Genomic DNA, 57071 nt, shown 5'->3' on the forward strand with positions numbered 1-57071 from the left:
CACTCGACGCCAACAGTGCCGATCCCCGGCTGAAGGCAGCCGCCGAGCGCGCAGACGATGCACAGGTCACCCAGTACCTGGCCGGAGTGCCCTATCTGATGGAGCGCTACCACGCGGCGAGGGGAGCCACTCTGGCTCTCATCCACGCCGCCATGGACGCCCGCCGCCTGGGCGCCGGCCTTCATATCCCTCGTGGCTGGCTCGCCGACGCCGCCCCCGGTTACCTCACCGACACCGAGTACCACACTCTCGGCGCCGACTGGCTGGTCCAGGCCCTCGACTACGCCGCCGCCCGCTGCAACGGCATCCCCGGCATCCTCACCCTCATCAACCCCAGCGGCGCCCGCAACCAGCGCACCCGCCGGCCCGGCCATTCCCCGCAGGGGCCGCACTACATGCTCACCGACTACCTCGACCAACACGGCCGCCACGAGCGCGCCGGAATCATTCCGCCGGTCGATTTCTGGCAGGCGGCCGCTCACCATGCGCACCCCACCGACCTGGCCGAACTCGGCCAGGCTGCCTGGAACAGCGGTCTGTACCGCGACTCCGCCCAACTCCACAAAAAGGCCACCACCCACGGCAACACGAACACGGCAAGAATCCTCGTCCAACACCTTCACAGCCTCCACCCCACCGACCACCGCCCCGCCCAATGGGCTGTCCCGCACGCCTCCCTCGACAACCCGAGCGACATCGCGCGGCTGCTGGGGGTGCTGCGGGAGGCCCGGGCGGACGAACAGGTCACCGCACTGCTGGCCCGCGACCCCGCCGCGCACGCCTCCCTCGACAACCCGCACGACGTCGCCGGGCTGCTGGACATGCTGCGGGAGACCGGGGCGGACGAACAGGTCACCGCACTGGCAAAGCGAGCTGTCGTGCATATCGACCTCGACAACCCGGGCGACATCGCGCGGCTGCTGAAGGCGCTGGGGAAGGCCGGGGCGAACAAACAGGCCGCCGTACTGCTGGCCCGCAACCCCGCCGCGCACGCCTCTCTCGACAACCCGCACGACTCCGCGCGGCTGCTGGGGGTGCTGCGGGGGGGCGGGGCGGACGAACAGGTCACCGCACTGCTGGCCCGCGACCCCGCCGCGCACGCCTCCCTCGGTAACCCGTACGACGTCGCAGATCTGCTGGTTGAGCTGAGGAAGGCCGGGGCGAACAAACAGGTCACCGCACTGGCAAAGCGAGCTGTCGTGCATATCGACCTCGACGACCCGGGCGACATCGCGCGGCTGCTGGGGGTGCTGCGGAAGGCCGGGGCGGACGAACAGGTCACCGCACTGGCAAAGCGAGCTGTCGTGCATATCGACCTCGACGACCCGGGCGACGTCGCGCGGTTGCTGGGGGTGCTGCGGAAGGCCGGGGCGAACAAACAGGCCGCCGTACTGCTGGCCCGCAACCCCGCCGCGCACGCCTCCCTCGACAACCCGTACGCTGTCGCGGATCTGCTGGGGGTGCTGCGGAAGGCCGGGGCGAACAAACAGATCACCGCACTGATAGAGCGAGCTGCCGCGCACGCCTCCCTCGACAACCCGTACGCTGTCGCGGATCTACTGAAGGCGCTGCGGAAGGCCGGGGCGAACAAACAGGCCGCCACACTGGCAGAGCGGGCTGTCGTGCATATCGACCTCGACAACCCGTACACCGTCGCGGATCTGCTGGGGGTGCTGCGGGGGGGCGGGGCGGACGAACAGGTCACCGCACTGCTGGCCCGCAACCCCGCCGCGCACGCCTCCCTCGACAACCCGTACGACGTCGCGCGGTTGCTGGAGATGCTGCGGGAGACAGGGGCGGACGAACAGGTCACCGCACTGGCAGAGCGGGCTGTCGTGCATATCGACCGCCACAACCCGGGCGACGTCGCGCGGCTGCTGGGGGTGCTGCGGAAGGCCGGGGCGGACGAACAGGTCACCGCACTGCTGGCCCGCGACCCCGCCGCGCACGCCTCCCTCGACAACCCGGACACCGTCGCGGATCTGCTGGGGGTGCTGCGGAAGGCCGGGGCGGACGAACAGGTCACCGCACTGGCAGAGCGGGCTGTCGTGCATATCGACCTCGACGACCCGGACACCGTCGCGGATCTGCTGGGGGTGCTGCGGAAGGCCGGCGCGGACGAACAGGTCACCGCACTGGCAGAGCGAGCTGCCGCGCACGCCTCCCTCGACGACCCGTACGACGTCGTGCGGCTGCTGGGGGTGCTGCGGAAGGCCGGGGCGAACAGACAGATCACCGCACTGATAGAGCGAGCTGCCGCGCACGCCTCCCTCGACAACCCGTACGCTGTCGCGGATCTACTGAAGGCGCTGCGGAAGGCCGGGGCGAACAAACAGGCCGCCACACTGGCAGAGCGAGCTGCCGCGCATATCGACCTCGACACCCCGTACATCGTCGCGGATCTGCTGGGGGTGCTGCGGAAGGCCGGCGCGGACGAACAGGCCGCCGCACTGGCAGAGCGAGCTGCCGCACACACCTCCCTCGACGACCCGTACATCGTCGCGGATCTGCTGGGGGTGCTGCGGAAGGCCGGCGCGAACAAACAGGCCGCCGCACTGATAGAGCGAGCTGCCGCACACACCTCCCTCGACGACCCGTACATCGTCGCGGATCTGCTGGGGGTGCTGCGGAAGGCCGGCGCGAACAAACAGGCCGCCGCACTGGCAGAGCGAGCTGCCGCACACACCTCCCTCGACGACCCGTACATCGTCGCGGATCTGCTGGGGGTGCTGCGGAAGGCCGGCGCGGACGAACAGGTCACCGCACTGCTGGCCCGCGACCCCGCCGCGCACGCCTCCCTCGACAACCCGGACACCGTCGCAGATCTGCTGGTTGAGCTGCGGAAGGCCGGGGCGGACGAACAGGTCACCGCACTGATAGAGCGGGCTGTCGTGCATATCGACCTCGACAACCCGTACATCGTCGCGGATCTGCTGGGGGTGCTGCGGAAGGCCGGGGCGGACGAACAGGTCACCGCACTGGCAGAACGAGCTGCCGCACACACCTCCCTCGACAACCCGGACGCTGTCGCGCGGCTGCTGAAGGCGCTGCGGAAGGCCGGCGCGGACGAACAGGCCGCCGCACTGATAGAACGAGCTGCCGCACACACCTCCCTCGACAACCCGGACGCTGTCGCGCGGCTGCTGAAGGCGCTGCGGAAGGCCGGGGCGAACAAACAGGCCGCCGCACTGGCAGAGCGGCTTCTTGCCGCAGGACACTTCGATCTATTCATTGAGTTCGGGGGGAACCAGGAACACTTCCGATTCGGACGTGAACCTGATGGGAGTGCCGCCCCGTCGTGGGCGTGGAACGATCTGGACTGAACCAGCACATCGGGTGAGCAGTACGCGGTCGGCCTGATCCAGGACGTCGGGGGTCAGACCTTGGTGAAGGCGACGACGATCCACAGCCGTCGCCCATCGACAGGGGATTCGGCGTATGCAGCACGGAACTTCATGATGCCCATGACTGGCCGTCAACACGTATCTCACGACCGGCAGATATCCCACAGGCACACGGACTGATGAGCCCTGTGTCTCACACGACAAGGGCCAGATCAGGACCGCAGATGACCACGGTCTTCAAGGCCGTCACCCAGTACACGGGCCGGACCGCGTTCGACATCGTCGACGTAACTACGCAGCTGCGGCCCGCTGCTGTCACCGGGGCCGGAGTTCGTCGGCGTCGGGGTCGACGGAGATGACGACCAGGCGCGGTCGGAGGCGTGCAGTTCGGCTTCGCTGGTGATAGCGTCCAGCTGCTTGGTGGCGGAGTCGGAGAAACACGATCCGGGCTCGGCGGCGCGGACCGCCACCACCTCGACGACCTCGCCGTCGTAGGAGAAGCGGCTCCCCACTCCGACGCGCACCGCAGCCCGGCTCACGACGCCGTCCTCAGCACGCTGCGGGCTCTCAGGGGAACGCTCAGGTCGGTCAGCCACTGCTGCTTCCAGAGCAGGTGCAGGACCCCGGCCCGCACCAGCGGAGCCGGACGACCGGGCAGGCAGGCGAACGCCTCTCCCAGCGTGTCCCTGACCCGGTCGCGTACTTCGTCGAGGATGACCGGGTCAAACAGCTGCTCAGGCGGCGACTCCTCCTCCACCACCTGGTCGTATATCTCCTCGGTCAGGTCCGGCTCGAACAGCCAGTCGCGGCGGTAGCCCGCGAGGAACCTGACGTTGGCCAGCTCGGCGTCCGGCGGTTCGCTCCACACCTCGTAGCGCCAGCCGCGAGACTCGACCGCCTCGCGGGTCCAGGCGAAGGCGAACGCGTGCTCCGGCTTGGCCGCCCGGTGCCGCGGCTTGACGACCACGACCAACGGACCTGCCGCGGTGGCCAGCAGGTAGTCCGGGATGTGCCGGCGCAGCACGCCGCCCACCTCGGTCCGCAGCAAGAAGGGCTGGGCCACGATCGCTGTCACGTTCCGGTCGAAGTCGGCGTAGAGCAGCCGTGCCAGCTCCAGCCGCGACTCGTAGATCACGTGATCCGACTGCGTACTCGACCAGTACGAACCCGAATAGTGCCTCTGCCCCATGTACCAGCGGAACGTCCGCCACGGCTCAGCCGCGTACAGCATCTCCAACGGCACCGACTCCCAGGCAAGGCCCTCGGACGCCTCATCCTCGGCAAGCCGAACACACACCTCTACATCCACCGTCCACCCCAGTGCCCGTGTAACTGACCTTGACCGCAGGACAGTTGCACGGGCACTGGGGTGCGAACTTTCACGCGCATTTTCGATCACTCGAAAGGGTGATCGTTCCGGGCCGGGAAATATCAGCACCGCGTCATAAGTGCTATTCAGAGGTCATCGCTCGCGAGAACATGACGCAGATTCTGAGTACCTACAGCGAGATGTAGGTTCGCGCCATCGTTGTCATTCAGGACCGCGGTGATCTGCTGCTCGTGCTGCTGTCTCATCGGGTGTCCCGCGGGTTCCGTCTCAGTTCGGTGGCATTTCTTCATGCCGCATCGCCCTGCTGGTCCTCGTCGGCCTTCCAGGTCTGGTCGAACCAGGCGATGAAGTCCATCACGGTGCCGACGCGGGCGATGCGCTCGTGAATGGCTCGCTGGTCGTGTCCAGGGAGGAAGTCGCCGCGTTCGATCGGCTTGCCGCAACCACAGTTGCACTTCCGGTTGTCCAGTGGGGACTTGAAGAAGGTGATGGGGTTCTGCTGGTTCCCCTTGGGGGCCGGCTGGCCGACGTAGTGGTCGTGGACCAGGTGTCCGGGACCGAGAATGCGTCCTTCGAAGGCCCGCCGACCGTCGGGAGTGTCGATGACTCGGTCGATCTCCATGGCCTGCCTGATGATGCCGCCTCCGCTGATGACGGCGAACCGCTCTCGTTCGACGCGCTCGCCGGGCATCACCCAAGTCCCCCGGGCGACGTCGCGGAGCTGCTGGCCAGAGAGCCCTTCGGTCCATCCGATCTGTGATCGCCCGAAGGCGTCTTCACGCGGGTCAATCGACCGGCGTCTGCCGAGCGTGATCTGGATCACCGCACCTCCCTAAGACCATACCTTAACGGGGTCGACGGGTCTAGAATAGCCGAGATAGGCCAGACCATCAATCTCCCTTGAAACGGGGCCATGCGGTCTATGATAAATGGCCATGCTCCGCGGTTGCTCCCTTCCGTAATAGGGCACCGACGTAAGCCCGAAAGCCGCTGCGCGAGCAGGGCCTGGCTGCGGCATGTTTCGGCACGGCCGCCTGAAGCGGGCGGGCCGGGGTCGGCATCATGAGGGTCATGGACGAGACGCGTGAGCTCACCGAGGACGAGGTGAACGACCTGCTCGATGGCAATGAGCGGAACGCCGGATGGGATGACGACGAGTACGAGTGGGTGCGGTGAACGTGCCAGGCGCCCGGGCGGGGGCCGTCGCTCTCCCCGCCCGGGCGCCTGGCACGTACGGCCCATGTCAGGGCCTGGGCAGCGGCAGGCCGGTCATCTGCGGATGCCGCAGGTGCTGCCCGCCGTCGTACACGTGCAGGGTGAACGTCTCTGGGCGCCCGGGGCGCCGGCCGCCTCGTAGGCATCCAGGACATCCCCGAGGCGCCTCCACATCCGCACCGGCCCGCCCTCGTGTACCTCCCATGCGCCGTCGGCCGGGGTGAGGGTGGCGGCGGAGCCGGTGACCACGTCGACCAGGTGCACCACCTCGCCCACGGTCGTCATCTGGGCATCCAGGACCGCGCTTTGTTGGAGGAGGAGCCACTCGGGTGGCGGTCTTGGCGAACGCCTCTGCCGTTTGACAGATTTCTGCGTGCCGGGTGTGCCGCGGTCGCGGTCGCGGCATGATCGTGAGGCGCCGGTTCGCCCGATGGGAGGCGGAATCGACGAAACGGGGGAGGCGGGCAGTGCGAGACCAGCTCTTGGGAGGCCGATACCGGTTGGTGCGGCAGCTCGGTGAGGGTGGCATGGGGCAAGTCTGGGAGGCAGAGGACGAGTCGCTGGGCCGACGCGTCGCAGTCAAGGTGATCTCGCTACTCGCCGGCGGCGGAAGCCATGGCACCGAGGCACGCGCCAGGTTCCTGCGCGAGGCACGTATCACCGCCCGCCTGCAGCACCCCAGCATCGTGACCGTCCACGACCTCGGCGAGACCGGCACCGGGAACAACACGGCCCCGTTCCTGGTGATGGAGCTGGTCCGCGGCGAGGGACTGGACGCATTGCCACGCCGAGGCGCCGTCACTTTGCCGGACGCGGCTTACTGGGGCGCGCAGATATGCGACGCGCTGGCCGACGCGCACCACGCCGGAATCATGCACCGGGACATCAAGCCGTCCAACATCCTCATCACCCCTTCCGGTGCCGTGAAGGTCCTCGACTTCGGCATCGCGCGGGCAGCTGACCCCTACGCAACCACGGACCGCTTGACCCAGACCGGCTTCATCGTGGGCACACCCCCATACATGGCCCCCGAACAAGCACGTGGCTTCCCGGAACCGCGCAGTGACCTGTACGCGCTCGGCTGCCTCCTCTTTGAGTTGATCACAGGCCAACTGCCGTTCCAGGCACCTGACACCGTGGGCTACCTGTCGGCGCACCTCACCCAGGCCCCGCCCAGCCCCAGCTCGGTCTCCACGGGCATCCCACCTGCCTGGGACGACCTCGTGCTCACCTTGCTGCACAAAGACCCCGACAAGCGGTACCCGAACGCGGCCAGCCTCGCTCGGGCGCTACGACGACTCGACCACACCCGTATCCCCGCACCGATGGAGTCCCGCGCTGCGCTCCTCGTCCGGCTCGCTACCGCCATGCGGGCCGCGCACGACGTCGCCGCGACCCGTATCCCTGACGCTCTGAGTCACCCACAGCACCCTCAGCACCGCAAGGCACCGGACCGACAGACCACGGCCGTGCAACCGCCCCCCGCGCGCACGCTCCCTCTGAACGGAACACAACAACCGGTGACGGTCTCGTTCACGAGAGGGCAGGTCGTGACCCAGCTTGCGGGGCGCCGTACCTGGCAGGGTATGGGCATGGGGCTGCTTTTCGGCGTCCTCGCCGGATTCACCACCGGCAGCGGGCCGATCATCGAGATCGGCTCGTTCGTTCTCAAGCTCGATGACCCGACAGGCAACCGCCTTCTGGCTGGGGTGATTGCGTTCAGCATCGCGGCAGTCATCGGATTGCTGACAGGAGTGCTGCAGGGACTCCACGCGAAATCCGACATGGTGACCGTCGATAACGATGGGTTCTCGGTGGTCTGCCGCTGCCACCCGAAGAGGGAGCAGACATTCGTCATCCGTTGGACTGCGGTCGAGCAAATCGCCCTGGGCGGACCGTTCGCGGAGCGTGGAGTGGCCTTTAGCAGTGATGTCCGGGTCTGGTTCCGTGCGGGCAGCGAACCTACGCAGGCTTGGTTGACCAAGCATGACATCAAGAAGCAGGAGGACGGCAGCTTCTCGGTGTACCCCGGTAGCCACTACCCGTATGTGAATGCGTCGCGGCTGCATGAGCCGCTTCATACCTTCGCAGACACCCTGTATCTCGACCCGAGCCATGCCCCTGACCCCGCATAGGTGGCGCTGCCACTCAAGTGGAGCGGCGCGTCGACGCCGCCGACCCGCTCGCCGCGTACAAGGAGCGAGGCCGCCCGCCGATGGACATCTACCGCCGTCACCGGCCCGTGCACGGCGGTGCCGGCCACCTCTGCCCCGACGAGCCGCGCATGCTGGAGGGAGTGGAACGACTTCACGTACCAAGTGGTCGTGCCTCCCCGGCTTACCGCTGGGTGAGCGCGGTCTCCCCACCGGCCCTTCGCCGGCAACCGGGCAGGTCGTGCCGCCGACCCAGGTAGCTGATCATTCCGAGTGAGAAGCCGGTCTCCGCTGCGAGTTCGCGGCAGGTGCGTCCAGCGGCGCGTTGGTCGCGGAGCCAGTCGAGATCGATCTGGCGCCAGCGGGTGGCTTTGCCGTCGCGCTTCATGCCGTATTCGCGGACGAGGACCTTGATGGCTTCCTCATTCACGCCGGCGTGCTCCGCGGGCTCGTCGGGAATCTACGGGTTGCTTCCGGGACTTGGGCTCGTTGATGTGGTATGGGACGTTTTGATGAGTTGATCGGTCCGTTGCGGGCGAAGTTCGAAGCGGTGGTTCCGCATCTGAACGAGCGACAGTGCCGGTTGCTGTACGGCGCGGAGGCTCGGCAGCTCGGACACGGCGGGATCGCCGCGGTCGCCGCGGCGGCCGGGGTCTCGAAGGGCTGTGTCAGCCGGGGACTGGCCGACCTGGAGGAGGACGCCGAGCCGGACGGCCGGGTACGCCGCCCCGGCGGGGGCCGCCCGGCCGCGGCGAAGAAGGACCCGGGGCTGCGCGCCGCGCTGCTGGCCCTGGTCGAGGACAGCACGCAGGGCGATCCGATAGGACCGCTGACGTGGACCACGAAATCGCTGCGCAACCTGGCCGGCGAGCTGGCCGCCCGGGGACACGCGGCGGGACGGGACACGATCGCCGCGCTGCTGAAGGAGGCCGGGTTCAGCCTGCGCGGCAACGCCAGAGTCCTGGCGGGCAGTACCCACCCTGACCGCGACGCCCAGTTCCGCCACCTCAACACCGTGGTGAGCCGGTTCCTGGACGCCGGGGACCCGGTGATCAGCGTGGACACGAAGAAGAAGGAGGTGCGACACGATGCTGCACGAGATGAGTGAATGCGCTGGTCAGAGGCCCGACGACTGACGTCGGTAGCGTAATTCCTGGCCAGTGCTCAAGGCCAGTCCCCACCCCGACGTGCGTTGCCGGTAACGGCTCGGTGCGGAGCTCGGGGGAGAAGCCCAAGGGTCCGCGTTCCATCCGCAGACCACAGGCAAGGGGAAGACCGGACGGGTGAAGGCGACTGAACCCCTGATGATGCTTCGTGATCTTTGGCTCCGCAGGTGGGATGTTCCAGCGGGGTGCAGGACTGGCCGTTGAGAAGCGGCAGGCGCCGGTTGGGGATTCTTTGCCAGCCGGGAGAGCATCGCCGTCCCGGAGTAAAGGGGGCACCCACCCCGGTCGTATCTCGCTCGCGTGGAACGTGGTAACCCCGATGGGGTCCGGAGGGATCTTCTCCGGTAAGCCGACCGTAAGGAAGGCCCAACTCCCCAGCGGGCAAAGGATGATCCAAAAAGCCAAGGCCGGCAGCCGAAAGGCGACAGGAAACCGGGACTGGTGGCCAGCGCCTCCGCTGGCCGTCCCGCACAACTGGCCGGATACGGGCACTGCCCGGACCCGAAAGGGTGCTGACGTGGATCAGGTGGGCCTGTGAGGACCCGATGAGTATCAACGCCCGAACCGAAGGACAAGTTGGACACCATGGCGACACCGATAGCCACGGCGGACTCCGCCGTGGATCACCGGGCTGCGGTGAACGGACCGGAGGACGACCCCACCGACTGGCAGTCGATCGACTGGCAGGCGACGGAGGGGGAAGTACGGCGGCTGAGGCAGAGGATCTTCACGGCATCGCAGGCAGGGGACCTCAAACGGGTTCGCAATCTGCAGAAGTTGATGCTCCGTTCCCGCTCCAACACGCTCATGAGCATGCGGCGGGTCACGGAGGTCAATGCTGGCCGCAAGACGGCGGGCATCGACGGGATGGTCGTACTGCTGCCCCGGGGGAAGGCCGAGTTGGCCGACTGGTTGCAGCACAAGGCCGCTCCGTGGAAGCCCCGCCCCGTCAAGCGGGTGTTCATTCCGAAGGCGAACGGGCGTCAGAGGCCGCTCGGGATTCCCGTGATCTTGGACCGGTGTCTTCAGGCCCTGGTTCTCAGTGCACTCGAGCCCGAGTGGGAGGCACGGTTCGAGCCGCGATCCTATGGATTTCGGCCCGGCCGTGGCTGTCACGATGCGATCCAGGCCATCTTCCAGGCCGCGAAGGGCAAGGACCCCAAGCGGCAGTGGGTGCTGGACGCCGACCTGACGGCGGCATTCGACCGAATCAATCATGATCGGCTTCTGGCCCTGCTCGGACAGTTCCCCGCCCGGGGTCTGATCGAGCAGTGGCTGGGGGCCGGGGTGGTCGATCAAGGGAGATTCGCTTCGACGGTGGAGGGGACCCCGCAAGGCGGGATCGTTTCTCCCCTCTTGATGAACGTGGCCCTTCACGGGTTGGAGGGGGCGGCTGGAGTCCGCTATCGGCAGACCGGTGCTCATGCCGGGGAGACCGAGGCGGGCTCGCCGATTTTGATCAGGTACGCCGACGATCTTGTGGCTCTCTGTCACAGCCGTGACGAGGCCGAACAGGTCAAGGCTCGGCTCGCCGCGTGGCTGGCGCCCGGGGGCCTGGTCTTCAACGAGGACAAGACACGCATAGCGCACCTCGATGACGGCTACGACTTCCTGGGGTTCAACGTCCGCCGCTATCGCGGCACGCTGCTGATCAAGCCGAGCAGGGCTGCCCTGCAACGGATTCGGGACCGGCTCTCCGCCGAGGTGGTGAACCTGCGAGGGGTCAACGCCGCAGCGGTGATTGCCAAACTCAACCCGATCATCCGGGGCTGGGCCGCCTACTACCGGGGTGTGGTGTCCAGCGAGGCGTTCGCCTCCTTGGACTTCCACATGTGGAAGCTCACCTACAAGTGGGCTAAGCACAGCCACCCGAAGAAGTCGAAGCACTGGGTGGCGTCCCGATATTTCGGACGGTTCAACCGGTCCAGACAGGACCGGTGGGTGTTCGGGGACCGGGAGACCGGGGCCTATCTCACCAAGTTCGCCTGGACCAAGATTGTCCGGCACCAGATGGTTCCGGGCCGGGCGTCGGTGGACGACCCGGCCCTGAGCGAGTACTGGGCTGCACGACGGAGCAAGCGGAAACCCCCGCTGAGTGCGACCGGGCTGCGACTGCTGCAGAAGCAGCACGGCCGCTGTCCGCTCTGCGACGGGTTCCTCCTGCACGCCGACCGCGAGCCGCAGAGCCCATCGGAATGGGAGCAGTGGCTCAAGGTGACCCGACAGGCGGTCCGCAAGAACGCGATCACCGCCGACCCGGGCCGCAGCACACCGGACAGCGCCGCCTACCTCCGTCTGATCCACACCCACTGCCACCGCTGGCGCGGTGCCAGCACCGGCAGTCGGACAGCACTGCAACCTGTCAGCAGCCCTCCGGGGCCTGCTTGAGCCGTGTGCTCGGATAACGGGCACGCACGGTTCTGAGGGGGGGTGCGGTGCAGCAATGCGCCGCACCTACCCGACCCCCCTGGCCACAGGGGAAAGGACTCAACAGGGCTCAGGGCAACTCAAGGGATGTCGCACAGTCCTGCTCGCACCACCCGTTGTGGGGCAGGCAGTGCATGCACCTTCGGTGCCCCACCACAACTGCCTATGGTCGATGTACTGGCCAACGTCGAGTATCAGCACGCCACCGCAGTCGTCGCACCGCGCCGTGACCTTTACTCCTTGAGTGATCACCGGGCTCCTCACCGTCGGATGCCAGCAAGCGGATACTCCCGCAAGGCGCTGTCACGTTGACTGGCCGGGTGGGATGATCTTCTGGTTGGTCGTGCGGGGGAGGGATTCGTTCGTGTCGTCCGCGTCGCCGTCGTACAAGGGCCACCGGTACCCGGTGGAGGTGATCGCGCACGCGGTATGGCTGTACTTCCGCTTCCCGCTGTCCTTCCGCGAGGTCGAGGAGCTGGTGCTCGAGGGCGGGGTCATCGTCTCCTGCGAGACCGTCCGCCGCTGGTCCGCCAAGTTCGGCCAGGCCTACGCGGACGGACTGCGCCGCCGTCGGCCACGGCCCGGGGACAAGTGGCACCTGGATGAGGTCTTTGTGAAGATCAACGGCGGGCGGAAGTACCTGTGGCGGGCCGTCGACCAGGACGGCAACGTGCTCGACATCCTCCTGCAGAGCCGCCGGGACAAGGCCGCGGCCAGGCGCTTCTTCCGCTGCCTGATGAAGAAGACCCGTACGGTGCCGCGGGTGGTCGTCACCGACGAGCTCCGTTCCTACGGCGCGGCGCACCGCGAGGTCATGCCCTCGGTGGAACGCCGTTCCCACAAGGGCCTGAACAACCGGGCCGAGAACAGTCATCAGCCCATCCGGCAGCGCGAACGTGCCATGAAGGGATTCCGTTCCGTCGGCGGGGCCCAGCGGTTCCTGTCCGCGTTCAGCGGCATCTCACCCCGCTTCCGCCTTCACCGCCACCTGATGACCGCCTTCGACCACCGAGCCGAGATGACCGTCCGCTTCGCAATCTGGGACCAGATCACCGGCGCTACCGGCCGGCCCACCACGGGCCTGACCACAGGCCCGGACCGCGGGCCCCACCAGGCCACGACGCACCGTCAGGCACCTGCAACCCAACAACGTGACAGCACCCGCGCGAGGCCCACACCCGGTGGCAGATCCCGGCACACAAGACGCTCCGGACCCTGCGCCAGGCCGTCGCCCTGGACGGCAAGCTGAGCGAGGAGGACCGCAAGGCGTTCTTCGTGCTTCTCGCTCCGCCGGCCGAGGCCGACTGACCCGCACCGTGCACCTGCGGGGCCCGGAGCCAATGACAGTGGCTCCGGGCCCCTTCGCGACTGTAGCCGCACCCGCACGACCGCCTCATGCACGACCAGAAGGACGCCTCGCCCACCAGGATCCCCGCGGCCATCGTGGACGACGCAGTCGCCCCCGCCAAGCCTTACCCTCGTTGCCCAGCCGGCCGGGCCCGGGCACTCGGCCCTCATCGAACGCACTTCGTACGTGACCGGCATGTGTGCGTACCGTGGCATCCCGGGCTCAACTGCTCAGGCCCACGGTGGTGGCCCACCTCGGAGGAATGGGGTGGGCCACCGGTTCGTGGCCGGGTCAGCCGCAGTCGTTGCGGTTGATCTTCAGGGATCGGGTCTGGTCGTTGAGGTTGTAGCCGCGCAGGTCGTGGATGGAGCCGCCGCTGCGGGTCACGCACACCCAGCGGCCGGAGTAGTTCCGCTTCTCGTAGACCCGGGCTGTTCGGTCGGAATTATTCCGGATGGAGCTGCCCCGGTCCCGGATCGCGGAGGGCAGGTCTTTGACGCCGCCGTCGACGGCTCGGCGGACCCAGGGCTGGCCGCCGAAGTTGATCTCGGGGTAGATGCAGACGTAGCCGGACGGGCAGTCGATCGCCGCCCGCACCCCGCCGGCCGGAGAGGAGGCGGAGGCGGTGGTGGCGGGAACGGCGAGCGGCATGAGGGCCAGGGCGGCGAAGGCCGCGACACGCTTCACGGTTTTGATCACGGCACCAGACTCCCCGGCCGCCCTGGCCGGAAGCGGGCGATCTTCTGCGCGTTCACTCCGCCAGCGGAGCGCGGAAGAAGCGTGCCGGGCGCGAACACGGCAGGCCGGCCCAGCTCATTACCCCGGCACGGCCGACAAGAACGCCACCGCCGCACCGCCCCGTAGAAGCCCCGGCGCCGATGGTTGGTACGGCCATGTCCCGCATGGACCGGCTGATGGTGCGAAGGATGTTCCGCACCAGCCAACGACCAGCAGGGCCTTGAGGGTGCCCCTATGTCTTCTGCCAAGCTGACATGGCATCCGGCTTTGCCTTTGCCCAGTCTGACAAGGCTGGGCAAGGGCGCTCAGGTGCGCTGGCCTGACCAGGTCAGCACCCGCCCCCGGGAGCACGCGCGGAGCCCCGCTGTCTTCTACGTCGCGGGGCCGGTGGATCAGCGGTAGTCGTCCGCAGGGCTGTTCTTCCCGCCGTACCTGGTGTCCTCGAAGTACGCCCAGGCGTCCGGCTGGCTGCCGTCGATGTCCCGTACGTTGTAGGTCCTGGCGAGCTCCGCGCTGGAGGCGGACTTCCCGTTCCAGCGGGCGGCCCGGTCCGGGTCGGCGGCGAGCCCGGCTACCGCGCGGGCGAGGTAGTGCGGTGATTCGGCGATCGCGAAGCCCGGTTCCTGGGCGATGGCGTCGCGCCAGTTGTCCTCGCTCACGCCGAAGTGGGCGAGCATCTGTTCCGAGCGCAGGAAGCCCGGTGTGACGGCGACCGCCGTGCCCCCGTACTCCGCCAGTTCCTCTCCCAGCCCGAAGGCGATCCGGATCGGGGCGTTCTTCGCGAGGTCGTAGTAGAGGTTCTCGCGGTACCTGCGGTTGGAGACCGCGGTGCCGTCGGTGACCTCCACGTGCAGGGGCGCGTTGGAGCGGACCAGGAGAGGGAGGGCGAGTGCCGCGGTGATCACGTGCGAGCGCACCCCGAGCTCCAGGATGCGCAGCCCGTCGGCGAGCGGTGTCTCCCAGCTCTTCTTGCCGAAGACGGAGCCGACGAGCAGGTGCTCGCCGCCCCAGAGGTCGTTGACCAGGATGTCGAGCCGTCCCTGTTCGTGGTCGATCCGTTCGACGAGGGCGCGTACCCGGGCCTCGTCCAGGTGATCGGTGGGGACGGCGATGCCGGTGCCGCCGGCCGCTGTGACCAGTTCCGCGGTCTCCTCGATGGTTTCCGTGGTCCGGCCGACCTCGCTGGTGTGCTCGCGGGTGGTGCGGCCGGTGACGTAGACGGTGGCGCCGGCGCGGCCGAGTTCGACGGCGAGGGCGCGTCCGGCACCGCGGGTGGCCCCGGAGACGAGCGCGATCCGGCCGGTGAGCGGGCCGGCCTGGCCGGTGTACTGGGTGGTCCTGTTCTTGTTCATGGCACCACCGTGCACGTTAAAGGCGACAGTTCATGTCGCCTTTTCTCCCTGGACTGTTCCCGCTCTGCGGGGGCGTAGAAGAGCCTGGTAACAGAGAATCCGGGGGCGACACGGGAAATCCGTGTCGCCCCCCAATTCTCTGTTTGCTCAGGAGGAGTTCGGTCAGGCCGGGACTGCGGCGGTCTCCGGATCGGCCTTGGCTGCCGCAGGCCGAGTTCGGGTTGGTCGCCCTCGCACGCGACGAGGAAGGCCTTGTCGAGATCGGGCCGGCGGGCGAGCTTGCCGGACGCCTTGTCGGTGAAGATCTGTTCGCACCCTGCGGCTTTCAGGGCGTCTTGTTGCGCTTCGGGGTGTTGATCGCGCCTGGACGAGGCCGGGGCGGTCTTTACTGTGACTGGTCACAGATTGACGCTCCCCGTGGCGGTTCCCAAGCTGATATGAGGGGCGCTGGTAGGGAGCGTGGTCGTGGGTGCTGAGCACAGCGGACTTGCCCGGTTGCTGGCGGCTGCGGAGATGGCGGCGCCGGTGGAGGCCGTCGATGTGGTCGCGGAGGACCTGCGGCGGCGTTTTAAAGCTACGAAGGTCTCTTTCCTCATCGTGGACCTGACGGGGAAGGCGGTGGCGCGGCTGCCCGTCGCCGGCACCCTGGGGCGGGAAGCGGAGCGGTTCCCCCTGTCCGGCAGCGTCTACGAGCAGGTGATCCGTACCCAGCGGCTGTATCAGGAGGCGACCGGTCAGGAACAGCGGGTGATCGCGCCGGTCACCAACCGCGGGGATGCCATCGGGCTGCTGGAATTGCTCCTGCCGGCCGACCCCGGCGAGGACTTCCTCAATGCGATCAGGGAAGCCGCCCACATCCTGGCCTACATCGTGATCGCCAACGGGCGGTTCACCGATCTCTACGCCTGGGGCAAACGCCCCAGGCCTTCCACCCTGGCCGCAGAAATCCAGTACCAGCTGCTGCCCATGTCACTGTCGTGCGAGGCAGCACAGTTCACACTGTGCGGGAGCCTGGAACCCTCCGAAGACCTCAGCGGCGACACCTTCGACTACGCCCTGGACCGCGACACCCTGCACCTGTCGGTGACCGACTCCATGGGCCACAACACCGACGCCGCCCTGGCCGCCACGGTCCTGGTGAGCGCCCTGCGCAGCGCCCGCCGCGCAGGAGCCGACCTGGCCGAGCAAGCCCACCGGGCCGACCAGGCCCTGGCCGACCACGCCCACGGCCACGCCACCGGGCAGCTACTGCGCATCAACCTCCACACCGGCCAGGCCCAGCTCGTCAACGCCGGCCACCCCTGGCCGCTGCGCATGCGCGAGGGGGCTCCGGAGGTGATCACCTGCGAGGTAGACCATCCCTTCGGCCTGTCCCTGCCCGCCCCCCACCCCTACCGCGTTCAGGACATTGATCTGCGCCCCGGCGACCGTCTGCTCATGTTGACCGACGGCATGCTCGAACGTCATGGGGAGAATGTCGACCTGCTCGCCCTGGTGGAGCGCACCCGGGACCTGCATCCGCGGGAGACCGCACTGACGCTGACGTCCGCGGTCTTGGACGCCGCTGGCGGCCGGCTCGAAGACGATGCCACCGTGATGTGCCTGGACTGGCACGGCCCCCAGGAGACCCAGCGGCAAGATGCCAGCTCCGGCGCGGACACTCAGCAAGCCTCAGCAGGCCGCACGAAGTCATATTGATCAGAAACTCAAAGGGTTCTCGTCCAGGACGTAGCGGACGTGCGGGCCGCCGAAGTAGCCGCGGACGATGTGTGGTTGACGCTGGCGTCTATGGAAGAACCTGCGGGTTTCGGCGGCGAGTTCGGTCTGGTTCCTGGCCCGGTGGGTGTGGGGCAGGCTGCGTTTGAGGTCGGCGTTGACCAGCTCGTCGGGGTTCAGCTCGGGTGAGTACGAAGGCAGGAAGTGCAGCTCGATCTGGTCCTTGTGGTCGGCGAGCCAGGTCCGGACGGTCTTCGAGCGATGGGCCGAATGCCGGTCGACGATCAGGTGGATCTTCCGGTCGAAGTGCCCGGCGAGCCGGGCGAGGAAGCGGCACATGACCTTCGCGTCGAACGACTCGGTGAAGACCATGAAGTGCATCCGGCCGCGGGTGCTGATCGCGGACATTGCGTTCACGGAGAACCGGTTCCCGGTGCGGCGGACGACCGGCGTCCGCCCCTGCTCACCCCAGGTGCGGCCGGTGACCTGGTCCGAGCGGATCCCGACCTGGTCGCCGAAGAGAACCTCGGCGTTCTCCGCCTTCGCCCTGGCCCGGATCGCCGGCCAGGTCTCCTCGTGCCAGAGGCGGACCGCTTCCGGATCCTGCTCGACCGCCCGCTTGTCCGGACGCTGGAAGGTCAGCCCCCAACGCTTGAGGTACTTGCCCACCCCGGGCTCGGTGAAGCGGACCCGGTACAGCTTGAAGATCAGCTCGCCTATTTGCCCCCGTGTCCACAGTTGACCCGAAAGCCCCAGGTCGGAGGGGATGCGATCGAGGACAGCCTGCCGCACGGCGGCCTGCTCGGCCTCCGACAGGACCTGATGCTCACCCACGCGACGACCCCGCGCGCGGGAGAGCAGTGCGCCCCGCCCGCCGGCCCGCCACTTCGCCCACCAGTTGTCCACGGCCCTGACCGACACCTTGAACAGGGCGGCGACCTCTACCCGGTCCCGGCCCTCCACCAGCGCGGACACTGCCAGCAACCGCACGGGCTCCTGCGCGTCCGGCGACCAGGCCCGCGCATCCCCCACCAGATCACTCACACACCGTCAACGAGCCTGAACCCAAAGCGTTTCGGATCAATAAAAGTGACGCGTGAAGCGACTCGCCGTACGGGTGGCCCTGCGGTCCTCGCGCAAGCGCTCCGGTCCTCGGGGACCTCAGCCAGAGCCAGCCGTAACCGCGGGTCGAGTCAAGCTCCTGTCGAAGGCAGCGAGGCGTGGCCAATGCCCGTTGTGGTGGATGTGGCCTCCGCAGGAGGTTTCGCACACACCTGCCCGGTGGGGGCTGACAGTCTGTGGCTGATGTTCCATCAGCAGCCCGTGGTCGCTCGCGAATCGGGTCACCCACACGTAGGGCACGCTTGGTTGGCGCCAGGTCATCGACCGTCGCTTCGATGGCATCACGAACACGTGGACTGAGCCGGGCCGCTGTACCGCTCGACACACCGTCGACAGCGATGCCCGCCGGTAGTGCCCAAACGATGTCGCCTGCGAGGATCCCTCGGTGCGCGACGGCTGAAGGCCCGGCCTGCGGAACATCGTCGACAGATGGCTGATCATCATCTCGTGCGGCCGTCGCCGATCCGTCACAGTGGCGCGATGGACTCAGGACTCGCCGCTGTTCTCGGCGCCACGGTTGGAGCCCTCGGCACCGGGGCGACGGGTCTCGCAGCGGCTCTGCCGGGTCGCAGCACGGCTCGCCATCAGGTCAGGGCCGAGAACATGCGAGCCCTGCGGGAGTCGCGCAGGGCCACCTATCTCGCCTTCGCCGAGGCGCATGAGCGCTACCTGGACCTGCTGTCCACCACGCTGATCCCGCTCTCTCGCATCGAGCGTTCTCCGAGCCAGCGCGAGGAGTGGATCGAGAAGGCGCACAAGCGCTGGAATCAGGCGCTGAAATACCGGCAGAACGAGACCCAGAAGATTCGTGCCGTCCTCTACCTGGACGCCACCCGCCCGGTAGCCGAGGCCGCGCTTGAGGTGACAATGAGGTTTGCCCTTTTTTGCGACCCGCCGCACCATCGAGGCCCTCAAGGGCCAGGGTTTAGACACCGGCCCCATCACGCCGCCACGGCCGGGCTACATCGACCGCCTGACGGAAGACGGGCTGGACCCGGAGACGCCCGCATGACGCACATGCCCGCACGCTACGCCTTGGTCGACACCGAGCTGGGCGGCCAGCGGATCATCCGCGGCGAGCCATTGATCCTGGGACTGGCTGCGGCGAACACCGATCCGCGGATCCACACCAACGACCCGGAGCGGGAGATCGGCAACCGGTCCCACCTCGGGTTCAACGCGGGCCCGCATCAGTGCCCGGCCCGTACTCCCGCCCGCCTGATCGCCCGCGTCGCTGTCGAACAGGCCCTGCATGGCCTGCCACGGATCACACTCGGTGTCCCCGCCGACGCAGTGACGTCCAGCCCCTCTCCCTGGATGCGTCACCTGGAATCCCTGCCCGTGACGTTCGCCCCGGCCGGCAACACCGCCCCCGACTCTTCCGTCCGATAGCCCAGTCCGCCCGCTCTCGCACCGTGTACCGGAGGTAGATCATGACGGCACCACAACGCACCACTCAGCACGTTCCCGTCCTGCGCCTGGACCCGACCGGCGCCGACCACCAGGGCGAAGCCGCACGGCTGCGAGAGCTCGGCCCGGTCGTGAAGGTGATCCTTCCCGGCGACGTGGAAGCATGGGCCGTCACCACACACCAGCTGCTGACGGAGCTGGTGAACGACCCCCGGGTCAGCAAGGACTGGCACCGGTGGACGGACATCCGCACCAACCGGATTCCCGAGGACTGGCCGCTGACCGGAATGGTCAAGATCACCAACATGGTGACGGCCGACGGCGACGACCACCGCCGCCTGCGCCGCGTCGTCACCCAGGTTCTCACCCCCGAACGTTTCCGGGCCATGCGCCCGCGCATCACCGAACTCGCCCGCCGCCTCGTCCAGGCGCTGCCCGAGCGCACCGGCCCGGACGGCTCGGTCGACCTGCGTGAACACCTGGCCTACCCGCTGCCGATGACCGTCATCTGCGACGCCATCGGAGTCCCCGGACCGCTCCGGCCCCAGATTCGGCGCCTGGTCCGGTCCATCTTCGACTCCACTGCACAGCCCGAGGAAGTCCTCGCGACACAACGCCTCATCTACGAACTCCTCGACAAGGTCGTCGCGCACAAACGCCGCACACCGGGCGACGATCTCACCAGCAACCTGATCGCCGTCCAGAGGGACAACCCCGACCTCCTCAGCGACACAGAGCTGACTGGCACCCTCTGGCTGATGATCTCCGCCGGCCACGAAACCACCCTCAGCCTCATCACCAACGCACAGCGCGCCCTGCTCACCCACCCCGACCAACTCGACCTGGCGCTGAGCACCGGCCCGTCCGTCTGGCCGGTCGTCGTGGAGGAAACCCTGCGCTGGGACGCCCCCATCGGCAACTTCCTCGCCCGCTACCCCCGCGAGGACCTGCACATAGGCGGCGTCACCATACCCGCCGGCGACGCCGTCCTCGCCCCCTACAGCGCGGCTGGCCGCGACACCGCCCAGCACGGCCAGGACGCCCACCGGTTCGACATCACCCGCGACCAGGCCCGGCACCTGGCCTTCGGCGGCGGCCCCCACGTCTGCCTCGGCGCACCCCTGGCACGCATGGAAGCCGCGATCGCTCTCGAAGCACTGTTCAGCGAGTACCCCGGTCTCTCCCTCGCCACCAACCCCGAATCGCTCGTGCCCGTGCCGTCCCTGATCTCCAACTCCGTCCAGGCCCTCCCCGTCTACCTGAACCACCACCGCCCCAACACCACGGCCACCGACACATGCCCTCAAGGAGCCCGGCAGTGAATGTCCCCGCACCCGCCATCGACGTGGACAGCCCGGCCGAAGGCACGGGACTGTAAAACGTTCGGTGTAACTCCCGATCATGGAAGATGCATCGATGACCAGCAATAACGTGACCGAGGCCGAGTCCGTCGAGCCGTCTGAGACGGTGCCGGCGAAGTCTGTGGACGACCGGCTGATCGATGAATTGGTGGGACGGGCTCAGGCCGAGGGCCTTCAGCTGACCGGCGAGGGCGGGCTGCTCCAGCAGCTGACCAAGCGGCTCCTGGAGTCCGCTCTCGAGGGCGAGATCACCGACCACCTCGGCTATGACAAGCATGATCCGGCCGGGAAGAACGGCGGTAACTCACGCAACGGCACCCGGGCCAAGACCGTGCTGACCGATGTCGGCCCGGTCGAGATAGTCGTGCCCCGAGACCGGGAAGGCAGCTTCGAGCCGAAGATTGTCAAGAAGCGGCAGAAGCGTCTGTCCGGCGTGGACGAGATGGTCATCTCGCTCGCGGCCAAGGGCCTGACGACCGGTGAGGTTCAGGCCCACCTGGCCGAGGTCTATGGCGCCGACGTATCGCGCCAGACGATCTCCACGATCACCGACAAGGTCCTCGAGAGCATGGCAGAGTGGCAGAACCGGCCCCTCGACGCCGTCTATCCCATGATCTTCATCGACGCCATCCACGTGAAGATCCGCGACGGCGCGGTCGCCAACCGGCCCATTTACGTGGCCCTGGCGGTCACGACCGAAGGCCGGCGGGACATCCTCGGCCTGTGGGCCGGCGACGGCGGCGAGGGCGCCAAACACTGGATGCACATCCTCACCGAGATCAAGAACCGCGGCGTGAACGACGTCCTCATGCTCGTCTGCGACGGGCTCAAGGGCCTGCCCGACGCCGTTGAGAACGTCTGGCCCCGCACGGTCGTGCAGACCTGCGTGGTCCACCTGCTGCGGAACTCCTTCCGCTATGCCGCCCGCCAGGACTGGGACAAGATCGCCAAACTCCTCAAGCCCGTCTACACCGCGGCGACTGAGGAGGCCGCCCTCGAGCGGTTCGCCGAGTTCGCCGACGCCTGGGGCCGGAAGTATCCGGCGATCGTGCGGCTCTGGGAGAACGCGTGGGAAGAGTTCACCCCGTTCCTCCGCTTCGACACCGAGATCCGCCGCATCGTGTGCACGACGAACGCGATCGAGTCCGTGAACGCCAGGATCCGCCGGGCGGTCAAGGCCCGCGGCCACTTCCCCAACGAGCAGGCCGCGTTGAAGTGCGTCTACATGGCGATCATGTCCCTGGACCCCACCGGCAAGGGCCAGGCCCGCTGGACCATGCGCTGGAAGACCGCACTCAACGCCTTCGACATCACCTTCGACGGCCGCCTCTCCGCAGCCCGTCAGTAACTCCAACAACCTGAGTTACACCGTTCCTTTGACAGACCCCCGGTATTGGGTGTAGCCCTTGTTGCCGCCCTTGAAGGCGATGATTTCTAGGGCCGGGAGGACGTCGTATCCGAGTGGCACCAGGCCGTGGTGCTGCCAGTCGATGACCCCGGCCGACAGGACGTTGGGCAGGCCGTAGTCGAGGTGGCCCTGCACCAGCGGAACCGTGCCAAGGCGGTCCAGCGCGTGATCGAGTACTGCGTGCGTCCGGGGGTTGTCCAGGTCGGGGTTCTCCTCGAAGACGTTCTGGGTGAACCCGGCGCTGTCCAGCCACTGCCGCAGTGTGCCGGGCGTGGGCTGGACGAGGTGGGCGGCCTGTGCGCGCAGCAGCCGGGCGGCGACCTGCGCGGCGGTGTCGGCGATGTCGTCGGGCAGGTCGCGGCCGCCGTCCAGTGACGCCACCGCCCGGTCGTGCAGGGTCTGGTCGCCCAGTGACTCCTCCACGACGTAGTAGTGGCCGTCGTCGGTGAAGCCCTCCTCCAGGACGTGCGGGACCGGATAGTCCAGGTCCGCGATCCGGCGCTGGAATTCTGCCTCCGCCTGGAGCTCGGCTCCGCCGGTGCGCCGGTAGCGCGTTTTGTCGGCGGAGACGTACACCGCGCCGTCGGCGGCGGTCCGCTTCTTGACGAACCGCCAGTTGTTCTCGTTCATCAGCTCGCTCCTTCCGGCTCCTGTGCGAAGCCGTGGGTGGCCGGGTGCTCGGGGATGGCCCGGGACAGGGTCCGGACGTCCATGACCCAGCGCATATCACCGGCCGCGACGCGGCGCCGCAGTTCGGCGGGGACGTCACTCCCGGGTGTGTCCGGCCGGGCCAGGTGGGCGCGGCGCCAGAATTTCAGCAGGCCCGGGAGCTGTGCCGGGGTGATGCCCGCCCGGATGTGCAGTGAGCACAGTGGCAGGAACCAGGCGAGGAACAGCTCTCGTAGTGCGGGGCTGACGCGGTGCACCTCGCACAGCCGCTGCAGCGCCGCGGTGTCGTCGTACGGGATGCGTCCGTGCAGCGCGTACCTCAGCCGCGTTTCGTTGTGTCGCCGGAATATGGCCCCGTAGGCGGCGACGTTTGCCGCGGCGTTCTCGGTGACCGTCATCACCGGTTGCCCGGCGCCGTGCCGGGCAGCAGCGGCCAGCACGGCGATGTGCACGCCGGCCCGCGGGTCCAGGACCAGGCCGTCGAGCCCGAGCGGCGCGAGGCTGATGCCGTGGTCGCGGGTGCGGGACAGGATCACCTGCTCCGGGACGTTCTGGGCGATGGTCAGCAGATGTCCCGGTGGCCGGGCCCGGTGTGCGTGGAAGTCATCACGTGCGAGCACTGGTGCGCCGGGGGGCCGGTCCCAGACCAGCAACCGCCGGGTGTGAGGCCGGGATCCCTGGTGCCCGCACATCCGGCAGGCGTGGGCGACGGCGCCGGTCATGTGACCGCAGCGGGTGCAGAGATGGACCCTGGTGGGAGAAACCGCCAGGTCGCCTTCCAGCAGGAGGCGTTCGGTCATCTCCAGCGCGAGGGCGGCCACGACGGGCGTGGTGTCGGTGAGAACGCCACCGGCCGGGGCGGTGCCCGGTGCGTACTTGGCGGCGATCGCGCGTTCCTCCCGCTCCTGCCGGCTGACGGTGTCCCGGTCGGGGGCGTCACGGTGGCGCAGGTCTCCGGCCAGAGTGACGGTGTTCCACAGATGCGGGACTGGACCGACATCAAGGAGGGTGTTGAGTGCTTCGGCCGCGCGGATACCGGCCGCCTTGCCCGGCCGTTCAGCAAGAGTGAAGGGGCCGTTCTGCACGGGCCCGCTGATGTACAGCACGTCGTTCATGGCCGCGGCCTCCTCAGCAGACCGGTTGAACGGTGCCGCGGGCGTGGAAGAGGCCATCAGCCTGTTCGTAGACCAGGATGGCGGCATTGGGCGTCTTGCACACACGGGCCTCGTCAACCAGTTCGGTCACCGGCCGGCGCTCCAGGACCGCGCGCAGCGCGAGAATCGTGGTGTGGTGCGTGAACGCCACGACATCCACTGCGGACGCGGTGTGCAGGCTGTCGACGAAAGCCGTGGCTCGCCGCAGGACACCGCAGGCGAGGGACTCTCCGTCGGCGCCGGGAGGTGTCCACAGGTGCTTGCGGGTCTGCCGGTCCTGCGTCCCCTCGGGATAGGTGGCGTACAGCTCTTCCTTGGTCATGTAGGTGGCTGCTCCGTAGTGCTGCTCGTTGAGGAGCGCGGTCACCTCGTAGGGCCGGGCGGGCAGAGCAAGCACGGCAGTATCTCGGGCCCGGCGGTACTGCGAGGTGTGGATCAACGGGTCGGGTCCGGTCAGCTCCAGCAGTGTCTTCCCCAGCCACAGGCACTGGAGAAAGCCACGGGGCGTCAGGCCTACAACGTCCCGGGACAGGGCATGCGCGGCCGGCCCGGTCCACGGACGGGGGTTCTCGTAGAAACCGGTGTACTTGGTGGCGTTCTCAATAGATTCGGCGTGACGAACAAGGAAAAGCATCTTCATCCTCTCGGTAGAGGGTGTGGGGGTCTGACAGCAACGTGCTCTGCGTGATCGCCGCCCCGTACGGCGGCGCTCGCGTGTGGGCGACGGTGCGGGCCGCAGCGACCTGCTGCTCCACGGGGCTGAGGTTCAGGAACAGGCGCTCGGCTTCGACAAGTCCGGCTCCCACAGCGGCGTCTTGCTGCTCCTGCGGGTCATGGCCGTAGGTGGGGCAGCTGCTGGAGGACGCGGTCTACGAGGTCCTGCGTCGGCTTCCAGGCCGGGAGCGCACCCGTGGCGGGCACGGGGAGCGGGAGTTCGTGGACGTCGTTGAGGACCAGGTGGTGAACGTCCCTGTGCGCCCAGGGGCTGGTGCAGTGCTCGGATCCCTGGTCGGGGTGACAGTCGGTGAGACGTGCGACGCCGATGACTGCGCCGAGGTGGAGCTCGCGGCCTCGAATGGCGGTGGCCACCAGCGGGTCACGCAGCAGGGTGGAGTCCGGGTTCGCTTTCCCGGCGTGGAGGAGGACCCAGCCGCGCCACGGCCAGTTCGCGGGCCTGTTCTCGGGGTTCTTCCCGGCGAGGATGCAGGTGGCCCAGGGCTGGCGGATCGTGATGCCGCCGATGAGGTCGCCCATCATGCGGCACGCTCCGGCAGGGCGGTGCCGGGGCGCCCGGCGCGGCGGCCGTTGACCGTCGGCGTGTCCAGGTCCTCGATCTCCGCCCAGCCGTAGCGGCCGGAGTGCTTGGTTCGGTACATCGACGCGTCCGCGCCGCGCAGCAGGGCGGTCAGGGTGTGGATACCGAGGTAGTCCGGGACGGCCGCGCCGACGGAGGCGGCGACGGGCAGCGGGCCGGCCTGTGTGGGCACGGGCTCGTGCAGTACGTCGACGAGGTCCTGGAGGTGCTGCTCGATCCCGTCCTGGCGGCGGGTGGCCACGGCGAACTCGTCGCCCCCGAGACGGCCGACGACGCCGTTCGGTCCGGCCCACTGGGCCAGGCGCTCGCCGGTGGCGGCGAGTGCGGTGTCCCCGGCGGCGTGGCCGTGGGTGTCGTTGAGGCCCTTGAAGTGGTCGAGGTCGACCAGGCAGACGACCGTGTCGTGGTGGTGGCGGGCCAGGAGGCGCCGGGCGCGGTGCTCGAAGGCGGCGCGACGCTGGGCGCCGGTGAGGGGGTCACGTCGTTCGGCGGCCAGGCGCCGGTGGAGCTCATCCGCTGATCGCCTCCAGGGCCTGCGCTTCGAGATCGGCGCAACCCTCGGGGTCGTCGCCCTGGTCGTGGTCGTCGGACCCGCCGTGGACGGTGCACACAGTGTCCGGGTGCGGCTTGTCGCTGGCGTGCGCGATGAGCAGGTCGGTCACCGAGTGCACGGGCTGCCAGGCGCGCGCGTCGCACTCGTCGTCGTACGGGCAGCAGGTGAGCAGGTCGAAGCCGAAGTCGCCTTCGCCGTCGACGTTCGTGCGCAGGGCGAGCACGAGCCGGTCCTTGCCGAGGCGGATCTCACCGACCCGGTCGCCGCCCGCCAGGCCGCTGCCGTCGCGCCAGGTCCACAGCGGAAGCACGTCCGGACCGAAGACGCGGCGCACCAGGAGCAGGGGGCCGAGGCCGTCGCTGCCGTCCCAGCCCATGTCGCGGCGGCGGGCGTCGCTGGCCCGCTTGAGGAGCGGCTCCAGGCGGTGGATGTTGTCGGCGAAGACGACGTGGTCGAAGCCTTCGCCGCGCAGGTTCGGGAAGGCGGCGACGGCGTCGGCGTGCTGGCGGCGTACAACGTCCTCGGGCACGGCGCGGGCCGGTTCGCGGACGGCCTGGCGCCGCACGCAGACGTCGGCCGGGGTCGCCGCGAGCAGCGCGACGACGGGCACGCCGTGGGCGCAGGCGGCGTCGATAAGGCTCTTGCGGACGTAGGGGTCGGTGTTCGTGTCGCTGATGACCGTGGTGAGCCGGCGGGCCATACGGGCCTTGAGGGCGGCGTGCATGACGGTGATCGCGGCCTCGGTCGCGGACTGGTCGCCGGCGTCGTCCGCGATCATCGCCCGGAAGGCGTCGAGCTCCAGGACCTGGGTGGCGGGCCAGCTGCTCGCGAGCGTGCTCTTGCCGCTGCCGGACGCCCCGATCATCACGATGAGCGCCGGGTCGGGGATGGTCGTGTCGAGCGGCTGCATGGTGCCGGTGAAGGTGGTCTTCACGTGCGTTCTCCTTGCGAGTGGAGGGGGGTGGAGGTGGCCAGGTGCAGGCGCAGCCCGGCTTGGGCGGGGTGCTTCCCGACGCGGTGGGGGAGGTCGGCGTAGGGCTTGAGGTAGCTGGCCCTGAGCGCGACCGCCGCCGTCGCCGTGGTGGGCGGGAGGACCGTGGCGGCCGCCACGGCGATGAGGATCGGGGCGAGCGCGTGCGGCCAGTTGCTCATCCAGTGGCCGCGAGGACCGCGGCGACCAGGAGCAGGGCCAGGGCGGCGAGGATCGCGTCGACCGCGAGGGCCAGACGGTTGAACTTGCCGACGGTGAGGGCGGACAGCGATTTGATCCGGATCGCGCGGGTGTCCTCTCGCATCGCGGTGACGAGCTCGTCCTCGCTCAGCCGTGCCCAGTGCGGGAAGCCCTCGCGGATGACTCGCCCCCGGCCTCCGATGTGGGGGCGTACGACCAGGAGCAGCAGGACTGCGGCGGTCGTCAGGGCGAGGATGGCGGCGGAGCCGGCGATCTGGGTGGGGAGGGGGAGGGGTTTGTCGGCGAGGGTGGCGAGTCCGGCGAGGACCGCGCCGTCGAACGCCAGCAGTAAGGATGCCTTGCCGTCGATGCGCGCGAGTTCCGTGGCGGTGTCGGCGCAACCTGCGTCGAGGTTCTTGTTCACCGTGGCGGATTCGGTGCTGGCGGCGGGGTCGGTGCTGATGGTCATGGGTGGTGGTTCTCTCGGGTCAGGCGGCCGGGAGGTGCTTGGCCGGGGGAGCGGTGTAGGTGCCGGGGGTGGGCTCGTAGCCCTTGTCGCAGGGGTCGCAGACGCCCTGGGTGCGTAGCGGGAGGCAGTAGTCGTAGCGGCGCTGGCACCGGGGGCAGGTGGTTCTCGCGGCCATCGCCCGGTCGAGTGCCCATTCCTGAGCGAGCGTCGACACCCTCTTGGGTGCTGCGAGGTCGGTGCGGAGGAGGAAGCCGCGGGTGGGGTGGCGGCAGGACCAGTCCGGCCGGGTGGCGCACAGTTTGCAACGCAGGATCGCGACCGGGCCTTCGTTGTTTCCCGGGCTGAGGTTCCTTGCCCTCAGTTCACGCCGTGTGACCAGTCCTGCGGGTACGGCGCCGCGGTCGTACTCGGGCAGTGCGGTGGTGCTGCGGGGTACCCGGGTGGCTGTGCGGCGCTGCTTCGTGCGGGTCCGGGGCGTCACGTGTTCCGGGTCCTGGTGGCCGGGGGGCGGTACGGGTGGCGGGGCCCGGGGCGTTGAGGGCGAGGCCGGCCGGTTCGGCGGCGCGGGCGGGGGATGGGCATGAGCGTCCTCCAGTTGTCGTTGGGCAGGGCCCCGGGCCCGTCGGCGTCGTGCTGGTGTCGGCGGGCGCGGGGGTGTGGTTGCGGTGGTGGGTTCGGCGGCGGGGTCGGGGGTTCGTCCTCTTGCGCGGGGGTGACGGGTTGTGAGGGTGTATGGGGTGTCGGGGTTGTCTGGGGTGGGGTGCGGTGGGTGGCTGTATGGGGTCGTCCGGGCGGGGTTCCGGGGGGTGTCCCTGATCCCAGACACCCCATACATGCAGGTCAGGACCCCATACAGGGGCGGCATCCCAGACGGGGTGTCTGGGATGCCGCTGTAGGGGGTGTTGGGGGTGCTGTGGTCACTCTCGGTATCTGTCGATGGCGGTGGCGAGGGTCTCGGCGTAGTAGCCGAGGCCGGGCTTGTCGGCGCCGGGAACACGGAGCTGACCGCCTGCCGGGCGCTCGACGTCGACCTCCCGCAGAAGTGCGTTGAGGTCGATCCCGAGCTTCCGCGAGTCCTCGTATCCGAGCGCCTCGGCGAGGGGTCCGGTGTGCATCCGGCCGCCCGCGTCGACCACCGCCTCGTGTGCGCGGAGGAGGAGGACGGGCACGCCGTCGGCGGTGAACCCGTCGTCCTCAAGGCCGTCATGCTCCCCGCCGTCGTCCTCGCCCTCGGGGCCGAATCCGTCGTCCTGGCCCTCGTCGATGTCGTCGTACTCGTCGACCGGCGGGGCTGGTCTTGGTGACGCAGTGTGTCCGGGTGCCGGGGTGCTCAGGCCGCGCATAGCGGCTTCGATGGGGTCGTTCCACTGGCCGCGCAGCCGTCCGGCAGCGGTACGGGTATGGGTGATGGTGTCGATCAGGGCGAGGAGGTCGGGGCCGTCGAGCCAGAGGGAGCGGATGCGGCGGTAGCGGTCGGCGAGGAGGATGCCCATGCCGCGGATCGCCGGGTCGAGGGTGGAGGCGTCCCAGCCGGCCTTCGCCGCGCCCTGGCTCAAAGCCATGTTGGATTCGGTGGTCTCGGTGACCCGCATCGCCCATTTCCAGGTGATGTTGCCGGTGACCAGGCGGGGCAGGACGCCGTCATTGCCCTTGGTGACGACCTGGGTGGCGATGACGAGGATGATGCCGAACGCGAGGCCCCGGGCCGCCAGCGAGGAGAGCGCTTCCTTGATCGCCGCGCCGTGCTTCTTGTCGCCGGTGATGGCCGCGGCTTCGTCGACGACCACGAGCTCGAGGCCGCCGAGCTCGGCGATCAGGTCGGGGTCGTCGATCTGTTCCATGCCGTACCTCTTGAGGATCGCGGCACGGCGGTCCAGGTCGGCGACCAGGGCCTCAAGCAGGGCGCGGGTGCGTTTGGCGCCCTTGGTGCCGGGCTCGTCGACAAAGGTGGCGGCCAGGTTCCTCCAGCGGTCCTGCCCTGGTGCTTTGCCGTCGACCAGACGGAGGTTCACTCGCAGGTCCAGCAGGGCGCCGGCGATGATGCCGCGCAGGGCCGCGCCCTTGCCGGAGCGGGAGGCGCCGCCGAGGGCCAGGCTGGTGTCCTTGAGGACCAAATTGACCAGGGCGCCGAAGGCGTCGAAGGCGACGGGGATGCCGTCGGCCCAGACGTCGACCGAGTCCATGCCGACCAGGGGCGAGGTCCGCGGTGTGGTGAACGGGTCTTCCTGGAAGGCGGCGACGGCGATCGTCTTGGCGTTGCCGCCGGCGGAGGCGTGGACCGGGTCCATGAAGAAGCGGGCCCGGTCCAGGCCCATCTCCCCGGCGACCTGTCCGAGTTTGGGCAGGACGGTCTCCACGGTCACTCCGTCGCCCTTGGGCAGGACGATGTGCGCGAGCCATCCTCCGGGCACGCGGGTGATCGCGTCGGGCCGGGCGAGACGGACGGTGCCTTCGCTGATCGCTCCGGCGGCGAGCATCGCCTCGGTGAGCTGGTCGGTCTCCTCGCAGTCCAGCTCCCCTTCCACCGGGCCGGACGGGGCGGCCGGGGCAGGGGAGTCGGCTGGGGTCCAGGACGCGGTGAAACCGGCCCCGGCCCCGGACGCAGCCGTAGCCGGTTTGGTGAACACCGGCCCGGTAGGCCAGGTCTGGCCGGGGATGAACGCGGTCGCGCCGGGGGAGGCGGTGGTGGGTGTGGCCGGTGCGGCGTAGTCGAGCTGGGGGATCTCCGGTGGGGCCGCGCGCCAGGTGGTGAACCGCCCCTTGGCCCAGCCGACGGCCACCAGCCCGCTCAGGAGGCCTCCCAAGAGCGTGGGGCCGCCGAACTGGAGCATGCCCCACCCTGCGGCCACACCGGCCGCGATGGACTTCCAGCGGCGGCGGTTTCCCATGCGTTTGCGGTGGGTGGCGAGCTCCGCGGCGGTGGGCTCGCGGTGTCCGGTGTAGGGCTGGAGCTCGACCTGCCGGACGCGCTCGCGCCACTCGGCGGCCTCGGAACGCAGCGCCTCGGCGCCCTTGCTGGCGCGTTTGTGGTCGGCCGGGTCGGCGTCGTCGGCACTGCCCTCGGCCACCTTCTCGTCGGCCGACTTCTCCAGCGCTTCGGCCTTCTCGATCAGGCGCTGCACCTCGCGAGCCGCCTCCTGCTGCCAGGTGGCGTAGCGGTCGTTGAGGAGGTCGGCGCGGACATGGGCGTCGGTGACCAGGGTGCTGTCGCTGTTGAACCATCCGGCGCGTTCTGCGCCCAGGACGCGCAGGCCCTCGCGGACGGCGGTGGCCTCCCGAAGGGCGGCCGCGCTGAGGAAGGTGGCGGCGCGGGCTGCCAGGCCGGGGCGGTCTGGCCGGTCGGCTGAACCGGTGTTGGTGGTGGGTTCGTCGTCGTCAACGAACTCGGCGTCGACGATGATCCGGTCGGGCAGGTGGGTCATGGTCCTTCTCCAGGGACAGGGGCTGGGGCCGGGCGGTGACGGCCGTCCGCACACACGGGCCGCCCCTGGCCACGGGGGCGGAGGGGCGGTGCGGGTGGGTGCGGGCGACCGATGGCGCCGGGACACGGCGGTCGGGGGAGCGGAGTCAGCCGACGTTTCCGAGGAGCTGCGTCCCGAAGCCGTTGACGGCGGGGATCACGGTGGCGGCCACCGCACCGCCGAGGACGGCGGACAGGCCCAGCAGGACACCGGCGACGATGCCGCGCTTGGCGAGCTTCTTCTCCTCGGACTTGATCGCCTTCCACAGGCCGAAGACCACGACGGTCAGCAGGAAAAGCAGAATGTTGCCGTCGGCGGTCAGCTCGACCGGGGTGGCGCGGACGGCCCGGGTGGCGTCCCCGCCGGTGATCCCCCACAACGCCAGGCTGCCGGCGCCGTTCCCGAACAAGGTGATGGCCCCGGCACCGAAGGCGATCAGGCCGCCGGTGCACATGGAGGCCATGCCCCCGTAGGCCATTCCGCCCGCGAAGGGGATCAGGGTCTTCCAGTCCTTCTTCTTGGACTTGAAGTTGGCCTTGAGCCAGTGGGCGGCGAAGTGGACCGGGATGGCGAGGCCGATGGCCAGGCCGCCGGCGGTCAGGGTGGAAGTGGGCAGGTTGAGCACGGTGACCTCCGGTCACATACGAAAAAGGGGGGAAGGAAGAAGAGGGGTTACTGGAAGGGCAGGGCGGCGGTGATCTGGTCGCCGAGGTGGTTCACGGCCGGGATGAGGGTGAGGGCGGCCAGGCCCGACGCCGCCGCGGTCAGCCCGGCTGCCGAGCCGACCAGCGCGCCGGCCGCGATCTGGCGGCGCAGCTGGTTGTCGCAGCAGCGCCAGGCGAGGACGAGGACGGCCAGGAGCACGGTCGTGGCGACGGCGCCGCCGGGGCTCATGCCGGACGGTGCGGTCTCGGGCAGCAGCCGGCTGCTGCCCGTACCGGCGACGGCGTTCCCGAGGGGGTTGGTGATCGTGGTGACGGTGCGGCGGGCGGCCCAGCCGAGCAGGCCGCCGGAGCACAGGGCGCTGAGCAGGCCGATCACCAGGCCGCCCGCGATGGCGGCCGCCGACGGCGCCTCGCGTCCGGTGCGCCACCACCGGGCGAGCGTGAGCACCAGGACCGCGGCCGCCAGGGCGAAGCCTCCGAGCGATAGTTGGGCCGGCGTCACGCTCACGGCAGGACCACCGCCACGACGGACGCCATGGGACTGTCCAGGCCGCCGAGCAGAGGGCCGGTACCGAACGCGATGGCGGCGCCGAGCAGGGTGAGGACGCCGAGCACGACGCCGATGGCAGCGGTCTCCCAGGCGGCCCGGAGGAACGCCAGCACGGCCCGGCCTTCCCCGCAGAGGAGAGCGGTGGCCAGGAGGCCCGAGAAGACGGCACCGGCCAGGACGAGGAACTGGGCACCGGTCATGACCACACCCCGGTGAGGAGATAGCCGTACAGGTACAGCCCAGCCGGAGTGACCACAGTGGAGACGAGGAGATTGCAGGTCAGGACCCGCACCAGCCAGGACCTGACACGGCTGTGCGTGCGCAGTTCCAGGATTCCGGCGACGGCCAGCGCGGCCATCAGGACGCCGGGCTCGTCCCCGCAGATGTGGAGCGCCTTGCCCGTCACCGGGAGCAGAAGCAGACCCGCGACCAGGGCGGCCCCGTTCCTGACCGGGCTGAGCCGGGAGACACTGAACCGCGGCGGGCGGTCCTGCTGGGCGGGGTAGTAGTGGTAGTGGTGCTCCACCGGCGCGGGTGCAGGGGGCGCCTGGGGCGCCATCACACCGCCGCCCCAGGACCATGGAGGCGCCGCCGGAGGCCCGGCCGGCGGCGGGGGCGGAGGGGGTGTTCCGCGTCGGGGCGGCGGGACCGGTTCCGGGCTCGCCGGCGGCGGCGTCGGCGGCTGGGACGGAGGCGGTGGTGGAGGGGGCGTTACCCGGTCGGTGCGCTCGCCGGAGAGCTCGACAGTGGTCGGCTCGATCGGCTGAGCGTGGCGGATGTGCGTGGTGTCGGTCACCACCTGTCTCCCGTCTCATCGGGGCTGGTCACGAGGTCGCGGCGACCGACCTGGTTGGTGTGGAGCCAGGCCCGGACACCGCGCTCGGCTGCGTCCGCGGGGGCCGGGCCGGCCGGAACGGGTGCGAGTACGGGGTCGGCGGGGTGGAAGCCATCGGGCAGGCGCGCCGGTACGGGGCCGTACTGCGTGTCGGGCAGGAGTCGGCCGGGCAGGCGGGTCGCCGTGACCGGGGCGTCGGCGAGGGCGAGGCGCCGCAGGTGGTTCAGGCGGCGGGGACGGCGGATGTGCAGGCAGGCGAACAGCACGGTGTCCTCCAGTTGAGGCCCGAGGGCCGTGACACCAGATGCTGGTGTCACGGCCCTCCGGGAAGTCGGGGTGACGGGATGCGGGCTGGTCAGCGGGTGCGCCACCAGCCGCCGCGGTCCTGGCGGGCGCGCTCGGATGCCTCCCACGCCTGGCCCTGCCGGTCCGCCGACCGGGCGTTGCGGTGGTGGGCTTCGCGGCGCTTGCGGGCCGCCTTGTCGCTCGCGGACTCGCGGCCGCTGTACTCCTGCGTGGCGAGCTTCTGGTCGTTGCCGATCAGGCCGAAAAAGGCCATGGTGATTCCACTCCTGACTGCTGGTTGGGGGTGCATGGGAAAGCCGCTCCTGGCCGGGCCGTGGAAAGCGGGCCGGGAGCGGCGTTCGGCTTGGCGGCCGTGGCGCACCACCAGTCGTCGCCGGCCGGACTGATCCGGTGGGCGGGGCTGGTGGCGACCATGCGGGGCCAGGTCCGGCGCGGTCTGTGCGGTCCGGTCAGCGGACCGCGTGCTGCTTGAGCGCGACGGCGATCTGACCGGCGCGGTCCGTGGCGATGGACCCGCCCTCGGTCCGGACCGCGTTCGCGATGTTGGACCGGTTCAGCGGCCGGTCCTCGGTCCGGAGCCGGTCCAGCGCGGTCCGTTCCAGGTCCGTGAGCGTGATGACGGTCCGGTCCGGACCGCTTTCCGTGCCCCGGTCCGGAGCGTTGTCGGCGCTTTCTGCCGGACCGCTGACCGGTCCGGTCCGGTCCGGGGTTCCGGTCCGGACCGTCACGCCGCGCGTGACCGGTGCGGTGTGCGTGGCGGGCACGCTCTTCGCCTTCCGGTCCGGACCGGCCGGACCGTGCAGGTCAATCGTGGTGCGGTCCGTCGGACCGGGCTCCAGTGCAAGGGCCGGTCCGGCGGTCCGATCCGGGCGGTCCGTGGACCGGACCGGACCGTGGACCGCGTGCCAGTCGTCCGGACCGGACCGGACCGGGTACCGGTCGTGCTGGACCGGGCGGACCGGACCGGGGCTGTCGACTGGTCCGGACCGGTCCATGCGGGTGAGAGTGAGGACCGTGGGGATGGCGGCCGGACCGTGGTCGTCGGTCCCAATACGGGGGACGACGACACGGTGCAGGGCCCGTCCGGTCCGGACCGCCCTGCGGTCCGCGAGGTCCGCACCGGCCGCGGTCCAGGCCCGGTCCAGGGTGGTCAGTCGCGCATCGGTGATCGCGAGGGACCAGGCGGTGAAGCTGTGGACCGGGTAGCGGATCCAGCGGACCATGCCGATCGAGGGCCGCGCCTTGGCGACCTTGCCGTCCTCACGGAGCGTGCGGCGGTGGATCAGCGAGGCGTAGAGCTCCCACAGCACCATCCCGACAATCGACATGGCGGCGAACGCGACGGCCTTCGGCGTGAAGTGCCAGTAGGTGATCTGCTCCGTCCACGCCTGGGCCGCGTCGTCCCACATCCGGCTGCCGGGCACGGGTTCGCCGGAGGCGTGCCAGAAGTTCATGACCGCGGCACCGAGCGCGAAAATCCACGTTGAGACCCGGTACAGGGTTCCGGCATCCCCGCCCCGGCGGGCCTGGTGGTACATCCACCCGACGAACGCCGTCGACAGCTCCCACGCAGCGGCGAAAAGGATCGTGAACGGCATGACCCAGCCGAGGATGTCCCCGGCGAACCCGGCCTGCCCGGTCCACGCGACCGCCATCGGCGCGGTGATCGGACCGACCACCATCAACCGCTCCGCGTTCACCTTGACGAACTTCTTGACCCGGTCCGCCATGGCCGGCTGCCCGGCCCGACGTACGGCCCGTGCCTCACGGGCCTTCGCCTTCCGGGCATCCTTCTCGTCCCGCCTCGCCGTACGGGCCTCGTTCTTCAGGCGCTTGCGTTCCAGCGCCTGCTCGGTCCGTGAGGTCGCCCGCTGCATCCGGGCAGCTGCTTCTGCCAGGGCGTCGTTGGCGGCCTTCAGCGTGACCTCCGCGTCCGCTTCCCTCACCCTGGCCTGCGCGAGGACGCTCTCAGCGGCCTCAAGGTCGGCGTCCCGCTTCGTCCGGGCCTGCTCCACAAGCCGGTCAGCGGCTTCGCGGGCGGTGCGGGCGGTGCGTTCGGCGTCCTCGGCCGCGGTCGCCCGCAGCCGCCTGACGTCCTCCTCGGCCAGGCGCCGGACACGGGCAACTTCCTGACGGGCCGTCTCCTGCTCCCGGGCCGCGTCCTCACGCATCCGGGCAGCAGCCGCGCGTGCCTCACGCAGCTGCCGCTCACTCTCGGAAGCAGCTTTCGCACGGACGGCCTCCAGCTCCTGGCTGGTCGACGCACGCAGTCCGGCCGACGCCTCCTCGGCCTCCTCCCGCACCCGGGCCGCTTCGGCCTGCGCCAGGACCCGCACGGACACGGCCTCGGTGCGGGCGGAGGCGAGCTGCTGATCAGCCTCCGCACCCGCCCGGTCCAGAACGCCCTGAGCGGTGGCCCGGATCGTGGCGGCCTCGTCGGCGGCGGCTGCCAGGAGCGTCTGAGCCTCGCGGCCGGCGGCGGACCGGAGCTGCTCGGCCTGCGCCTGGGCGCGTTTCTCGATCGCCGTGCCGATCCGGGCGGCTTCCGCACGGTGGCGCGCGGCCAGAGCCCGTGCCGCCGTCCGCTCGTTCCTCGCATCGCTGCGGGCCTGGTCACGGATCTGGTCCGCGTCCCGGTCGGCCGCGGCGCGGATGATATCGGCGTCGGCCGTGGACTCACGCAACCGCCGTCCTGCCTCTTCGACGACATCGGCCATCACCTGGCGGGCGTGACCGTCAGCCGCCGCGCGAACGGCGGCTGACTGGCGGTCCGCTGCGCGGAGCAGGTCCTGGGCGCGGAGCTCAGCGTCGGCCAGGACCTGCTGCATCTCACGGTGCGCGGTCTCCCGTACGAGGTCGGCGACGTCGGCGGCCCGGTCCCGGGCATCGGCCACCACCGGATCAGCGGCCGGACGCACCGGCTTCGGCGCGACGACGACCGGGTCACGGGGCGCAGCGACCAGAGCGGCAGCGGTGCTGGGCTTCGGCCTGGTCGCGGTGGTCTTTGAGGTTCGGGCGGGCCGCGGCTTGCGCCGGGCCGGAGACTTCGAGCGGGCACTCGCCACGGCGGGGAACTCCTTGAAGTAGTGGGGCACCGGCCGCCCCCGAAATGAGAAACAGGGGGCGGACCGGTGCGGGAGAAGAGCAGGGTCAGGTGCGCGGGAGGTCCGGACGCCGGGAGGCAGTGGTGCTCTGCGCGATGAGCCAGGCCACAGCAGCCGGGGCCATGTCGGCCGCGCCCGTGTCGAGCGGTGCGGTGTCGATGTCGTGCATCGCGTCGGCCGGCGGCAGCAGCCGCATGTACCGGGCGCGGGCCGACGTGATCCTGGCGCTGGTATCCAGACGGACCAGGCTGTAGCAGAACTCGCTGCTGCTGAACGGGACGACCGCGTCGACCCGGCAGACCACCGTGTGGCCCGCCTTGCCGAGCCAGAAGCGCTCGGGGTCGCGGTAAAGGACGTAGTCGTCGCACCGGTAGGTGGCCGGTGCGGCGACCGTGACGGCGTCGGGGATGTGTGCGTGCATGTGCGTCTCCCTCGGATCGGGACGGGCTTGTGCCCGGGGCAGGGGTCACGAAAAACCGGCTGCCCGTGGGGCGGGCTACCAGCTAGGACAAGGAGCACCGAGCGGGCGACGGATTCGTTGTCCGTCTCGTGTCACGGGTCAGCGCGAGCGCAGGCGGCGAAGGTGGGCCTTCGTTGGTGGTGGTCGGGCTGTCCGGCTCCCCGTCACCGCGAAACGCCCCTCGTCACCGTGCGACCAGGGGCGTTTCGCGGATCAGGCAACCAGCAGACCGTCACCAGCCGTTGACGAATGCCTCGTAATACGGGTGGCCGAAGCGGGCAGCCGCCGCGTACTCGCGCGACGCCTGCGCACCGCGGCCCCAGATCCCGGCCGCCACGGGGTGCCCCTCGGCGGTCAGCCGGTCCGCGACCGCCTGCTGACACGCGGAGGACTGCTCGTAGTCGGCGGCGATGGCCTGCATCTCCGCGTAGGAGTAGAGCGGCGGGACCGGCGGGGCCATCTCCCCGAGCACGGTGTAGCTGTCGTACTCGGCGGCGCACCACTGGGTGGGGTCGCCGTGCTGGTCGCGGAACCGGGCGAGGGTGTCGTTGTCGAAGGTCATCAGGTGCCTCCTCGTGAGCGGATAAGGCGCAGGTAGTCGTTCTGGAGGTCGGCGAACTGCTGGTACATCTGGGCTCCGTCCGGGCAGTCCTGCCCGGACCCGCAGGGCGAGCAGCCCTTGCGGTGGGTGCGCCATGCGTCGCTGGCGCGCATGTAGCGGGTATGCAGGTCGTCAGCCATGGCGGCCTGACTGGTGGTTGGGCATGTGGGGCGATGCCTCTCGGGGACGTGCGGGGTGGGTGTCGGTGACACGGTGGCCGGCGTCCCACGCTCTCGCGGCCGCCGTGGCGGCGGCCGCGAGGAGCGTGAGGGTGATCGGGTGGGCCAGCCCGCGCGCGGTGATGGCCCGGACCGCGTGATGCTGTGCGATCCGGGCGGCTCGTATGGGGTGCACGCTGGCTACTTCTTGCCTCCGCCGCACTGGCAGGGCTCGTGCACCACCGTCTGGTACGGCTTGCCATCAGCCCCGACGTGGTTCACCGTCACCAGACGCGGCGGGTGTCCGCAGCTGCTCATCGGGCCACCCCCGTCGGCGTCACCGTGGTGGTCGGGGCCGGAGCGATACCGCCACAGCGGCACGTCCAGTACCCGCACAGCACGCACGCGTCGTCCGCGGAATGGAAGGTCAGCGGGCGGGTGAGGTGCAGGATCGGCTGGAGCTCGGTGCCCGGGGCCATGTCGGCGAGGGTGCGGCGGGCACGGCGGCCGGCCGCTCGGGCACGGATATCGCCGGTGGCGACGAGCTGTCCGATGACCTGGTGGAACTGATCGGTCTCGTCCCGCTCGTAGCCGCGTGCGTCGTCCTCGCGCCGGATGTCGTCGATCTTCCCGGCACGCGGTACGAGGGCGACGCCGGTAAGCGTGAGCGCCTCACGCGTAATAATGCTCATGCGGATGAACTCCTGTGAGATGGCGTGGATCCGTGCTGGCCCCCGGCACATATGGCGTCTTCAGCGCCGTGTCGGGGGTCGCCCCCGGTCGGGGACTGTGCACGGTTGGGGTCTCCTGTAGCCCCACGCCGACACCAGCCCGCGATGCGGCGGGCTGGGGGCGACGTGGAGAACAGGAGCAGGTCAAGCTGCGACCACGAGGTCTCCGTCTTCTCGGGCAAAGACGAAGTCGAAGGTGACATCGGCGCCGGCCGCGTTGTAGACAGCGATGTCCCAGGCCCTGCCCTGGTCAGCGATCCGCATGACCATCGCCCCGATCCGCTCGACAGCCTCGCGCGGCAGACCCGGCTTCGTAGCCGGCCCGGCGTCCATCGTGTAGGCGAGCGTGAACCTCTCGCTGCGGGCTGCGGCGTTGCGCTCCAGGAAGTGCTGCCAGTCGGCGGCGGCAGCGGCGGCGAGACGGCCGGGCTGGCGAATCTCGCGGTCGATGGCCAGCTGCTGGCCGGTTCGGCCGCCGCGGACAAGGTCGTCGCTCGCACGATCACCTGCCCCGTCGCGCAGAGCGAGCTCCTCGCACGCCGCCCGAACAGGACAGGCGGCACAGAGCTTCTGGGCGGCCGCCTGCTGCGCCGCCCAAATCACGGGCGGTGCACTGCGGTTGCGGTTGAGCAGATCGCGGTACTGCTCCCGGTCGTCGCAGCGGGCGCCAGCAGTGACGGCGGCCTGGAGCACGGGGCGGCGAGCTAAGCGGGCGGCCTGGGGGGCAATCCTGTTGAGCGTCATGGCGGATCCTTCCGTGGTGGGCTGGTGTGCGGGCAGCGTGATGAGCCCCCAGGCCAGAGGCGCCTGGGGGCTCATCACGCGTGAGTTGTCAGATGTGGAGGTGGTCGAGAGGCAGGCCGGGGCCGCCGTGCATAGGGGCGGGCCACGAAGCGGTGCGGCGGACGAGCTCGTGCTCGTCGACGAGCGTCTTCTTCGACCGTGCTTCGGGGCGCGGGAGGTTGTGACGGTCGCGGGTCGCCCGCGCGACCTTCGGGAGGGCCGCCTTCAGCGACTCCCGCCGCGCGGCGCGCTGCTGATCGGCGGCGCGGCGGTCGCGGAGGGCCTGCTGCTCGTGGGTAAGTACGGCAGTGGCCTCGACCTCGCGGAGCGCGATCTCCAGCTCGCGGCCCTCAGCACACCGGCCGCTGCTCCCGCACATCATGCACATAGCGTGGTGCGCGGTGTGCGCGCTGCGGGCCCGGTCCAGGAGCGGGAGCAGTCTGGCTTCGGCGGAGGCGGCCCGCTGTGCGCGGGTGGCAGCGAGCTGGTGAACGGCGGCCGGAGTCGTCGTCACGGGCTTGGGCAGCACCTTGGTCGCGCGACGGGACGCCGTGGTCGGGGCCGCCTGGACCAGGTCGGTACGCCACTTGGTGACCGCGATGTTGATCGAGACCTGGCGGTTGCTGCTGGAGCAGCGGCGTGGGCTGGTAGTGCGGTGGCGCCTGGTGTGGTGCGGGACGAGCTTCGGAGTGCTGAGCATGTCGGTGATCGGGGTCCACCGCGAGCAGTTGGGGCATACGAGGTGCTCTTTGCCCGGCGTCAGATCGATCTCGTTGGTCTTGAGGGTGGAGGCGACGATCGGCGGGAGGTGGCTGACGTTCTTCGTGCGGGTCTTACGGCGGCGCTTGCTGGCTTCAGGCTTCGCGGCTACGGCCGTGGTGGTCATGGATGCTCCTCGGATCAGAGGGGGAGGGGCTGCATCGCGGTGGGCTCTCCGCCCGCCAGGCGCACGGCCGAGGCCGGCGGTCCTGGAGGACGGACAACGCATCTGCGTTGCGACGTGCACGGGAGCGCTCGGTCAGGGGACCGATCCGGGGGATTTGGTCGAGCTATCAACCCCGGCCCTCCCCCTCTTCGGGGCAAGGGCTCCTGCGGTAGAACAAGTGGTGCCACCGAGGTGGCGATCTGCTGCGGTCTCGCTTATGCCGACCAACCGGCCTTGTCGACATGGCTAACTTAGTTGATACAGTCCGGTCGGTCAAGTGCTTCACTGAGGAAGCTAGCTAAGTTGATGAGGGCGACCTACGATGATGCTCATGACCAACGAGGCAGTGCAGCCGTACCAGCGAATCGTGCGGGACGTTCAAGAGAAGATCGTCTCGGGTCAGTTCACGGGCGGCGAGAAGCTGCCGAGCACCCGTGACCTGGCAACTGAGCACCGAGTTTCCCCCGGAACTGTTCAACGAGCACTCGCTGAACTGCGTTCCGCCGGCCTCATCTACTCCCACCAAGGCAGCGGGTCCTACGTCAGCGAATCCGCCAGCACGACGGATCTGGATCCGACCGCCCAAGCCATCAAGGCGCTTGAGACTCAAGTGGAGAGGCTCGCCGCCCGACTGGACCGGATTGAGAACAGACTCAACGACTGATCCTCTTCCACTCATAACCGCGTTCATCGGTAGCCCTCCTCTGCCCGTTCCCGGTTCGCGTTTCGCTGACCTCGTTTCTATTTCCAATCACCCCGCCACCGGGAGGGGTGCCATGAGGCCCAGGAAGCTGGCCCCGCGGGCCCCATCTGGGAGAGGGTGACACCGCAGCAGCACACCTCGATCAGCAACGGGATACCGGAGGGCACATGGGGCAACAGCCGAGGGAACTGACGCCAAACGCCAGCCCGTGGCACCGCTGGGGATATGAGCTTCGAGAAACCCGGAAAGCCCGAGGAATGTCCCTGCAGGCCCTCTCAGAGCTCGCGCTCTGTGACAAGGCCCACCTGGGACGATTTGAGCGCGCTGAACGTCCTGTGCCCCGAGCCATTGCGCTCACCCTTGACGACAAACTCAACGCGGGCGGCGCATTAGTCCGCGGCTGGGACCGCGCCAACGAAGACCAGCCCAGCGCAACAGCCACGCACGGCACGTCCAGAGCGGAGGCCCGGAGCCATGGGGCCAAAGCCCGGAGCCATGAGGCCAAGCCCATGTCACCCCTGGCCACCAGCACGTTCGGGCAGGCAGGCTCAAACGATGACGACGCAGACACGGTCGTCGTCCCCTGCCGCCGCCCCAACGGAAGGATCTTCTTCGTGCCCGTACCTCGCCGCACTGTGTTGGCCTCTGCCGTCGCCGGGTTCGCCGTCATGGCTGTGCCAGCTCCTGCCACGGCCTCCAACGCCCTATCTGCCGGAATGAAGTCCCCTGCGGAGCACTACACACAGCTCCGCCGCGTGATGATCCAGACCGACAACTTGATCGGCCCCCGGCACGTTCTACCCGCAATCCAGCAGCATCTCGCCACGCTTGCCGCCCGCCGGCGCACCGCCCGAGGCATTGACGGCACTCGTCTCCTGGAGCTGGAGACCCGGTACGAGGAGCTGGCTGGCTGGCTCGCTCAGGACATCGGTGATGACAGGGCAGCGTATGGGCACACCGCACGCGCTCTGGACGCCTCACACATGACCGGCGACCAAGCACTGACCGCGTACATCCTCGGCCGCAAGGCGCAGCTCGCTGTCGACACCGGCCATGCCGCCGACGCTCTTGGGCTCGCCGCCGCCGCCCGCCGAACGGCACGCCCCGGTAGTCGCCTTGAGGTAATTGCCGTTATGCATTAGGCCCATGCTCACGCGGCGCTTGGCGACGAAGCTGATGCCTTTCGCGACTACGACTCCGCGCTTGCTCTCCTGGATGCGTCCGACGACGACGGCGTTTGGGGCTCCTGGCTCGACGTTCCGTACATCCACACCGCGCGGGCCCGCTCCTACGCCGCCCTTGGCCGATACGACCAGGCTGCCGATGGCTTCCAGAGCGCACTCGCTGCTCTCCCCCCGGCCTACCGGCGCGATCGCGGTGTCTACCTCGCCCGTGCCGCGCGGGCCCACGCTGGCGCCGGCGACCACGTGCGCGCCGCCGAGACCGGTCTGCAGGCCGTCGGGATCGCCGCCGAGACCGGCAGCGCCCGGATCATCGGGCAGCTCGACAAGCTTGATCAGACCCTCGCAGCCGTCCCGCGTGATCCCGGGGTCGCCGAGTTCCGGGCCGCACTCGATCGAATCGTCCTTCACCTCGACTAACCGCTTGCCCCCGCCCCTCCCAACTCACCAACTGGAGCCGCCCCGTGTCCCGCCCGTACGTCTTGCTGTCCGCCGCCGTATCGATCGACGGATACCTCGACACCCGGCCGGGCGAGGACCGGCTCATGCTCTCCAACAAAGCGGATTTCGATCGCGTCGATTCCATTCGGGCAAGCTCCGACGCGATCCTCGTCGGCGCCGGCACCCTCCGCGCCGACAATCCCCGCCTCCTGGTGAACTCAGAGGAGCGCCGCGCCGCACGGATCGCGGCCGGCCTCCCGGAATACCCGCTCAAGGTCACCATCACGGGCACTGGTGACCTTGACCCCAGCTGGAAGTTTTGGCACTACGGGGGAGAGAAGCTTGTCCTCGCTGTTGGTAGTAAGGCGGCGGAGAAGGCTGGGGAGGCTCTCGGTGACCTCGCCGCCATCCAAGGTGTTCCTGCCAGCCACACCTGGCCGGTCGCCCTCGATGTCCTCGGCGACGTCTACGGCGTAAGGCGGCTCATGGTCGAAGGCGGCGGGCGGGTCCACACTCAGCTCCTACAGCAGGCTCTCGCCGATGAACTTCAGCTCGTCATCGCGCCTCTCTTCGTCGGCCAGAGCGACGCCGTACGGATGCTCGGCTCTGGGAACTACCTCGGTGGGCCTACCAATCGCATCCGCCACCTGGAGACCCGGCAGATCGGCGACGTCACGCTGCTCCGGTTCGCACCCAAGGAGCTCAGCAGGGAGGTGTCGTGAGCCATACTCCCTCGGCCTGCGGTCAGCCCGGCCCTGGCATCGAAGCCACCAGCGCCGACCGGGCCTGGCTGGCCATCGCCTGTGAACTCGCCGCTCTGTGCCCGACGTCCAGCACCGCCTTTAGCGTGGGTGCGGTCATCGTCGCTGCCGACGGCACGGAACTGGCTCGCAGCTACTCCCGGGAACGCGACCCCCACGACCATGCCGAGGAAGGCGCCCTGGCCAAACTCGCCGACGGTGATCCGCGCCTCGCGGACGCCACGATCTACAGCTCCCTTGAGCCATGCGCGAAGCGCGCGTCCCGGCCCCGGCCGTGTGCCCAGCTCATTTGGGCCGCTGGGATCCACCGCGTCGTCAGCGCCTGGCGTGAGCCGGACACGTTCGTCCCTGGCGCCGACGGCAACGAACTCCTTCAGGAAGCTGGGGCCACCATCATCGAGGTGCCGGAGTACGCCGCCGCGGCACAGGCGCCCAACCGTCACCTCCTTCAATCCCCGGGTGAATAGGTGACAACATCGGTGCCGCTTCGTCTACCTGGAAGAAAGTGCGGCACATGCGTGTGCGAGGACTGACAGGTATTCGGCTGGCCGAAACCCGTGTCCGCGTTCCCGTAGACCACCAGCGCCCTGTATCTTTTCAGGAAACGTTTTCCAGGATGGGGGTTGTGATGCCGGATCCGCTGCGGCGAGTTGATGCCTTGGTGGATGCTGACACCCTCCCGTCACCTCGCGTTCGGCAACAGTTGCGTGTCGCCGCGGGTCTCACCCAGGCGGAGGTCGCTGATGCCATCGGCGTCCAGCGCGTCGCCGTCGCACGGTGGGAGGCGGGACTCACCCAGCCTCACCGCGGGAATCGCCTGAAGTATGCGCACCTCCTCCGTCGGCTAGCCACGAAGTACCCGGACGCCGCCAAGGAGGCACCGAGTGAGGACTGACCTCGCGCACACCTTCGGGCATGCCGACTCCACCTTCGGATTCGAGGGGGTCGGGATGACCTAGTGGCCATCGGCCGCGCGTGCCAAGAAGCGGATTTACCACCCGCTGGCCTCGCGCGGCCCGTCTACCGACCGGAATAACCACCCGCGTCGGCTGCTCAAGTCCCGGTTCCCGCCGGTCCTGAGCTGCGGCTCACCGAGCCGCACATTTCCCAATCGGCCCCTTACCAGGGCCACCACTACCGGCCACTAACCACGGCCACCACAGCCGCGCAGCACCCAGTTGCGCTCACCGAATCGGTGTCGGTTGCGGGCCCCCACCACAGGGGCTTCGCAATTCGGCACCACCGGGAGGGGAGGAGAAATCTCCCCCCGCCCGATCGGTGTCCGCCCGCTTCTCACGAAGGGGGCAGCACCCGACACATCCGCACATCTGGCCGTCCAGCCCGGAGGGGCTCAGGTCGGTCCAGCTATATGGAGAGCAGGTCGTTTCTCATAGTGCCTGAGAATGGTGTCCCCTGTCAGCTCGACTGTGTCCGATTCACACCGGTTCGAGCGACCGATGCTTCCCATGTGACGGGATTCGCGTGCCGTCTCCGCCAGGTTCGCGGCATTAATCACGAAAGTTCTTCCGGTTGGAGTGTCACACCGGTCCCACTTCTCGGCACCTGTACCGAGGGGGGAGCCCCTGCCCTCCTGGCGGCGCCGACCGCCGCGCTGATCCACCCCGTTCGGGAGGACGTCGACAACTCCGTCGACGACGTCCTCGATGCGGCCGTCCCGTGTGGCGGGACGCGATCCGAAGTTCCTGCCCGCCCAGTGGGAGGGATCGGGGGTCTCGCCGGTTCCTGGCCTCTGTCCGCAGGCGGTCCGCGCGAGGCTGCCGGGATGATCTCTCTTTTGTCTGTCCGGGCGGGCCGGTGAGCGCCGCGGCGGCACCGGCCGCTGTGCTGATTCCTGCTCCGCGTTCATCGGCCGACGGAGATGCGGTCGGCGTGCTGCTGCCGGGAGTGCGGTTCCGTCTGGTAGTGGGGGAGGAGCAGGACGTTCTGTATACGGCGTCCCGGCGGTCCGAGCCGCGGGCGTGGCTGCGGTCGGTGGTGTGGCTGGTCGCTGCGGGGCTGCATCCGGAGGCGGGGCCATCGACGGTGGTGGTCGCGGAGGATCTGGCGGGCCGGATGGATTACCGGCGCGGGATCGTGGTCTATGACCTGGCGGGCACCGCGCGGCGGACCGGTATGTCGGTGGCGTCGGTGAAGCGGCATGTGAAGGTGCTGCGGGAGCTCGGCGCGCTGGTGTGGCTGGTGCGCGGGTCGAAGCGCAATCTGGCGCTGCCCGGTGAGCCGTACATGGCGACGGCGACCATCTACGGGGCGGTGATCCCCGTCGTGTACGACGAGGCGATGGGGCACCGGCTGGCCGGATCCGGGTACGAAGGCCGGGTGTGCGGGGTATCCGAGGCCGGCCGCGAGCGTGCGGTCACCGAAGCGGCCGTGCGCAGCCAGGCCCGCCAGGCCGGTCGCCACCGGACGGGGCGGTCGCAGTGGTCCGGCACGGGCGCCCGCCGGAATGCCGGTACCGGGCAGGGCCGGGGGGCTCTGCCTGTGGAAAACCGGGGTGTGGATAACTCCCGCTCACAGGGCCGTGAGCCCCATTCTCCTGGTAGTTACCACCGATCACCTGAAGTGCAGGTTGAGAGTGGTTGTAAATACACCTCGCGCCAGCGCGCGAGCCGCTCCACGACCTCCCCTGCCCCGCGAAAAGCCAGCTTCAACAGCGACGGGAGTCGCCGTACCGCTTCTCAGACACGGGCATCGGTAGCCATCACGTCTCGGGTCAGGGCCTTGGTGAACTGGACGCAGGGGGAAGACGTTCGCAGGCTGGACGTTGTGCTGCGGCCCCGTACGGACGCGGGATGGGACGAGCACATGATCGCGGCGGAGCTTCACTCCTGGATGCTGACCTGGCGCCCGTCCCGGCCTGCGGCGTACATCCGCGCGCGGCTGGCCAAGCAGGCCACCGCCGAACACGTGGCGGCTGCGCACGAAGTGGCCGAGGGCTGGGACGAGCAGGAGGCGTCCGGGACGCTGACCGCCTCGAAGCCGGGCCTGGTCCGCAGCGTGCTGGACGGACTCGCCGCCGGTATGGCCGCCTACTCCGCCCGCCAGGCCGAGCGCGGTCTGGACGACCTCACCGACACCTCGGCCGCCGCCGACATGGCCGCCTTCCTCGCCACCGAAACGACGGGAGCCCTGGCATGACCGACACGACCAGCGGCGTCGACCTCGCCCGCGTCGCCCTGCGCGCCGCCCGCGCCGCCGCAAAGACCCAGCCCCAGGCGAAGCGGCGCTCCGGAGCCTCCGCACCACCTTGCAGCCGGGGTGCGGGCCGGGACCCGCTGTCCTTCGGACAGGCCATCAGCAAGATGGTCGCCGAACGCGGCTGGGGCTCCCCAGCAGCAGCCGCCTCAGCGGCCAGCAGCATCCTCGACCAGTGGCCGGCCATCGCGCCCGAGCTCGTCGGCAAAGCCGACGCCGTTCGGTTTGATGCTGAGACCCGGACCCTGCACCTGCGTCCAGCCACCCCCGCTTACCGCACCCAGCTAAACCTCCACCAGAAGCAGATCACCGCGAAGGTTAACGATGCTGTCGGCCCGGACACCGTCCGACAACTGGAAATCCTGCGCCCCTCCACCCTCACCACCAGCCCGCCCCACGAGCCACCGTTCACTGGCGGCAGCCAGACACCTGCGCCTTCCGCCGCCCCACAACCTGCCGCGGTGTCCAAAGACCCTGTCCGGCGGAAAGCACCGGAAGGCTATTGCGAGGCCCTCGCCGCGCACCGCGCCACCTGGAACACCACGCAGCGGCAAACCAGCCCTAAGATCCAGGCGGCGATCGACCGGCAGATCCGGGAGCGGCTGCGAGAGCCGGACAACGCCTTCGCCGACGGTCGCCAGGCGGTGGAGGAGCCCCGTGCCAAAGCCGCCGCCCAGCAACGGGCGCGCTCCAGTGACGCAGCCAGGGCGCGGGCCCTGCAGCGACTGGCAGCAGAACGGGTCGGCCTGCCAACGATCACCCCAGTGGCTGCGCCTGAGCGCCTGGGGCGTACAGCGTGAGCAGGAGAGCGCGGCGTGAAGTGACCCCTGTCGCAACGCATCGTTGTCACTATGGGTTCGACACGGGTTCGGTGAGAGGTCGGGCTTCGCGCGAGCGCCGATCCAGCAGCGGTCCTGGGCAGTTCGGATATGAAGTGCCAAAGTGGTGAGGGGCGATGTGGGTACGGACAGGTGGTTGCGCGTCTGTGACTCGGGGCCTCGCCTGTGTCTGATCGGGAGATGACATGCCGAAGTCACGGAAGCGCCGCACCGCACGGTCCCGGGATCTGCGTAAGGATCTTCACCGCCGTCTCGCGACCCCCTTAAGCGAGCCGCGACCGAAGCACTCCTGCTACGAGCAGGTCTGCCCTGACGACGTCCTGATCGATGAGTTCGGTGAGGAAGGCGCAGACTGGCTGCAGGAGGAGTACGGCCGGCGTTTGACGCTTGCGGAGTTCAGCCTGGAACACAGCATCCGCATGGACGAGTTTCTGCTGAACGACCCGTTTACGGGGCCGGAGGTCACCACCGCCGAGAAGATCAGCAAGGTGATCGAGGTGACAGCCGATGTCATCCTGGCGATGGCTGAACAACAGGGCGTGCTCAACGAGGAACAAGCCCGCGAGGTCGCGGAAACTAAAGCCATGCCCCCCGTCGACCACGCGACCGAGGGTATCGACGTCGTACGCATCGCCTTCGAAACGGGAGGGTTCTTCCTCAACGACCGCGGCATGTGGGACTTCAGCGAATAGGGCTCATACAACTGCACCAGGTCCTCGCCGCGCACCGTGCCGCCTGGACCGCCGAGAGGAAGACGGACCTGAAGGTGCTGGCCGCCGCCCGGCGGCAGGGCTGCGTCAAGCCGGGACGGCGAGGCTGGAAGATTCCGCAGACGAACGAGGCCCTCTCTGGCTATCGCCTGTCCGCGAAGGTGCGGCACGGTGAATGACAGGCGCGGCCTTCAGCAGTCCCAGCTCAGTTGTGCAGTTTGGCCATGACTGCCTGGTGGGCTGTCCTCAACAGCTCCTGCTGTTCCTCATCGAGGCCGCGCGGCGTCTTGCTCCAGCTCGTGACTGCGAAGAAGGCGATCGGGCCGAGCAGCGGTTCCTGGCCTTCACCGAGGAGACTCAGCATGGACGCGCCGACGTAGTTCCTGTTCTCGCGAGTTGCTGGCACAAGTTCGCCAATGTAGGCGTTCACTGTGGGGGTGCCATCGATCATGATGCGATCCACGAAACCGCTGCCTGTCAGGGTAACGTCGGCACGCAACTCCTCTGCGGTTCCCTGCCGGAACTCGAGGCTTCCGTCAGGCGGTACAACCGCGTAGTAAAAGGATGAGGCGTCGCTCTGCTGAGCCTTACCGCTGGGGCCCTGAGGACTTTTGAAGTCAGGGACCGTCCAGCCGCCCCCGTCGTCTCCGACGAAGTCGGCGTCCATTTCATCGTCCTGACGACTATTGACCTTCTGTTGAAGTGCCCGGAACTTACCCAGGGCCTGGTTTGCCTTCTCGTGTTGGGCAAGCATCCGCAGTGCAACTGAATGCATCGCGGGGCGCGGAACCCAGTTCGGTAGCTCGTACTCGGGAATGGTCCGGTCCTTGGCATACTCGATACGGCGTGCCAGGTTCGTCACCGACGCCGACGACACCGCCCCGGGTTTGAGACCGGGAGTGCGCTGCCCCCAGGCGACGGCACCCGCAGTAGCGCTCCAGCAGACGGCAAGAACCTGTTCAAGGACGAAGCCGCCATTGAGAGCTTCCTTGATAGCGGAGTAGGCATCCGGAATTCGGTGCTCGGGGACAGATTCTTCCCGGTACTTCCTGATCAGCAGACCGTCAAGGTACGCCAGAGCCATGTCTGCTTCGATGTCGACGAGAGCGGCGCGTACACCATCAATGTTGTTCTCGAGACGGACTTCCATGGACACCTGGGCACGCAGGTTCCCGCTCACATCGTCGTCTTCCAACCACTCAGGCAGGGTCCAAGGAATTTGGTCGACGTAGACCCCGCGTACGGAATCGTCATCATCGAACGCGAAAGCGCCAGTGGTGGCAGGAAACGTGGGTGCCGCCCATCCAGTCCTGTGCAGTTCTTTGAACGCCTCGATGTCCCCTTCCGGCGTTCCCGTCAGGGTGTAGTCGAGCTTATTGAAGGGGCCGATGGACGTGGTGCCCGCCTTCTTCATGATCTGCGTCGAGGTAAGGAGAGCAAGGGCGGCCATGACCGTCTTCGGGTACTCCCCTCTGGGTTCCGCAGTCCGCTCCCGCTCCAGCCAGGCTTCCGCGTTCTTCACCCGCCGCGCCGTGCGGTCGGCCTCACGCTGCTCCGCCTGCTCAGCAGCCCTCCGTTTCTCGGCTGCGGTCGCACTTGCGCACTCGGCACATACCGACCTCGCGCTCACAGCGCTGGTAGGCATGTCCGAGGCCCACCAGCCGGTAGCGGCCATTTCCGAGCGGCTGGTAACCGTGACAGGCGCCGTGCACTGGGGGCAAAAAACGGTCAGCAGCGAAGCGTGAGAGGCGCCCTTCACGGCCTTGTAGATCTGGCTGGTGGACCCGAGCTCCGCTACCGGCCTCGCCCACACCCCTGGGCTCGAGAACTCCCAGTAACCCCGGCACAGCGCCGCCGTCTCGGCGTCGGCAGTCTCGTCGACATGCAACTCGACGAGCGGCTGCGCCTCGCTCGGAAACAGAATCCGCGGCGGTTCCGGCGCCCGTGCAACTGTTGCCGCAGCCTTCTGGTGAGCCCTGGCCCGCTCGCGCTTCCTGCGCCGATCCCGCTTCCCCATGGTGCCCCCTCTGATGCGAGATGCCAGCGTAGCGGCGGCATAGCTACTCGACAGGCCCGTTTCGGACGCCCGTACTTGACCCAGGCCGTGCGATTTCTGAGCACTCGAAGTACCTTGAGCAGACATCCGGGACAGCCCAATTCACTCTTTCCGGTACTGCCCGTGTTGTACGCGCCTGGTATAGCTGCGCCGCCGACCGTCAGGTACCGCGTGCCGAGGGAACGACCCACAGCCGCATGCGGAACGTCGAAAACTGCGCAAAGCTGGCCGGCCTCCCTCCGGCTGGCCATACCGGTGAATCCCACGAGGCGGGCGGCAGGACGGCGCAGGCGTGCCTGATCCGACAGCCGGACTTGGCGGCCCACTGGGGATGCACCCTGTCGGCGGTACGTACAGTGACCTTGGCTGGCCACGCACGTTGAAGGGCTATGCCGATGTCCTCAACGTCTCCCGCCCCGGCTCCCTGGAGCGCCCAGCAGCCCTTTCTGCTGACGTGAGCCGAGCTGTCTTGTCGGCCGTCCGTGAGAAGGCCCGGAACCGCACCTGTCCGGACTGCCGGGCCGCGCCGGGGGAGAAGTGCGCGCCGGATCGGGCTGGACGCTCACAGCTGCACCGGGGCCGGATCCAGGATGCGCAGCGAGCCTTGGCTCCTTTGCCTCCGTACCGGATCCTGCCACCGAGTACGGACCAGGAGCGAAGGTTCATGGAGCTGGATCCGGGCTGCGCCGACACCCTGGTCGTGTCGTGGCACAAAGACGTGCTTCGGGAACTGTTCAGCTCTCCATACGAGGCCACGGCTCTGCTGTGGCTGGCCCTGCAACAGGAGGGGCTGCGCCGGCCCGGGGAGCCGCCGGAGATCAGGAGTTTCCAGCTGGGGTTCTTGCTCGCGCCGGTGTTCTTCCTGACACCCGGCGAGTTCGTCGAGGCGGTGGACCGGCTCGACGCTCGCGGTTTCGTCGAGAGGGTCGGTGCCAGGGGAGTCTGGATCAACCCCGTGGTGGTCCGCGTTCTCGAGCGCCGGGAAATGCCCGCTCGCCTCCTGATGGAGTGGAACGCGGACAAAGTCAGCTGGCCAGGCCCCACGATGCCTGTGTTCCCCGATCCGGTGAACACCTGAACCGGGCTCAGATCTGCGCGGGCGCGGCCGGCTGGTGGTAGGAGGCGGGGTTGTGTAGCCATTTCTGGACCTGCCGGAGACCTTCGCGGAGCTGCTCGTCATCCGCGTCGGCGCGGGACTCCGCTCCCATCACGCCGCGCCCCGCAGTGCGGCACACAACGGGCCTACCCGTTTGCCGATCTCTGAACGCAACCCCTTGCCGTTCAGCGCGTCGATCTCGTCATCGGGCAGGGTGCGCACGCCCAGTTGCAGTGAGTCCGGATCGGCCAGCCAGCGCTCGACTTGGGTGAGACCGACGCCGATTTGCTCCAGGGACACCTCGTCCTGGCGCCGGACGCCCATGGAGCGGTTGGCCTCCGGGTGGATCGCGCGCAGCGGCTCCTTCTCGCGCAGGGCAAGGTCGGTAATTTCGGCGTTGATCAGTTTCCGGGCCTGGGCTTCGCTGAGCAGTGTCACTGGTTCGCACGGCCGAACCCGGGGCACGCCCCGCACAGCACCTCCGCATGGCGTGGCGAGCTACGAGCCGGACGCCGATACTGACGAGTTCTGCGGCATGCGGAAGTGGCGAGGGCCGACTACTTGGTGTCGACGTACCGGATCTGGCCGAGCCAGGCGCGTACGGCGTAGGTGAGGGCCAGAAGGCCGGGCGAGAAGATGCTGGCCCATGCCGCCGCAGGGCGACGGGGTTGAGGTGTACGCCGGCCGCGCTGCGTCAGGCCCGTGTCGAACGCCCTGGTACGGTCGGGTTTGTTCCGCCGTTGAAGCGGGCCGCGTAACTCGCGAAGCCGCGCTCGGGCGGGCGCGCCGTCCAGGGAGCTGCTGGGTTGTCATCTGCCGCCTCGTGCGGTGCTTTCTGCTCCTTCGGATGTCCGTTGGTGTTCGCCGGAGTCGGTCCGCCGACCGGCTCCGGAAGGGCTGGCCCGACCCCGCCGGCACCTGGGTGCGGCTCGTCACGGCAGCGGACGCGGATGCCGTCGACGCGCTGATGTACGCAGCTGGCGCCCGGCTCATCCCAGCTCTACGGTCCTCCATCGAGCAGGGCACGGCAGGCACCCGCCCTTCTGGACGGCCCGGAGGGCAAGACGTTCTTCGAGGACTTCGCGCGCCGGACCGTCGCCCGAACGCCGCGCCCGCAGCCCTCTTGGGAGGACCGCGGGCGCTAGGAGGACGGGCCGGAGGGTAGGGCTGTCGTCAGGCGACAGTGACGAAGTGTTCGAGGACGGCGGCCACGCCGTCCTCCTCGTTGGATGCGGTATGGCGGGTGACGGCGGCGCGGACGCTTTCGTGCGCGTTGCCCATGGCGTAGGCGGTCCCGGCCCATTCGAGGATGGTCAGGTCATTCGGCATGTCCCCGAAGGCGATCACGTCGGCGGCGTCAATGCCCCGCTCCGCACACAGCGCGGCCAAGGTTCCCGCCTTCGTGACGCCGGAGGCGCTGACCTCCAGCAGTCCGCTGCCGCCGGAGTGGGTGAACTGCGCCTTCCCTCCGGCCGCGCTCTCGGCGGTGGCGAGCATGGTGTCCGCGTCGACCTGCGCCGACCAAGCGAGGAGCTTGACGAACGGGGCGTCCAGGGACCACAGCCCCTCAACCGAGTCGACCGGGAACTCTGCCTCGGCGTCCTCCGGGAGGCGGTGGCCGTAGCCGGGGGCGAACACCACTTTGTGCCCCGTCTCCACGGCGAACCCGACGCCGTCCACCGCCCCGGTCAGCGCCTCGGCAACCTTGCGCGCATCCTCGGGGGGCAGGGTGCGCGACTCCAGCAGGGTCTGTGTGTCCACGTCGTACACCAGGGCTCCGTTGCTGCACACGGCCGTTCCGGACAATTCGGAGACAGCGGCCAGTTCGTCCACGAAACGGGGCGGACGGGCAGTGACGAAGACGACTTCGATGCCCGCTGTGGTGGCAGCCCGCAGAGCGCGCAGCGTGCGCTTCGAGACAGTTCGATCGTTGCGCAGCAGGGTGCCGTCGAGGTCGGTGGCGATCAGTTTGGGGATCATCGGGGCATCCTACTGATCACGTCGGCACTCCGATCCGTAAGCGTCCGGAAACATTCAGTTAATAGGCCGAGTTTACATGCTATACAGCCAATGGCAATGGTGGTTGTCATGATCGCGACGGCTATGAGGCGAGATGTCGGAATTCTAGGGCGCCCTGGATTCAATCGTCGATATTTGGCCATCACGCTCGCATCGTGCCCTTTCTCGTGAATACCCGAGCGTGATCTTCTGGGGATCGGGCGGCGCACCGAAACCTACGTAATGCCGCCTATATATTTCCGGCATTTTAGGGGGAGGTACTTGATGGCTATCCCACTCGCAGTCGAGGATTTCTTTTCCGTCGCCGTCGACGCGGCAAGACCCCTCAAAGGAAACGCGCTCAGGGATTCCAAGTTCTCCCGGCTGCTGTTCTCCAACGAGGGGCGTCGCTATCTCGCGACGCGTGAGCACTGGGAGAACGACCCGCCCGGGGCCGTGCCTGCACCGGACGGGCCGACGGCCGTCGAGGCCGTCGCAGGCCACTGCGGATACGGTGGTCCGGACTCGTTCATCGTCGACATGCAGGGCATCGACGCCTTCCTGTTCGCCCGGGCCAAGTACTTCCGCGACGAGGCCGCCCGCCAGGCCGCGCTCGCCTTGGGCGTGGTGCGGGAGGACCGGACCTACCTCAGGGTCGGCGCTGCGGGCGCACCGCCCACGGCCGACCACCCGGGCGGAGAGGTACTCGAACACTCTTTACTGCGCGGTTCCGACCTGGCTGGCGCCTCCCGGACGTCCAGTGGGTACCTTCCGGACGGCCACGAGTTCAGCGCGGCGGCGCCGCTGCGGACAGCCGCCTCACCGGGCCTGCTCGATCTGCGCAGTGTCTACTCGCACACCGCCTTCCTGCCCGAGGCCGCGAGCGTGGCGGGGAACGACGGGACGTCTGGACACCTGCTGCGGCTGGCGGGCGTCCCCGGCGGACTGAACGCGTTGGACGCCGTCAGCGAGTACGCCAGGGCCCGAGGCATCAGGTGCTACGCGATCCGGATGTTCGTCTCTGTCGCCGACGAGAGCGATCCGCCGGTCGTCGTCGGACGGGTGCTGCGCCGTATCCCGCGGCGTCGACTGCGCACCGTCCAGGAGGCCACGGACATCGCCTCGGAGCAGGTGTTCCGGCTGCGCCCCGGACAGGAGCTGCATTGTTTCGGTACGCACTATCCGCGCCGGTCCGTCGACTGGGAGGAGTTCCGCGACGGAAAGCCATACGAACCGCGCGGCCATATTCACATGGCCCTGCGTGGAACGGACGCGGACGCACATCAGCATGCCGTCTCGCATCTGCGGGAGCTCTTTGTGACGCCGGGCGCGAAATGCGATGTCGTGCTGACACCGGTGTCGGAAGTCGTGCGCGTCGAACCGATCGTCCGGCGTGGAAATCGCCTCGCGAGCCGGTGCACCGGCCGGACCATCATCGAGGAATTCGACCGGATTTCATGGAGGAAGTTACCGTGACAGCGCCCATGGCGGCCGCACTGGGACAGAAATGGCTGGTACTGGATGTCGACCGCACCCTGATCAACACCACCTCGTGGTACCGCGCCTGCATCGCGCCCGGACTCATGCTCACCCCGCAGGCGGTGGAGCGGTTCCGGGCGGCCAACGAACGCGCCTACGGCCTGGCCCCCACCCTCTCGGAAGCCGACTTCCGTGAACTCACCCTAAACCTGCTCAACTCCTCCTCGGCAGGCTGGTCGGCGCAACGGATGCGGAACGCGGGCCGCCGCATCGCCCGTGAACTGCCGCTCTACCCCGAAGTCGCCGTGTATCTGCGGCAGGTGCGGCAAAGACCCGGGCCGACGCCCCAGATCCTCTTCCTGAGCGCGGGTTACCAGCCTTTCATTGAGGGCGTCGTCGACGGCCTTCTGCGTGGCGCGCTCCTGCCGGGCTTGGCGTACGAGGTCGTCGGCTCGACCCTGGAGTTCTCGGGCGGCGATTGCGTACAGGGCATCGTCATCGACGGGGATGGTAAGGCCGAGGTGGTCTCGCGGCTGCTCGACGCCGGAGCCGAGATCGAGCTAATGGCCGACGACAACTACCACGACCACCCCATGTTCGAGCGCGTCGAAAAGGCCGGCGGCCGGGTGCTGCGGGTACACCACGAACCGGACCGCTCCTCCAGCCGCAGTTGGCGCGCGCTGCTCGCCGACGACCCTCACCTGGACCTCCATGCCCGCCTGGCCGGAGGCGACACCCACTACGCGTTGGACCGACCTCCGGTCGCCGACCGGTACGCCGACCGGCTGGACATCCTGCCGCCCACGGACAACAGTGTCGGCACCGGAACCGTCGACGCTGAGGTGTTCACCGGAGCGCTCGACGCCCTATGTGCACGCGTCGCCACGCCCGACGAGGCGGACCGGATGCGCCGGCACATCCTCGCCTGCGTGCACCAGGACGGCGACCTGATACGGCTGCGTGGCCGACTCTTCCACCTGGCCGCGCCGCCCTACCTGTTACCGGACCCCAGCACAAGCCGCGCCCGCTGGCGCGAGGCGCTCGACGGCGCGCTGGACGCCGCGGCCTGCCTGGACCGCGCGGACCTGCCCAGGCTGTGGCACGAACTCCCTGTCGCCCAGCGCTGGATCGTGCTCTGCGTCCTCGACCACCTCAAGAACGCGGCCACCCATGCCCTGGACGTCCTCACCCGCGGCGCTCTCGCAGACGGCGCGGCGGGCGCTATGGACGACGAACTTGAGGCGCTGGTCGAGGAGAGCCATCTCGCCTATTGGAGCGCGGTGTTCGCTACCCCGCGCCTCGGCGTGGTCCACCGTGCCGCCGCCTGGCAACGGATGCGCTCACTCGTACAAGAATGCGTGGCCATACCATTCAGGATGAGGGAACTCGACGACCCGGCCGTGATCGCCCGGTCCGTGCTCTCCCTGGCCCGGCAGTGCGAGGAACGCGGCGAATGGCCGGCCGGCATCGTCGACTTCCAGTCCGGGGCGCTCGAACTCGGCCTCGCCTTTGCCACCATCGCCCGGATCACCCGGCCGCACCGATCCCCCGTGGGCGTCACCCACGCCGTCTACTCCTCCAAGGACCTACTGCGCGGCCACGACCTCGCGGCCCCGCCCGACCTCGAATCCTTCGTCTCACGAGTGGCCAAGCACTTCAGGGAGCGGTTGTACTCCTGGCTGAACGGTGATGGAGTCGTACTCCTCTACGACAACAACGTCACGACCTTCACTACCCTGGCCGTCGCCAAGCGTGTGCTGGGCGGCTCCTCGGCGCGCGTCCGAGCCGCCGTGGCCTGCGTGAACTACGACAACATCGCCCGGCGGCTGCGCTCCCTGCCCGGCGAGGAGCTGTGCGAGGGATGGCAAGAGGTCCTCGACTACCGGCCCGTGACCGACTACGTCACCGCGTTCGCCACCTGGGGAACCAGCGCCAAGACACTGGAACTGCACCGGATGTACGCGGCACCGGCCGAACCGCCGCCGCTGCCCGGTACCGCCGTACCGGAGCCGGTCGGCCATGAGGGTTCCGAAGGCTTGCTGTTCAAGGTCTGCCGGGTGCACAACTCCTTCGACCTCGCCGCCGTGGTCGCGGCCGGCGCGCATGCCATCGGCATCCACGCGGTGTCCCCACCCGAGCCGGCCTACTCGGCCTCGCAAGAGCGCTACGGCCCCCTCGACCGCGCTCCGGTGCGCCGGGGCAACCTACCGCTCGCCCACTACGAGACCGAGGCGATCCGGCTGATGGCCACCATGCTCCCGCCCGGCCTCAAGGTTGTCGTGGTGATGGAGCGGGTACCGGACCGGCGCGACTGGCAGGCCCTGCTGGTCATCCTTGGTCTGCCCGGCTCCAGTGCGCTCCAGCTACAGTGCCGGGTCACCGCCGCCGAGCTGGCGCAACTGCGCCAGACGGCACCGGGCGGGCTGGTCTGCGCCGTCGGCGCAGACCAGGAGGATTTCGAGGAGTACTTCCGGTTCCTCGACGGCACTCTCGACCCGCGCAACGACCACATCCTGGTGGACCACTCTGTCCACCAGCCTGACCTGATCGCCGCCGGAGTGACGGACGCCCCTGGCCGGGCACTGACCGAGGAT

Annotated in this window: 53 protein-coding genes and 5 pseudogenes (2 of these 58 cut by a window edge); 20 read left to right on the forward strand and 38 right to left on the reverse strand. The window is 69.0% G+C overall.

What is annotated here, in order from left to right; translation table 11 throughout:
• On the forward strand, nt 1-3323 hold the 3' portion of the coding sequence (locus tag OG520_RS44660) for a hypothetical protein (protein ID WP_331737276.1). The gene continues 967 nt to the left of window position 1, outside the view; the window shows 3323 of its 4290 coding nt (coding positions 968-4290); its start codon lies beyond the left edge, outside the window; the stop codon is at nt 3321-3323.
• 233 nt (nt 3324-3556) lie between these two features.
• Here OG520_RS44660 and OG520_RS44665 read toward each other — a convergent pair whose 3' ends face one another.
• From OG520_RS44665 to OG520_RS44680, 4 genes are all read right to left on the reverse strand, one after another.
• Nucleotides 3557-3883, reverse strand: coding sequence for a hypothetical protein (locus OG520_RS44665; RefSeq protein ID WP_331737278.1), 327 nt, complete (start codon nt 3881-3883; stop codon nt 3557-3559).
• Nucleotides 3880-4641, reverse strand: coding sequence for a TnsA-like heteromeric transposase endonuclease subunit (locus tag OG520_RS44670; RefSeq protein ID WP_331737280.1), 762 nt, complete (start codon nt 4639-4641; stop codon nt 3880-3882). Before OG520_RS44670 ends, OG520_RS44665 begins: the two co-directional genes overlap by 4 nt.
• A 319-nt stretch (nt 4642-4960) precedes the next feature.
• The gene (locus tag OG520_RS44675; RefSeq protein WP_406016801.1) at nt 4961-5365 is read right to left on the reverse strand and encodes a hypothetical protein; all 405 of its coding nucleotides are present in this window, start codon (nt 5363-5365) and stop codon (nt 4961-4963) included.
• Nucleotides 5366-5943: 578 nt separating this feature from the next.
• On the reverse strand, nt 5944-6174 hold the full coding sequence (locus tag OG520_RS44680; protein WP_331737284.1) for a hypothetical protein: 231 nt from the start codon (nt 6172-6174) through the stop codon (nt 5944-5946).
• Between the two features lie 218 nt (nt 6175-6392).
• Here OG520_RS44680 and OG520_RS44685 point away from each other — a divergent pair, with 218 nt between their 5' ends.
• Entirely contained in the window at nt 6393-8024 is a 1632-nt protein-coding gene (locus tag OG520_RS44685) for a serine/threonine-protein kinase (protein ID WP_331737524.1), read from the forward strand.
• A gap of 202 nt (nt 8025-8226) precedes the next feature.
• On the opposite strand, the gene OG520_RS44690 is transcribed toward OG520_RS44685, so the two are convergent.
• On the reverse strand, nt 8227-8472 hold the full coding sequence (locus OG520_RS44690) for a hypothetical protein (protein ID WP_331737286.1): 246 nt from the start codon (nt 8470-8472) through the stop codon (nt 8227-8229).
• 69 nt (nt 8473-8541) lie between these two features.
• On the opposite strand from OG520_RS44690, the pseudogene OG520_RS44695 reads away from it, so the two are divergent.
• The 3 genes and pseudogenes from OG520_RS44695 to OG520_RS44705 all read left to right on the forward strand — a co-directional run.
• Nucleotides 8542-9123, forward strand: a pseudogene (locus OG520_RS44695) (ISAzo13-like element transposase-related protein); the annotation flags it as partial.
• Between the two features lie 670 nt (nt 9124-9793).
• Complete coding sequence (ltrA, locus tag OG520_RS44700; RefSeq protein WP_331737288.1) at nt 9794-11596, forward strand: group II intron reverse transcriptase/maturase; 1803 nt, start codon at nt 9794-9796, stop codon at nt 11594-11596.
• Between the two features lie 364 nt (nt 11597-11960).
• Nucleotides 11961-12686, forward strand: a pseudogene (locus tag OG520_RS44705) (IS6 family transposase); the annotation flags it as partial.
• Between the two features lie 588 nt (nt 12687-13274).
• Here the strand turns inward: OG520_RS44705 and OG520_RS44710 are convergent.
• From OG520_RS44710 to OG520_RS44720, 3 genes and pseudogenes are all read right to left on the reverse strand, one after another.
• The gene (locus OG520_RS44710; protein WP_331737290.1) at nt 13275-13682 is read right to left on the reverse strand and encodes a peptidase inhibitor family I36 protein; all 408 of its coding nucleotides are present in this window, start codon (nt 13680-13682) and stop codon (nt 13275-13277) included.
• A gap of 431 nt (nt 13683-14113) precedes the next feature.
• Nucleotides 14114-15073 carry an SDR family oxidoreductase gene (locus OG520_RS44715; protein ID WP_331737293.1) on the reverse strand — a complete coding sequence of 320 codons (960 nt, stop codon included), beginning with the start codon at nt 15071-15073 and terminating at the stop codon, nt 14114-14116.
• A pseudogene (locus OG520_RS44720) lies at nt 15070-15429 on the reverse strand (hypothetical protein); the annotation flags it as partial. The gene OG520_RS44715 and the pseudogene OG520_RS44720, both read right to left, overlap by 4 nt.
• 157 nt (nt 15430-15586) lie before the next feature.
• On the opposite strand from OG520_RS44720, the gene OG520_RS44725 reads away from it, so the two are divergent.
• Nucleotides 15587-16771, forward strand: a complete 1185-nt coding sequence (locus OG520_RS44725; protein WP_331737527.1) for a PP2C family protein-serine/threonine phosphatase — start codon at nt 15587-15589, stop codon at nt 16769-16771.
• Here OG520_RS44725 and OG520_RS44730 read toward each other — a convergent pair whose 3' ends face one another.
• The gene (locus OG520_RS44730; RefSeq protein WP_331737297.1) at nt 16772-17833 is read right to left on the reverse strand and encodes an IS630 family transposase; all 1062 of its coding nucleotides are present in this window, start codon (nt 17831-17833) and stop codon (nt 16772-16774) included. It lies immediately after the preceding gene.
• Nucleotides 17834-18340: 507 nt separating this feature from the next.
• On the opposite strand from OG520_RS44730, the gene OG520_RS44735 reads away from it, so the two are divergent.
• From OG520_RS44735 to OG520_RS44745, 3 genes are all read left to right on the forward strand, one after another.
• Nucleotides 18341-19303, forward strand: a complete 963-nt coding sequence (locus OG520_RS44735; RefSeq protein WP_331737300.1) for a hypothetical protein — start codon at nt 18341-18343, stop codon at nt 19301-19303.
• Nucleotides 19304-19344: 41 nt separating this feature from the next.
• Nucleotides 19345-20643: a cytochrome P450 gene (locus OG520_RS44740; protein WP_331737302.1), complete on the forward strand. Its 1299-nt coding sequence runs from the start codon at nt 19345-19347 to the stop codon at nt 20641-20643.
• A 94-nt stretch (nt 20644-20737) separates the two neighbouring features.
• On the forward strand, nt 20738-22030 hold the full coding sequence (locus tag OG520_RS44745; protein WP_331737304.1) for an IS256 family transposase: 1293 nt from the start codon (nt 20738-20740) through the stop codon (nt 22028-22030).
• Nucleotides 22031-22045: 15 nt separating this feature from the next.
• Here the strand turns inward: OG520_RS44745 and OG520_RS44750 are convergent, their stop codons facing one another.
• The 24 genes from OG520_RS44750 to OG520_RS44865 all read right to left on the reverse strand — a co-directional run bounded on the left by OG520_RS44750 (nt 22046) and on the right by OG520_RS44865 (nt 39961).
• Complete coding sequence (locus tag OG520_RS44750) at nt 22046-22720, reverse strand: phosphotransferase (RefSeq protein WP_331737305.1); 675 nt, start codon at nt 22718-22720, stop codon at nt 22046-22048.
• Nucleotides 22720-23874 (reverse strand): hypothetical protein, encoded by a 1155-nt coding sequence (locus OG520_RS44755; RefSeq protein WP_406016802.1) that lies wholly within the window; start codon nt 23872-23874, stop codon nt 22720-22722. Before OG520_RS44755 ends, OG520_RS44750 begins: the two co-directional genes overlap by 1 nt.
• Before the next feature lie 13 nt (nt 23875-23887).
• Nucleotides 23888-24547: a histidine phosphatase family protein gene (locus tag OG520_RS44760; RefSeq protein WP_406016803.1), complete on the reverse strand. Its 660-nt coding sequence runs from the start codon at nt 24545-24547 to the stop codon at nt 23888-23890.
• A 197-nt stretch (nt 24548-24744) separates the two neighbouring features.
• Complete coding sequence (locus tag OG520_RS44765) at nt 24745-25170, reverse strand: hypothetical protein (protein ID WP_331737314.1); 426 nt, start codon at nt 25168-25170, stop codon at nt 24745-24747.
• The gene (locus OG520_RS44770; protein ID WP_331737532.1) at nt 25167-25841 is read right to left on the reverse strand and encodes a GGDEF domain-containing protein; all 675 of its coding nucleotides are present in this window, start codon (nt 25839-25841) and stop codon (nt 25167-25169) included. Before OG520_RS44770 ends, OG520_RS44765 begins: the two co-directional genes overlap by 4 nt.
• Nucleotides 25738-26715 carry an ATP-binding protein gene (locus OG520_RS44775; RefSeq protein WP_331737316.1) on the reverse strand — a complete coding sequence of 326 codons (978 nt, stop codon included), beginning with the start codon at nt 26713-26715 and terminating at the stop codon, nt 25738-25740. The genes OG520_RS44770 and OG520_RS44775 overlap by 104 nt, the downstream gene beginning before the upstream one ends.
• The gene (locus tag OG520_RS44780) at nt 26712-26933 is read right to left on the reverse strand and encodes a hypothetical protein (RefSeq protein WP_331737318.1); all 222 of its coding nucleotides are present in this window, start codon (nt 26931-26933) and stop codon (nt 26712-26714) included. Before OG520_RS44780 ends, OG520_RS44775 begins: the two co-directional genes overlap by 4 nt.
• The gene (locus OG520_RS44785) at nt 26930-27421 is read right to left on the reverse strand and encodes a Pycsar system effector family protein (RefSeq protein ID WP_266816730.1); all 492 of its coding nucleotides are present in this window, start codon (nt 27419-27421) and stop codon (nt 26930-26932) included. Before OG520_RS44785 ends, OG520_RS44780 begins: the two co-directional genes overlap by 4 nt.
• 19 nt (nt 27422-27440) lie before the next feature.
• Nucleotides 27441-27902, reverse strand: a complete 462-nt coding sequence (locus OG520_RS44790; RefSeq protein WP_266816729.1) for an RRQRL motif-containing zinc-binding protein — start codon at nt 27900-27902, stop codon at nt 27441-27443.
• A gap of 436 nt (nt 27903-28338) precedes the next feature.
• Nucleotides 28339-30843 carry an FtsK/SpoIIIE domain-containing protein gene (locus tag OG520_RS44795; RefSeq protein ID WP_331737324.1) on the reverse strand — a complete coding sequence of 835 codons (2505 nt, stop codon included), beginning with the start codon at nt 30841-30843 and terminating at the stop codon, nt 28339-28341.
• Between the two features lie 145 nt (nt 30844-30988).
• Complete coding sequence (locus tag OG520_RS44800; RefSeq protein ID WP_266773775.1) at nt 30989-31507, reverse strand: hypothetical protein; 519 nt, start codon at nt 31505-31507, stop codon at nt 30989-30991.
• 47 nt (nt 31508-31554) lie between these two features.
• Entirely contained in the window at nt 31555-32055 is a 501-nt protein-coding gene (locus OG520_RS44805) for a hypothetical protein (protein WP_331737327.1), read from the reverse strand.
• On the reverse strand, nt 32052-32297 hold the full coding sequence (locus OG520_RS44810) for a hypothetical protein (protein ID WP_331737330.1): 246 nt from the start codon (nt 32295-32297) through the stop codon (nt 32052-32054). The genes OG520_RS44805 and OG520_RS44810 overlap by 4 nt, the downstream gene beginning before the upstream one ends.
• Nucleotides 32294-32659 carry a hypothetical protein gene (locus tag OG520_RS44815; protein WP_331737332.1) on the reverse strand — a complete coding sequence of 122 codons (366 nt, stop codon included), beginning with the start codon at nt 32657-32659 and terminating at the stop codon, nt 32294-32296. Before OG520_RS44815 ends, OG520_RS44810 begins: the two co-directional genes overlap by 4 nt.
• Nucleotides 32660-32889: 230 nt before the next feature.
• Entirely contained in the window at nt 32890-33249 is a 360-nt protein-coding gene (locus OG520_RS44820) for a hypothetical protein (RefSeq protein WP_266816722.1), read from the reverse strand.
• Between the two features lie 38 nt (nt 33250-33287).
• Complete coding sequence (locus tag OG520_RS44825) at nt 33288-33491, reverse strand: hypothetical protein (RefSeq protein ID WP_266773765.1); 204 nt, start codon at nt 33489-33491, stop codon at nt 33288-33290.
• A 196-nt stretch (nt 33492-33687) separates the two neighbouring features.
• Nucleotides 33688-36333, reverse strand: a complete 2646-nt coding sequence (locus OG520_RS44830) for a hypothetical protein (RefSeq protein ID WP_331737335.1) — start codon at nt 36331-36333, stop codon at nt 33688-33690.
• A gap of 55 nt (nt 36334-36388) precedes the next feature.
• Nucleotides 36389-36763, reverse strand: coding sequence for a hypothetical protein (locus OG520_RS44835; RefSeq protein ID WP_331737338.1), 375 nt, complete (start codon nt 36761-36763; stop codon nt 36389-36391).
• A gap of 271 nt (nt 36764-37034) precedes the next feature.
• Nucleotides 37035-37364 (reverse strand): hypothetical protein, encoded by a 330-nt coding sequence (locus OG520_RS44840; RefSeq protein WP_331737341.1) that lies wholly within the window; start codon nt 37362-37364, stop codon nt 37035-37037.
• Nucleotides 37364-37543, reverse strand: coding sequence for a hypothetical protein (locus tag OG520_RS44845; protein WP_331737343.1), 180 nt, complete (start codon nt 37541-37543; stop codon nt 37364-37366). Before OG520_RS44845 ends, OG520_RS44840 begins: the two co-directional genes overlap by 1 nt.
• Nucleotides 37536-37757 carry a hypothetical protein gene (locus OG520_RS44850; RefSeq protein WP_331737345.1) on the reverse strand — a complete coding sequence of 74 codons (222 nt, stop codon included), beginning with the start codon at nt 37755-37757 and terminating at the stop codon, nt 37536-37538. Before OG520_RS44850 ends, OG520_RS44845 begins: the two co-directional genes overlap by 8 nt.
• 118 nt (nt 37758-37875) lie before the next feature.
• Entirely contained in the window at nt 37876-38253 is a 378-nt protein-coding gene (locus tag OG520_RS44855; protein WP_406016804.1) for a hypothetical protein, read from the reverse strand.
• A 183-nt stretch (nt 38254-38436) separates the two neighbouring features.
• Nucleotides 38437-39036 (reverse strand): WhiB family transcriptional regulator, encoded by a 600-nt coding sequence (locus OG520_RS44860; protein WP_406016805.1) that lies wholly within the window; start codon nt 39034-39036, stop codon nt 38437-38439.
• Between the two features lie 88 nt (nt 39037-39124).
• Complete coding sequence (locus OG520_RS44865) at nt 39125-39961, reverse strand: hypothetical protein (RefSeq protein WP_331737350.1); 837 nt, start codon at nt 39959-39961, stop codon at nt 39125-39127.
• Between the two features lie 370 nt (nt 39962-40331).
• Here OG520_RS44865 and OG520_RS44870 point away from each other — a divergent pair, with 370 nt between their 5' ends.
• Both OG520_RS44870 and OG520_RS44875 read left to right on the forward strand, forming a co-directional pair.
• Nucleotides 40332-40664 (forward strand): GntR family transcriptional regulator, encoded by a 333-nt coding sequence (locus OG520_RS44870; protein WP_266816710.1) that lies wholly within the window; start codon nt 40332-40334, stop codon nt 40662-40664.
• A gap of 206 nt (nt 40665-40870) precedes the next feature.
• Nucleotides 40871-41089 (forward strand): annotated as a pseudogene (locus OG520_RS44875) (helix-turn-helix domain-containing protein); the annotation flags it as partial.
• Between the two features lie 591 nt (nt 41090-41680).
• Here OG520_RS44875 and OG520_RS44880 read toward each other — a convergent pair.
• Nucleotides 41681-42295, reverse strand: a complete 615-nt coding sequence (locus tag OG520_RS44880; protein ID WP_331737354.1) for a hypothetical protein — start codon at nt 42293-42295, stop codon at nt 41681-41683.
• A gap of 53 nt (nt 42296-42348) precedes the next feature.
• Here OG520_RS44880 and OG520_RS44885 point away from each other — a divergent pair.
• The 6 genes and pseudogenes from OG520_RS44885 (at nt 42349) to OG520_RS44910 (ending at nt 48027) form a co-directional block, all read left to right on the forward strand.
• Nucleotides 42349-43553, forward strand: a pseudogene (locus OG520_RS44885) (dihydrofolate reductase family protein).
• Nucleotides 43554-43714: 161 nt separating this feature from the next.
• Nucleotides 43715-43981, forward strand: a complete 267-nt coding sequence (locus OG520_RS44890; RefSeq protein ID WP_406016816.1) for a helix-turn-helix transcriptional regulator — start codon at nt 43715-43717, stop codon at nt 43979-43981.
• 995 nt (nt 43982-44976) lie between these two features.
• Complete coding sequence (locus OG520_RS44895) at nt 44977-46242, forward strand: cell wall protein (protein ID WP_406016806.1); 1266 nt, start codon at nt 44977-44979, stop codon at nt 46240-46242.
• Nucleotides 46239-47099, forward strand: coding sequence for a DUF721 domain-containing protein (locus OG520_RS44900; protein WP_331737362.1), 861 nt, complete (start codon nt 46239-46241; stop codon nt 47097-47099). The genes OG520_RS44895 and OG520_RS44900 overlap by 4 nt, the downstream gene beginning before the upstream one ends.
• A gap of 224 nt (nt 47100-47323) precedes the next feature.
• Complete coding sequence (locus tag OG520_RS44905) at nt 47324-47830, forward strand: hypothetical protein (protein WP_331737364.1); 507 nt, start codon at nt 47324-47326, stop codon at nt 47828-47830.
• The gene (locus OG520_RS44910) at nt 47812-48027 is read left to right on the forward strand and encodes a hypothetical protein (RefSeq protein WP_331737366.1); all 216 of its coding nucleotides are present in this window, start codon (nt 47812-47814) and stop codon (nt 48025-48027) included. The genes OG520_RS44905 and OG520_RS44910 overlap by 19 nt, the downstream gene beginning before the upstream one ends.
• Nucleotides 48028-48053: 26 nt before the next feature.
• On the opposite strand, the gene OG520_RS44915 is transcribed toward OG520_RS44910, so the two are convergent.
• On the reverse strand, nt 48054-49865 hold the full coding sequence (locus OG520_RS44915; protein WP_331737369.1) for a hypothetical protein: 1812 nt from the start codon (nt 49863-49865) through the stop codon (nt 48054-48056).
• Nucleotides 49866-50568: 703 nt separating this feature from the next.
• Between OG520_RS44915 and OG520_RS44920 the strand changes: the two genes are divergently transcribed.
• A complete protein-coding gene (locus OG520_RS44920) occupies nt 50569-50982 on the forward strand; it encodes a hypothetical protein (RefSeq protein WP_331737372.1) in 414 nt (137 codons plus the stop codon).
• A gap of 7 nt (nt 50983-50989) precedes the next feature.
• On the opposite strand, the gene OG520_RS44925 is transcribed toward OG520_RS44920, so the two are convergent.
• The 3 genes from OG520_RS44925 to OG520_RS44935 all read right to left on the reverse strand — a co-directional run bounded on the left by OG520_RS44925 (nt 50990) and on the right by OG520_RS44935 (nt 52980).
• Nucleotides 50990-51112 carry a hypothetical protein gene (locus OG520_RS44925; RefSeq protein ID WP_331737374.1) on the reverse strand — a complete coding sequence of 41 codons (123 nt, stop codon included), beginning with the start codon at nt 51110-51112 and terminating at the stop codon, nt 50990-50992.
• A complete protein-coding gene (locus OG520_RS44930; RefSeq protein ID WP_331737376.1) occupies nt 51112-51438 on the reverse strand; it encodes a hypothetical protein in 327 nt (108 codons plus the stop codon). The genes OG520_RS44925 and OG520_RS44930 overlap by 1 nt, the downstream gene beginning before the upstream one ends.
• 735 nt (nt 51439-52173) lie before the next feature.
• The gene (locus OG520_RS44935) at nt 52174-52980 is read right to left on the reverse strand and encodes a Cof-type HAD-IIB family hydrolase (protein ID WP_331737378.1); all 807 of its coding nucleotides are present in this window, start codon (nt 52978-52980) and stop codon (nt 52174-52176) included.
• A 303-nt stretch (nt 52981-53283) separates the two neighbouring features.
• Between OG520_RS44935 and OG520_RS44940 the strand changes: the two genes are divergently transcribed.
• A complete protein-coding gene (locus OG520_RS44940; RefSeq protein WP_331737380.1) occupies nt 53284-54474 on the forward strand; it encodes a hypothetical protein in 1191 nt (396 codons plus the stop codon).
• Nucleotides 54471-57071: the 5' portion of an HAD family hydrolase gene (locus OG520_RS44945; RefSeq protein ID WP_331737381.1), read on the forward strand. It continues 258 nt past the right edge of the window; the window shows 2601 of its 2859 coding nt (coding positions 1-2601); its start codon is at nt 54471-54473; its stop codon lies beyond the right edge, outside the window. The genes OG520_RS44940 and OG520_RS44945 overlap by 4 nt, the downstream gene beginning before the upstream one ends.

This window comes from Streptomyces sp. NBC_00984, from assembly GCF_045162475.1.
In the GTDB taxonomy this organism is placed as follows: Bacteria; Actinomycetota; Actinomycetes; order Streptomycetales; family Streptomycetaceae; genus Streptomyces.

Bases quoted from the DNA above. Each gene is read 5' to 3' on its own strand.
- OG520_RS44940 (WP_331737380.1), top strand. From the start codon at position 53,284: ATGGCTATCCCACTCGCAGTCGAGGATTTCTTTTCCGTCGCCGTCGAC.
- OG520_RS44735 (WP_331737300.1), top strand. From the start codon at position 18,341: ATGGCTGATCATCATCTCGTGCGGCCGTCGCCGATCCGTCACAGTGGC.
- OG520_RS44780 (WP_331737318.1), bottom strand. From the start codon at position 26,933: ATGAGCAACTGGCCGCACGCGCTCGCCCCGATCCTCATCGCCGTGGCG.
- OG520_RS44755 (WP_406016802.1), bottom strand. From the start codon at position 23,874: ATGAACGACGTGCTGTACATCAGCGGGCCCGTGCAGAACGGCCCCTTC.
- OG520_RS44925 (WP_331737374.1), bottom strand. From the start codon at position 51,112: ATGGGAGCGGAGTCCCGCGCCGACGCGGATGACGAGCAGCTCCGCGAA.
- OG520_RS44935 (WP_331737378.1), bottom strand. From the start codon at position 52,980: ATGATCCCCAAACTGATCGCCACCGACCTCGACGGCACCCTGCTGCGC.
- OG520_RS44900 (WP_331737362.1), top strand. From the start codon at position 46,239: ATGACCGACACGACCAGCGGCGTCGACCTCGCCCGCGTCGCCCTGCGC.
- OG520_RS44860 (WP_406016805.1), bottom strand. From the start codon at position 39,036: ATGACGCTCAACAGGATTGCCCCCCAGGCCGCCCGCTTAGCTCGCCGC.
- OG520_RS44810 (WP_331737330.1), bottom strand. From the start codon at position 32,297: ATGACCGGTGCCCAGTTCCTCGTCCTGGCCGGTGCCGTCTTCTCGGGC.
- OG520_RS44725 (WP_331737527.1), top strand. From the start codon at position 15,587: ATGGCGGCGCCGGTGGAGGCCGTCGATGTGGTCGCGGAGGACCTGCGG.
- OG520_RS44835 (WP_331737338.1), bottom strand. From the start codon at position 36,763: ATGCACGCACACATCCCCGACGCCGTCACGGTCGCCGCACCGGCCACC.
- OG520_RS44890 (WP_406016816.1), top strand. From the start codon at position 43,715: ATGCCGGATCCGCTGCGGCGAGTTGATGCCTTGGTGGATGCTGACACC.
- OG520_RS44760 (WP_406016803.1), bottom strand. From the start codon at position 24,547: ATGCTTTTCCTTGTTCGTCACGCCGAATCTATTGAGAACGCCACCAAG.
- OG520_RS44785 (WP_266816730.1), bottom strand. From the start codon at position 27,421: ATGACCATCAGCACCGACCCCGCCGCCAGCACCGAATCCGCCACGGTG.
- OG520_RS44745 (WP_331737304.1), top strand. From the start codon at position 20,738: ATGACCAGCAATAACGTGACCGAGGCCGAGTCCGTCGAGCCGTCTGAG.
- OG520_RS44855 (WP_406016804.1), bottom strand. From the start codon at position 38,253: ATGAGCATTATTACGCGTGAGGCGCTCACGCTTACCGGCGTCGCCCTC.
- OG520_RS44870 (WP_266816710.1), top strand. From the start codon at position 40,332: ATGACCAACGAGGCAGTGCAGCCGTACCAGCGAATCGTGCGGGACGTT.
- OG520_RS44740 (WP_331737302.1), top strand. From the start codon at position 19,345: ATGACGGCACCACAACGCACCACTCAGCACGTTCCCGTCCTGCGCCTG.
- OG520_RS44795 (WP_331737324.1), bottom strand. From the start codon at position 30,843: ATGACCCACCTGCCCGACCGGATCATCGTCGACGCCGAGTTCGTTGAC.
- OG520_RS44865 (WP_331737350.1), bottom strand. From the start codon at position 39,961: ATGACCACCACGGCCGTAGCCGCGAAGCCTGAAGCCAGCAAGCGCCGC.
- OG520_RS44715 (WP_331737293.1), bottom strand. From the start codon at position 15,073: ATGAACAAGAACAGGACCACCCAGTACACCGGCCAGGCCGGCCCGCTC.
- OG520_RS44765 (WP_331737314.1), bottom strand. From the start codon at position 25,170: ATGATGGGCGACCTCATCGGCGGCATCACGATCCGCCAGCCCTGGGCC.
- OG520_RS44845 (WP_331737343.1), bottom strand. From the start codon at position 37,543: ATGGCTGACGACCTGCATACCCGCTACATGCGCGCCAGCGACGCATGG.
- OG520_RS44825 (WP_266773765.1), bottom strand. From the start codon at position 33,491: ATGGCCTTTTTCGGCCTGATCGGCAACGACCAGAAGCTCGCCACGCAG.
- OG520_RS44675 (WP_406016801.1), bottom strand. From the start codon at position 5,365: ATGCCCGGCGAGCGCGTCGAACGAGAGCGGTTCGCCGTCATCAGCGGA.
- OG520_RS44680 (WP_331737284.1), bottom strand. From the start codon at position 6,174: ATGACGACCGTGGGCGAGGTGGTGCACCTGGTCGACGTGGTCACCGGC.
- ltrA (WP_331737288.1), top strand. From the start codon at position 9,794: ATGGCGACACCGATAGCCACGGCGGACTCCGCCGTGGATCACCGGGCT.
- OG520_RS44840 (WP_331737341.1), bottom strand. From the start codon at position 37,364: ATGACCTTCGACAACGACACCCTCGCCCGGTTCCGCGACCAGCACGGC.
- OG520_RS44750 (WP_331737305.1), bottom strand. From the start codon at position 22,720: ATGAACGAGAACAACTGGCGGTTCGTCAAGAAGCGGACCGCCGCCGAC.
- OG520_RS44920 (WP_331737372.1), top strand. From the start codon at position 50,569: ATGGAGCTGGATCCGGGCTGCGCCGACACCCTGGTCGTGTCGTGGCAC.
- OG520_RS44905 (WP_331737364.1), top strand. From the start codon at position 47,324: ATGCCGAAGTCACGGAAGCGCCGCACCGCACGGTCCCGGGATCTGCGT.
- OG520_RS44915 (WP_331737369.1), bottom strand. From the start codon at position 49,865: ATGGGGAAGCGGGATCGGCGCAGGAAGCGCGAGCGGGCCAGGGCTCAC.